This is a genomic window from Pseudomonas sp. Xaverov 259 (genome assembly GCF_019352915.1).
Taxonomy (GTDB): Bacteria; Pseudomonadota; Gammaproteobacteria; order Pseudomonadales; family Pseudomonadaceae; genus Aquipseudomonas.
The window spans coordinates 60,710-118,380 of record NZ_JAAAFV010000027.1; the positions used below are offsets into that span (position 1 = coordinate 60,710).

At 59.3% G+C, this 57,671-nt stretch carries 44 protein-coding genes, 1 tRNA gene and 1 pseudogene (1 of these 46 cut by a window edge); 12 read left to right on the top strand and 34 right to left on the bottom strand.

The features are described 5' to 3' along the window. Positions 1–111: 111 nt before the first annotated feature. On the bottom strand, positions 112–1,113 hold the full coding sequence (locus K0H48_RS09580) for an ABC transporter substrate-binding protein (protein ID WP_219267290.1): 1,002 nt from the start codon (positions 1,111–1,113) through the stop codon (positions 112–114). Between the two features lie 279 nt (positions 1,114–1,392). Here K0H48_RS09580 and K0H48_RS09585 point away from each other — a divergent pair, with 279 nt between their 5' ends. Together K0H48_RS09585 and K0H48_RS09590 are read left to right on the top strand one after the other, a co-directional pair. Then, on the top strand, positions 1,393–2,979 hold the full coding sequence (locus K0H48_RS09585) for an ABC transporter permease (protein ID WP_219267291.1): 1,587 nt from the start codon (positions 1,393–1,395) through the stop codon (positions 2,977–2,979). Then, complete coding sequence (locus K0H48_RS09590) at positions 2,976–3,791, top strand: ABC transporter ATP-binding protein (RefSeq protein ID WP_219267292.1); 816 nt, start codon at positions 2,976–2,978, stop codon at positions 3,789–3,791. The genes K0H48_RS09585 and K0H48_RS09590 overlap by 4 nt, the downstream gene beginning before the upstream one ends. On the opposite strand, the gene K0H48_RS09595 is transcribed toward K0H48_RS09590, so the two are convergent. Continuing rightward, positions 3,778–4,848, bottom strand: a complete 1,071-nt coding sequence (locus tag K0H48_RS09595) for a fatty acid desaturase (protein WP_219267293.1) — start codon at positions 4,846–4,848, stop codon at positions 3,778–3,780. The genes K0H48_RS09590 and K0H48_RS09595 overlap by 14 nt on opposite strands. A 101-nt stretch (positions 4,849–4,949) precedes the next feature. Here K0H48_RS09595 and K0H48_RS09600 point away from each other — a divergent pair, with 101 nt between their 5' ends. Beyond that, the gene (locus K0H48_RS09600) at positions 4,950–5,954 is read left to right on the top strand and encodes an AraC family transcriptional regulator (RefSeq protein WP_138817346.1); all 1,005 of its coding nucleotides are present in this window, start codon (positions 4,950–4,952) and stop codon (positions 5,952–5,954) included. Positions 5,955–6,039: 85 nt separating this feature from the next. Here the strand turns inward: K0H48_RS09600 and K0H48_RS09605 are convergent, their stop codons facing one another. Both K0H48_RS09605 and K0H48_RS09610 read right to left on the bottom strand, forming a co-directional pair. Beyond that, positions 6,040–6,399 (bottom strand): response regulator, encoded by a 360-nt coding sequence (locus K0H48_RS09605; RefSeq protein WP_219267294.1) that lies wholly within the window; start codon positions 6,397–6,399, stop codon positions 6,040–6,042. A 38-nt stretch (positions 6,400–6,437) separates the two neighbouring features. Further along, a complete protein-coding gene (locus K0H48_RS09610; protein ID WP_219267295.1) occupies positions 6,438–7,124 on the bottom strand; it encodes a Crp/Fnr family transcriptional regulator in 687 nt (228 codons plus the stop codon). Between the two features lie 83 nt (positions 7,125–7,207). Here K0H48_RS09610 and K0H48_RS09615 point away from each other — a divergent pair. Continuing rightward, positions 7,208–7,702 (top strand): annotated as a pseudogene (locus K0H48_RS09615) (DUF962 domain-containing protein); the annotation flags it as partial. A gap of 149 nt (positions 7,703–7,851) precedes the next feature. Here K0H48_RS09615 and K0H48_RS09620 read toward each other — a convergent pair. The 6 genes from K0H48_RS09620 to dibA form a co-directional block, all read right to left on the bottom strand. Beyond that, complete coding sequence (locus K0H48_RS09620; protein ID WP_065930891.1) at positions 7,852–8,832, bottom strand: sulfate/molybdate ABC transporter ATP-binding protein; 981 nt, start codon at positions 8,830–8,832, stop codon at positions 7,852–7,854. 3 nt (positions 8,833–8,835) lie between these two features. Continuing rightward, positions 8,836–9,708: a sulfate ABC transporter permease subunit CysW gene (gene cysW, locus K0H48_RS09625; RefSeq protein ID WP_017136696.1), complete on the bottom strand. Its 873-nt coding sequence runs from the start codon at positions 9,706–9,708 to the stop codon at positions 8,836–8,838. Positions 9,709–9,721: 13 nt separating this feature from the next. Beyond that, positions 9,722–10,540: a sulfate ABC transporter permease subunit CysT gene (gene cysT / locus K0H48_RS09630; RefSeq protein WP_065930892.1), complete on the bottom strand. Its 819-nt coding sequence runs from the start codon at positions 10,538–10,540 to the stop codon at positions 9,722–9,724. Positions 10,541–10,616: 76 nt separating this feature from the next. Then, entirely contained in the window at positions 10,617–11,627 is a 1,011-nt protein-coding gene (locus tag K0H48_RS09635) for a sulfate ABC transporter substrate-binding protein (protein WP_138817351.1), read from the bottom strand. A gap of 74 nt (positions 11,628–11,701) precedes the next feature. Beyond that, the gene (gene oscA / locus K0H48_RS09640; protein WP_003170956.1) at positions 11,702–11,884 is read right to left on the bottom strand and encodes a sulfur starvation response protein OscA; all 183 of its coding nucleotides are present in this window, start codon (positions 11,882–11,884) and stop codon (positions 11,702–11,704) included. A 300-nt stretch (positions 11,885–12,184) separates the two neighbouring features. Further along, complete coding sequence (dibA, locus tag K0H48_RS09645; protein ID WP_219267296.1) at positions 12,185–14,098, bottom strand: phosphodiesterase DibA; 1,914 nt, start codon at positions 14,096–14,098, stop codon at positions 12,185–12,187. A gap of 166 nt (positions 14,099–14,264) precedes the next feature. Here dibA and desA point away from each other — a divergent pair, with 166 nt between their 5' ends. Both desA and K0H48_RS09655 read left to right on the top strand, forming a co-directional pair. Beyond that, positions 14,265–15,449, top strand: a complete 1,185-nt coding sequence (gene desA, locus K0H48_RS09650; protein WP_017136693.1) for a delta-9 fatty acid desaturase DesA — start codon at positions 14,265–14,267, stop codon at positions 15,447–15,449. Between the two features lie 324 nt (positions 15,450–15,773). Next, positions 15,774–16,775 carry a sensor domain-containing diguanylate cyclase gene (locus K0H48_RS09655; protein WP_219267297.1) on the top strand — a complete coding sequence of 334 codons (1,002 nt, stop codon included), beginning with the start codon at positions 15,774–15,776 and terminating at the stop codon, positions 16,773–16,775. Between the two features lie 121 nt (positions 16,776–16,896). Here K0H48_RS09655 and K0H48_RS09660 read toward each other — a convergent pair whose 3' ends face one another. From K0H48_RS09660 to gabD, 3 genes are all read right to left on the bottom strand, one after another. Continuing rightward, a complete protein-coding gene (locus K0H48_RS09660; protein ID WP_219267298.1) occupies positions 16,897–18,099 on the bottom strand; it encodes an HDOD domain-containing protein in 1,203 nt (400 codons plus the stop codon). A 139-nt stretch (positions 18,100–18,238) separates the two neighbouring features. Beyond that, positions 18,239–19,516, bottom strand: coding sequence for a 4-aminobutyrate--2-oxoglutarate transaminase (gene gabT, locus K0H48_RS09665; RefSeq protein ID WP_012721619.1), 1,278 nt, complete (start codon positions 19,514–19,516; stop codon positions 18,239–18,241). 182 nt (positions 19,517–19,698) lie between these two features. Beyond that, entirely contained in the window at positions 19,699–21,141 is a 1,443-nt protein-coding gene (gene gabD, locus K0H48_RS09670; protein WP_056858131.1) for an NADP-dependent succinate-semialdehyde dehydrogenase, read from the bottom strand. 371 nt (positions 21,142–21,512) lie between these two features. On the opposite strand from gabD, the gene K0H48_RS09675 reads away from it, so the two are divergent. After that, positions 21,513–21,589: transfer RNA gene (locus K0H48_RS09675), tRNA-Arg, on the top strand. A 334-nt stretch (positions 21,590–21,923) separates the two neighbouring features. Here K0H48_RS09675 and K0H48_RS09680 read toward each other — a convergent pair. From K0H48_RS09680 to K0H48_RS09690, 3 genes are all read right to left on the bottom strand, one after another. Beyond that, entirely contained in the window at positions 21,924–22,511 is a 588-nt protein-coding gene (locus K0H48_RS09680) for a hypothetical protein (protein WP_219267299.1), read from the bottom strand. Then, entirely contained in the window at positions 22,508–23,080 is a 573-nt protein-coding gene (locus K0H48_RS09685) for an RNA polymerase sigma factor (RefSeq protein WP_017136679.1), read from the bottom strand. Before K0H48_RS09685 ends, K0H48_RS09680 begins: the two co-directional genes overlap by 4 nt. Positions 23,081–23,230: 150 nt before the next feature. Further along, on the bottom strand, positions 23,231–24,856 hold the full coding sequence (locus tag K0H48_RS09690; protein WP_219267300.1) for a VWA domain-containing protein: 1,626 nt from the start codon (positions 24,854–24,856) through the stop codon (positions 23,231–23,233). Between the two features lie 839 nt (positions 24,857–25,695). On the opposite strand from K0H48_RS09690, the gene K0H48_RS09695 reads away from it, so the two are divergent. Both K0H48_RS09695 and K0H48_RS09700 read left to right on the top strand, forming a co-directional pair. Continuing rightward, on the top strand, positions 25,696–27,288 hold the full coding sequence (locus tag K0H48_RS09695; RefSeq protein WP_368862115.1) for a M10 family metallopeptidase C-terminal domain-containing protein: 1,593 nt from the start codon (positions 25,696–25,698) through the stop codon (positions 27,286–27,288). Positions 27,289–27,416: 128 nt separating this feature from the next. After that, entirely contained in the window at positions 27,417–28,778 is a 1,362-nt protein-coding gene (locus K0H48_RS09700) for a M10 family metallopeptidase C-terminal domain-containing protein (RefSeq protein WP_219267301.1), read from the top strand. 80 nt (positions 28,779–28,858) lie between these two features. On the opposite strand, the gene K0H48_RS09705 is transcribed toward K0H48_RS09700, so the two are convergent. The 4 genes from K0H48_RS09705 to K0H48_RS09720 form a co-directional block, all read right to left on the bottom strand. After that, positions 28,859–29,509, bottom strand: coding sequence for a DUF799 domain-containing protein (locus K0H48_RS09705; RefSeq protein WP_017136674.1), 651 nt, complete (start codon positions 29,507–29,509; stop codon positions 28,859–28,861). Continuing rightward, the gene (locus K0H48_RS09710) at positions 29,506–29,868 is read right to left on the bottom strand and encodes a DUF4810 domain-containing protein (RefSeq protein WP_138817358.1); all 363 of its coding nucleotides are present in this window, start codon (positions 29,866–29,868) and stop codon (positions 29,506–29,508) included. Before K0H48_RS09710 ends, K0H48_RS09705 begins: the two co-directional genes overlap by 4 nt. Positions 29,869–29,897: 29 nt before the next feature. Beyond that, positions 29,898–30,578 carry a CsgG/HfaB family protein gene (locus K0H48_RS09715; protein WP_219267302.1) on the bottom strand — a complete coding sequence of 227 codons (681 nt, stop codon included), beginning with the start codon at positions 30,576–30,578 and terminating at the stop codon, positions 29,898–29,900. A 67-nt stretch (positions 30,579–30,645) separates the two neighbouring features. After that, entirely contained in the window at positions 30,646–30,822 is a 177-nt protein-coding gene (locus K0H48_RS09720) for a hypothetical protein (protein ID WP_219267303.1), read from the bottom strand. A gap of 184 nt (positions 30,823–31,006) precedes the next feature. On the opposite strand from K0H48_RS09720, the gene K0H48_RS09725 reads away from it, so the two are divergent. Both K0H48_RS09725 and K0H48_RS09730 read left to right on the top strand, forming a co-directional pair. Beyond that, entirely contained in the window at positions 31,007–31,618 is a 612-nt protein-coding gene (locus tag K0H48_RS09725; RefSeq protein ID WP_219267304.1) for a hypothetical protein, read from the top strand. Between the two features lie 16 nt (positions 31,619–31,634). Then, positions 31,635–32,222 carry a hypothetical protein gene (locus tag K0H48_RS09730; protein ID WP_219267305.1) on the top strand — a complete coding sequence of 196 codons (588 nt, stop codon included), beginning with the start codon at positions 31,635–31,637 and terminating at the stop codon, positions 32,220–32,222. 669 nt (positions 32,223–32,891) lie between these two features. Here K0H48_RS09730 and K0H48_RS09735 read toward each other — a convergent pair. After that, complete coding sequence (locus K0H48_RS09735; RefSeq protein ID WP_219267306.1) at positions 32,892–35,456, bottom strand: autotransporter outer membrane beta-barrel domain-containing protein; 2,565 nt, start codon at positions 35,454–35,456, stop codon at positions 32,892–32,894. Between the two features lie 680 nt (positions 35,457–36,136). On the opposite strand from K0H48_RS09735, the gene K0H48_RS09740 reads away from it, so the two are divergent. After that, a complete protein-coding gene (locus K0H48_RS09740) occupies positions 36,137–36,391 on the top strand; it encodes a hypothetical protein (protein WP_073637951.1) in 255 nt (84 codons plus the stop codon). Between the two features lie 193 nt (positions 36,392–36,584). Here the strand turns inward: K0H48_RS09740 and K0H48_RS09745 are convergent, their stop codons facing one another. From K0H48_RS09745 to pgaB, 13 genes are all read right to left on the bottom strand, one after another. After that, positions 36,585–37,073, bottom strand: coding sequence for a hypothetical protein (locus tag K0H48_RS09745; protein ID WP_257626905.1), 489 nt, complete (start codon positions 37,071–37,073; stop codon positions 36,585–36,587). A gap of 63 nt (positions 37,074–37,136) precedes the next feature. Then, positions 37,137–37,556, bottom strand: a complete 420-nt coding sequence (locus K0H48_RS09750; protein WP_219267307.1) for a hypothetical protein — start codon at positions 37,554–37,556, stop codon at positions 37,137–37,139. Between the two features lie 739 nt (positions 37,557–38,295). Further along, positions 38,296–38,613: a hypothetical protein gene (locus K0H48_RS09755; protein WP_219267308.1), complete on the bottom strand. Its 318-nt coding sequence runs from the start codon at positions 38,611–38,613 to the stop codon at positions 38,296–38,298. Further along, on the bottom strand, positions 38,610–38,942 hold the full coding sequence (locus K0H48_RS09760; protein WP_219267309.1) for a DNA/RNA non-specific endonuclease: 333 nt from the start codon (positions 38,940–38,942) through the stop codon (positions 38,610–38,612). Before K0H48_RS09760 ends, K0H48_RS09755 begins: the two co-directional genes overlap by 4 nt. Before the next feature lie 499 nt (positions 38,943–39,441). Further along, on the bottom strand, positions 39,442–39,687 hold the full coding sequence (locus K0H48_RS30700; protein ID WP_257626906.1) for a transposase: 246 nt from the start codon (positions 39,685–39,687) through the stop codon (positions 39,442–39,444). A 364-nt stretch (positions 39,688–40,051) separates the two neighbouring features. Continuing rightward, the gene (locus K0H48_RS09770; protein ID WP_219267310.1) at positions 40,052–40,450 is read right to left on the bottom strand and encodes an SMI1/KNR4 family protein; all 399 of its coding nucleotides are present in this window, start codon (positions 40,448–40,450) and stop codon (positions 40,052–40,054) included. Positions 40,451–40,557: 107 nt separating this feature from the next. Beyond that, positions 40,558–40,989, bottom strand: coding sequence for a hypothetical protein (locus K0H48_RS09775; protein ID WP_219267311.1), 432 nt, complete (start codon positions 40,987–40,989; stop codon positions 40,558–40,560). A gap of 256 nt (positions 40,990–41,245) precedes the next feature. Continuing rightward, positions 41,246–41,575, bottom strand: coding sequence for a hypothetical protein (locus K0H48_RS09780; RefSeq protein ID WP_017135223.1), 330 nt, complete (start codon positions 41,573–41,575; stop codon positions 41,246–41,248). Further along, positions 41,575–51,996: a hemagglutinin repeat-containing protein gene (locus K0H48_RS30705; protein WP_257626907.1), complete on the bottom strand. Its 10,422-nt coding sequence runs from the start codon at positions 51,994–51,996 to the stop codon at positions 41,575–41,577. Before K0H48_RS30705 ends, K0H48_RS09780 begins: the two co-directional genes overlap by 1 nt. 31 nt (positions 51,997–52,027) lie before the next feature. Then, positions 52,028–53,752 carry a ShlB/FhaC/HecB family hemolysin secretion/activation protein gene (locus tag K0H48_RS09800; protein WP_219267312.1) on the bottom strand — a complete coding sequence of 575 codons (1,725 nt, stop codon included), beginning with the start codon at positions 53,750–53,752 and terminating at the stop codon, positions 52,028–52,030. A 466-nt stretch (positions 53,753–54,218) separates the two neighbouring features. After that, positions 54,219–54,701, bottom strand: a complete 483-nt coding sequence (gene pgaD, locus K0H48_RS09805) for a poly-beta-1,6-N-acetyl-D-glucosamine biosynthesis protein PgaD (protein ID WP_138817374.1) — start codon at positions 54,699–54,701, stop codon at positions 54,219–54,221. Positions 54,702–54,703: 2 nt separating this feature from the next. Further along, positions 54,704–56,044 carry a poly-beta-1,6-N-acetyl-D-glucosamine synthase gene (gene pgaC / locus K0H48_RS09810; RefSeq protein WP_219267313.1) on the bottom strand — a complete coding sequence of 447 codons (1,341 nt, stop codon included), beginning with the start codon at positions 56,042–56,044 and terminating at the stop codon, positions 54,704–54,706. Positions 56,045–56,046: 2 nt separating this feature from the next. Beyond that, positions 56,047–57,671, bottom strand: the 3' portion of a protein-coding gene (gene pgaB, locus K0H48_RS09815) for a poly-beta-1,6-N-acetyl-D-glucosamine N-deacetylase PgaB (protein ID WP_219267314.1). 373 nt of this gene lie beyond the right edge of the window; only the last 1,625 of its 1,998 coding nucleotides appear in the window; its start codon lies beyond the right edge, outside the window; it ends in the stop codon at positions 56,047–56,049.

Here is a 57,671-nt window from a genome sequence, read left to right on the forward strand (position 1 = left end):
CGGTACCTATACTCATCGCAGGCAAGCCAGCTCCCACAGTTTGATGTGTGAACACAGTCAAATGTGGGAGCTGGCTTGCCTGCGATAGCGATATCCCAGGCACCAAAACTCTCAGAGCCCCGCGGCGGCCAGGTTCGGCGCCACCCAGTCACTCACCTGAAACGACTTGCGAATCAGCCGTTCCTTGGACGCCAAGTCCACCGCGCCCTGCAACTTGCCCAGGAACACCGGATCCAGGGTCGCCGGGAAAATCTCGCTGAGCTGCTGGTCTTTCAAGTCGTTGGTCAGGATCACCGGTGGATAACTGGCTCGCCCCGACACCAGCTCGATATAGGACTGCTTGTTGCTGTCGGTGGTCAACCACTGCACCGCTTGCTGCTGGGCCTTGAGCAGTTTGGCTACCGCATCGGGGTGTTCGTCGACAAACTGTTTGCTGCCCACCAGCACCGCCTGGACGCTGCCGGCGCCGCCGAGGTCCTTGGTGGTGAGCGGTATTTCCGCCAGCCCTTTGGCCTGCAACGCCGTCAGGTTCGAACCGCCCCAGGTCGCATCAATTTGCTTGGCGGCCAACGCCGCTCCCGCCGCGTTGAAATCCAGGTTGATGACTTTCAGGTCCTTTTCATTCAAGCCCTGGCTGGCCAATGCGCTGTCGAACGACAACTGGCTGGCCGTGCCACGGAACACCGCCACACGCTTGCCCTTGAGGTCTTGCAAGGTTTTGATCCCCGAGCCAGGCACCACGCCCAGGTACTGTTTGATGTCGCGCGCGGTGGCGCTGAGCAAACGTGTGTCCAGCCCATTGGAGCGACCGATGATCGCCGCCAGGTCGCCCAGGTAGGCCAGGTCCACCTGGCCATTGGCGAAGGCTTCATTGATCACGGGACCGGCGCCCTTGAAGTAATTCCACTGGATCTTGATGCCTTGGTCGGCAAAGGCCTTTTCGAAGATCTGCTGCTCGCGCAATACATCCGTTATACCGCCGCCGCTGTGCTGGCTCCCGGCACTCAGGTCAGGCACGGCGATGCGGATTTCCTTGAGGTCGGCGGCGTGTACCAGCCCGGCCAGGGCGGTGCCCGCGAACAGGCTGATCAGACGTTTGAAGGGCAGTTTCATAAGCGCAGCTCCTGGTGGGCGACGGTCGCCTGGGGAGCAGAAAGTAGGCATAGCCCGAGCAAAACTTTAAATACTATAAATTCACAATTTAATAGCTTTTTGGACTATGCGCGCAGAAACGCTGGCTCCAGCGGCGTATGCATAAACAGCATCGAAAATATTCTTCGAATGCATTGGATGCGTGCCGGGCAGAGGCTTTAAATGATTTTTCTTATCTCACAATCATCTTGATTCCATTTTTATAAGATCAAAATCACATAACGCCGAGGGAGGTCTGCCATGGCCCGCACTTCACAGTTGAGCCTGCCTCTTCCAACCCCCGCGCCGCGCTGGCCCTTGCTCAGTGAGCGTTTGCTGCCCTGGCTGTTGCCGCTGGCGCTGTTTGCGCTGTGGTGGTTGGCCAGCCGTCATCAGTGGATGAGCGAACAAATTTTGCCCGCACCTTCACTGGTGTGGAGCAGCGCCGTGGAACTGGCCGGCGGCGAGCTGTGGAGCAACCTGGCGATCAGCTTGCAGCGTTTGTTCTGGGGGCTGTTGGCCGGTATCGGTGCGGGGGCCGTATTGGGTGCGCTATTAGGTTTCAGCGCACGCGCCGAACGCCTGGTGTTCCCCACCTTCAGCGCGTTGTCGCAAGTGCCGACCCTGGCCTGGATCCCGTTGTTCATGGTGTTTTTCGGCATCGGCGAAACCTTGAAACTGGTGGTGCTGGTGAAGGCGATTGTGGTGCCCGTTACCTTGCACACACTGGTCGGCGTGCGTGACGCGCAACCCAACCTGCGTGAAGCCGCCCGCGTACTGCGACTGCCCACCCACCTGCTGATTCGTCGGCTGATCCTGCCCGCTGCATTGCCGGCCTTCATGGCCGGTGTGCGCCTGGCGCTGGCGGCGGGCTGGACCTCGTTGCTGGCCGTGGAGTTGCTGGCGTCCAGCGAAGGCATCGGCTACCTGATGGTCTGGGCACGCCAGTTGTTCATGCTCGATATCGTCTTCGTGTGCATCGTGGTCATCGGTGTGTTGGGCGTGGTAATGGATCGCGGCATCGGCTGGCTGGACCGCAAATGGGTGCATTGGCCGCACCCAGCCACCGCGCAGATTCGGCGTGGCCCGCGCTATGAAGGGTGGCAACGCCTGCAACCGTGGTTATTGCCGCTGCTGTTGTTGGCGTTGTGGCAGGTGGCGACGGATCAGGCTTGGGTGGACCCCAATATTCTGGTCAGCCCATGGGCCGTGCTGCAAACCACCGGCGCGGGTGTGCTGGATGGCAGCCTGTCCGGCGCGTTGGGCAAAAGCCTCGGCCGCACGCTGGGTGGCCTGTTGCTCGGCGGCAGCCTGGGATTTGCCATGGGCGTGTGGCTGGGGTTGTCGCGACGCAGCGAACGAGTACTCGGGCCGACCCTGGCCGCGCTGCGCCAGATCGCAATTTTCGCCTGGGTGCCGTTGCTCACCGCCTGGTTCGGCCTGGGTGAGTTGGCCAAGTGGGTGTTTATCGCCCTCGCGGCGTTTTTTCCGCTGTTTATCGCTACCCAACGCAGCGTGTTGAACCTGTCGCCACAGTTGCGCGAAGCCGCGCAAGTGCTGCGCCTGAACCTGTTCCAGCGCCTGCGCCGCCTGGTGCTGCCGGGCGCGGCGGCGGGGATCTTCGCCGGCCTGCGCCTGAGCCTGATCTATGCCTGGCTGGGCACCATCGGTGCGGAATATTTCATGCCGTCCAATGGCGGCATCGGCAGCCTGATGATCGGCGCCCAACAGCTGCTGCGCATGGACCTGATCATGGGCGGCATGCTGCTGGTCGGCCTTACCGGCGCGACGCTCAACCTTATCGGCCAACGCATCGAAACCCGCGCCACGCGCTGGAGACACGCATGAACGCACCTATCGTCAGCTTCAACCATGTGGGCAAGACCTTTGACGTCGACGGCTTTGAGCTGGAGGCGATTCGCGAATTCAACCTGGACATCGCCGAAGGCGAGTTCGTGGCGATTGTGGGCGCAAGCGGCTGCGGCAAATCCACCCTGCTACGCCTGCTGGTGGGGCTGGATACGCAGTTTCGTGGCGAGATCCGGGTGGACGGCAACGCCGTAAAGGGTATCGGCGGCGAACGCGGCATCGTGTTCCAGGAACACAGGTTGTTCCCCTGGCTGACCGTCGCAGAAAACATCGGCCTGGGCCTGGTCAACGAGCCGTTGAGCGAGGCCGAGCGCAACCGGCGCATCGGTGACTTTATCGAATTGGTGGGCCTTACCGACTTTACCCGCGCTTATCCGCATCAGCTGTCCGGCGGCATGGCGCAACGTGTGGCTATCGCCCGTGGCCTGGTGGCCAGCCCGCGTATTCTGTTGCTCGACGAGCCGTTCGGCGCCCTCGATGCGCTGACCCGCCAGCAGATGCAGGACGAGCTGTTGGCGATTCGCGCCCGCGCCAAAATCACCACGGTGCTGGTAACCCACGATGTGGAAGAAGCGATTTTTCTGGCCGACCGCGTGGTGGTGATGGAGCCGCGACCCGGGCGCATCAAGCAGGTGGTGGACATCGCCCTGCCCCATCCGCGCCAGCGCAGCAGCTTCGAGTTCCACCAACTGCGCGAAGAGCTGCTGCATGAACTGATCAGCGACGACCACTATCAACCGCCGCTGCGCGAACAGATTCGCGACCTGCCGCTGGCGTTTATTGCTTGCTGAACGCCAATTCGGCGTCCGGCCGTTCCTGGCGCTCAAGCCGATTGGCGCGGGCAAATGTGCCGATATCATTGAAGCGCACGCCCATCCCGCGCATGACTTTGTGGGCCACCTTGGCGGTCATCTGGCGAATGTAGAACGGCTCCTTCACCACAAAATGGTGGATGCCGTGGGTGCTGCCGAAGTTGAAGCAGAACGCCTGCAACGGCCACATCCACCACGGGTTGAGCACCTGGGTTTGCTGGATCACGTTGCCCAGTTCCACATCGCCGTAATAGTGCATGTTGGAGCTGACAAAGTGCAGGCAAAAGGTGCGCAGCACGTTGGGGCCGATGATCACCACGGCGGCGATATCAATCACCTGCATCACCTGCAAAGTGCCGGCGGACCAGTCGATGGGCGCGCCCATCAGGCTGGCAATGCCATTGGCGGCATGAAAACCCAGGAACACATACCACGCGCCCCAATGCAGCAGTGCCAGCGGTGCGTAGACCAGCAGCGAGCGCTTGAGGATCTTGAGTTTGTGACTCCAGGTCTTGGCCCGCAGCATGCGGATAAACGCTGACATCACGTTATCCCCCACCATCAACAACCGCGCGAACCCCCAGGGTTCGCCATTGGTGATGGCGCGTTCTTCCATATCGGTCTCGGTGCCCGACACCTTGTGGTGGTTAAGGTGCAGGTGCCGGCGTATCCACGGGTTGATGGTGCTCGGCCGCGCCAGCCACACCAGGCCCATCATCAGGTTGTGGGGCACGCGTTGCTTGCGAAAGTACATGCTGTGGATCAGATCGTGTTCCAGCTCGTGGGTCAGCGAAGCGAGGAAGGCATTGAGCAGCAGGCACGCCCACCAGGCCATATGGCCGGTGATATACAGCGCCGCCGAGCCAAGCATGCCGAGCAAGGCCAAGGCCAGGATGCCCGCGCCCAACGCGTCCTGATGCAGCAGCCAGGGGTGCTGCTGGCGCAACCGCACGCCTTCGGCGAGCACCACTTCGCGGATTATTGCCGAGCGCTGTTGCGCGTTCATCTGTTGGGGACTTGCAGAAGTACCGTCCATGCTCCCATCCTCTTGTTAAGTGATACGTCCATCCTGCCCCAAGCGATCGGGCGGGACGCTAGCCCCGGACGCCAACCTGTTGACCGCAAGCGCCAATCACCATGACTGAACCCACCTCCCTCGCCAGCTGGACCCGCGCCCTGCGCAAGCAGCTCGACGCCCTTAACCTGGACAGCGCCGCGCTGTGCAGTGAGGCCGGGCTCGACCCGCAACAAATGGACGACCCGAATGCGCGTTACCCGCTGTCGGCCACCACGCGCTTGTGGGAACTGGCGGTGCAGGCCAGCGGCGACCCGGCGATTGGGTTGCGAGTGTCGCGGTTCGTGAGCCCCACCACCTTTCATGCGCTGGGTTATGCACTGGTGGCCAGCGGCAGTTTGCGTGAGGTGTTCGAGCGCATCGTGCGTTATCACCAGGTGGTCAGCGATGCGCTGACCCTGGAGCTTAGTGCAGAGGGCGAGCGTTACCACTTTCGCCTGCTGCAACCGCCCGACAGCCCGGCGCCGGCGCTGGAAGCCATTGATGCGTTTGCGGCGATTTACGTGCGTACCTGTCGCAACCGCCTGGGCCGCGACTATGCGCCGTTGGCGGTGTACCTGCGCCGCCCCGAACCGGCCGATCCCAAACCCTGGCATGCGGTATTCCGCGCGCCGGTGTTTTTTGGCGCCGAGGAAGACCGCCTGGAGTTCGCTGCACGGGATTTCGACAGCCACCTGGACGACGCCAACCCCGAGTTGGCCGAGCACAATGAAACCGTGCTCAAGCGCACCCTTGCCCAGTTACAACCGCTGACCTGGGAACGCAAGGTGCGCAGGGCGATCGAGGAACAATTGCCGGAGGGCGAGCCGAGTGCCGAGCGCATTGCCCAGGCGTTGCACCTGAGCCTGCGCAGCTTGCAGCGGCATTTGGCGGATGAGGGCTGTCGGTTTGATGCGTTGCTCAACGAGTGCCGCGAAAACCTGGCGCTGCTGCACTTGCGCGATCCGCACTGCTCATTGGCCGAGATCAGTTATTTGCTTGGGTTTGCCGATACCAGCAGTTTCAGCCGAGCGTTCAAGCGCTGGACGGGGATGACGCCGGGGCAGTTTCGCGATGGGTTGCGTTAGGTCGGGCCTCATCGCGGGCAAGCCCGGCTCCCACAGGGGAATGCATTCCAACTGTGGTAGCTGGCTTGCCTGCGATAGCGGTGGCTCAGCGACCACGCCGCAAGAGTTTTTTCACCCGCGCCACCAGCACTTTGGCATCAAACGGCTTGAGCAAATAATCATCCTCATGCAGTTCCAGCCCACGCAAGCGGTCTTCAATCCCGCCCGGCGTGGTCAGGAACAACACCGGAGTCTCACCCTTCAACCGAATCGCCTGCTGCAATTTCCAGGCATTCAGGCCCGGCAGCATCACATCCAGGATCACCAGGTCGTATTCGCTGCTTTCAACCAGGCGCAACGCCGCCATGCCGTTGGCCGCGACTTCGACGCTGTAACTGGCCTCGTTCAAGCCCTGGGCCATCCGCTGTGCCTCTTCGGATTCATGTTCCACTAACAGCACGCGCATAACACACCTCGATTAATCAGGCTTGCAGGCTAACACCCTCAGGTGTGCGCCGCCTCACGCAGTCGCCGGGCGTCGAGGATTTCGATCTCGCCGTAACCCAGGCGCACGATGCCTTGGGCTTGCAGGTCTTTGAGCAAGGCGTTGGTGGTCTGGCGTGACAGGCTCAACATTGCGGCCAGGTCTTCCTGGGGCAGTTGCAGCACGCTTTTTGAATACTCGGCCTCGCCGTAACCCTCAACAATCATCAACAGACGATGGGCCAAGCGCACCGAGGCCGGCATCAAGCTCAGTTGCTCGATATTGATAAAACTCAGGCGCAGTTTCTGGCTCATCAACAAGGCCAGGTCGCGCCAGTACTGCGGGCTGTCATTGAGGATATTCAACAGCGCCTGCTGTGGCACCTGCAGCAGCGTGCACGGCCCGACGGCGCAGGCGTCATGGGTGCGTGGCAGGCCGTCGAACAGGCAAATCTCACCCAACCAGAAGGGTGATTCCACCAGACTCAACAGCGCTTCCTTGCCGTGCTCATTCACCGCGCTGATGCGCAAGGCGCCGTCGAGCACCGCGTACAGGCCACAGGGCGGGTCGCCACGCTTGAACAGGGTTTGCCCCGCCGCCAGCTGTCGCAGCCGGGCGTGGGCCAGCAGGCTATGCTGAAAAGGCTCAGGCAGGTGGCTGAACCAGTGGCCGCAGGCCAAGCGAGTACGCCATTTCTCTGTGTCCATGAGCACTCCGAAGATTGTCGCCCAGCTGACAGTCAGTCACAGGCGGACAGGGCATGATCAAGCATCCTACAGGAGGAACAACAATGAAAAGCCTCGTCGACCACCTCAGCCAATACGCCGCTTACCACCGCGACCCGCGCAATATCGCCAGCCACTTTATCGGCATCCCGCTGATCGTCGTCGCCGTAGCGGTGCTGTTGTCGCGCCCCGAATGGGCCGTCAGCAACCTGTGGATATCTCCGGCAGTGCTACTCGCGCTGTTTTCGGCGTGGTTTTACCTTCGCCTGGAACTGGCGCTGGGCGTGCTGATGACGGTGTTGATGGGCCTGTCGGTGTGGGCCGGGCATGCGCTGGCGGCGCAGAGCACGCTGGTGTGGCTGAGCAGCGGCATCGGGATGTTTGTGGTGGGCTGGGTGATTCAGTTTGTCGGGCATTACTACGAAGGCAGAAAGCCGGCGTTTGTGGATGATGTGTCGGGGCTAATTGTGGGTCCGTTGTTTGTGGTGGCGGAGTTGGCGTTTTTGCTGGGGTTGCGGCATGGTCTCAAGGAGCAGATTGAGGCGCGCTCCGGCCCGGTAGAACGCCGCGATCTAAAGTCGAGCCAGCTCCCACATGATCGTTCCCACGCTCTGCGTGGGAATGCAGCCCAGGACGCTCCGCGTCCCAAAGCGTGACGCAGAGCGTCACAAGAGGCGTTCCCACGCGGAGCGTGGGAACGATCGGAGGGTCAGGCTTTTTGCCAGACCTTGGGCTTGAAGAACAAGGTCTCGCCACGCGCCAGACCGGTCAGGCTGTCGTGGTCTTTGACCACTTCGGCCTCGATCAACTCGCTTTGGCCTTCGACCTTCAGCGTTACCCGTGTGGTGGCGCCGAGCGGGCGAATATCGCGCACTTGCGCCGCGTGGTGATCTTCCAGCTCATGGCGCGACAGCGACACTTCATGCGGGCGGAACAGCACGTGCTTGTCTTCACCCAGATGCAGGCGGTTGGAATCACCGAGGAAGTGATACACAAAATCGCTGGCCGGGTTTTCGTAGACTTCGCCCGGTGAGCCGATCTGCTCGATCACGCCCTTGTTCATCACCACGATACGGTCGGCGACTTCCATGGCCTCTTCCTGGTCGTGGGTCACGAACACCGAGGTCAGGTTGATGTCTTCGTGCAGGCGCGCCAGCCAGCGGCGCAGCTCTTTACGCACCTTGGCGTCGAGGGCGCCGAAGGGTTCGTCGAGCAATAGCACTTTGGGTTCTACCGCCAGGGCGCGTGCCAGGGCGATACGTTGGCGCTGGCCGCCGGAGAGTTGTTCCGGGTAGCGATCAGACAGCCAATCGAGCTGCACCATGTTCAGCAGCTCATGCACCTTGACCGCGATCTGGCTTTCGCTCGGGCGCTGGTTTTTCGGCTTCATGCGCAGGCCGAAGGCAACGTTGTCGAACACAGTCATGTGGCGGAACAACGCGTAGTGCTGGAACACAAAGCCGACGTTGCGATCACGCACGTCGTGGCCGGACACGTCTTCACCGTGGAACACGATGCTGCCGTCATCCGGGGTTTCAAGACCCGCGATGATGCGCAGCAAGGTGGTCTTGCCGCAGCCGGACGGGCCCAGCAACGCCACCAGCTCGCCACTCTGGATGTCCAGATTGATGCTGTTCAGGGCCTTGAAGGCGTTGAAATTCTTGCTGACATTACGGACTTCGATCGACATGACTTATTCCTCACCGGCGCTGTTGCGCAGGCGGTTGATACGGTTCTCGCTCCACTGCTTGAGCAGCAGGATGAAGAGCGCCAGGATCAGCAACAGGCTCGCAACGGCAAACGCGGCGACATGGTTGTATTCGTTGTAGAGGATCTCGACGTGCAGCGGCAAGGTGTTGGTCACGCCGCGAATGTGGCCGGACACCACCGACACCGCGCCGAACTCACCCATCGCCCGCGCGGTACACAGCACCACGCCGTAGATCAGGCCCCACTTGATGTTCGGCACGGTCACATGCCAGAACATCTGCCAGCCATTGGCGCCCAGCAGGCGTGCGGCTTCTTCTTCCTGGGTGCCCTGCTCCTGCATCAGCGGGATCAGTTCACGGGCCACGAACGGCACCGTGACGAAGATGGTCGCCAGCACAATGCCCGGCAGGGCAAACACGATCTGGATGTCATGGTCTTGCAGCCACGGGCCAAAGAAGCCCTGGGCGCCGAACATCAGCACGTAGACCAGGCCCGCGATCACCGGCGACACCGAGAACGGCAGGTCGATCAGCGTGACCAGAATGCTCTTGCCACGGAACGAGTACTTGCTCACACACCACGCGGCGCTGACGCCAAACACCAGGTTGAGCGGCACCGAAATCACCACGGCGATCACCGTGAGCTTCAATGCCGACAGCGCGTCCGGCTCAAGGATCGCCGTGAAGAACGCGCCGAGGCCGTTCTTCAAGCCCTGGGACACCACGATAAACAGCGGCAGCAGCAGGAACAGCGCGAACACCAGCCAGCCCAGCGTGATCAGGATGCGACGCGACACCGCGCTGCCACGACGGGCAGCGTTGGCCGAGGACGCGGCGGAAATAGACGATTGGGACATGTTCCGCGCCTCCTTATGGGGTTTCGATGCGCCGCTGCAGCAAGTTGATCAGCAGCAGCAGGACAAAGGAAACCACCAGCATCATCACGCCGATGGCGGTGGCGCCGGTGTAGTCGTATTGGTCGAGCTTGACCATGATCAGCAACGGCAGAATCTCGGTTTTCATCGGCATGTTGCCGGCGATGAAGATCACCGAACCGTACTCACCCACGCCACGGGCGAAGGCCAGCGCGAAGCCGGTCAGCCACGCGGGCAGCAATGCGGGCACGAGGATGTAGCGGAACACCTGCAAGGGCTTGGCGCCCAGGCAAGCGGCAGCTTCTTCGATTTCACGCGGGATATCGGCGAGCACCGGCTGCACCGTACGCACCACGAAGGGCAAGGTGACAAAGGTCAGTGCCAGGGTGATGCCGATGGGGGTGTAGGCGATTTTAAAGCCCAGGTCGGTCGCGAATTGCCCGACCAGGCCTGCCGGTGCGTACAGCGCCGTGAGGGCAATACCGGCTACGGCGGTGGGCAGCGCAAACGGCAAGTCGATCATCGCATCGATGATCTTGCGGCCGGGGAAGGTATAACGCACCAGCACCCAGGCCAGCAGTGTGCCGATCACGCCGTTGATGATCGCCGCGACGAACGCGGTGCCGAAGCTCAGTTTTAACGCTGCCAGCACCCGCGGTGCGGTAATGATGGCCCAGAACTGATCCCAAGTGAGTTGAGCGGCATGTACAAACATCGCCGCCAGGGGGATGAGTACGATCAGGCTGAGGTACACCACGGTGTAGCCCAGCGTCAGCCCGAAGCCGGGTATGACGGGGGAAATACGACGCGACATAAGAGTCCTTGGTTAGCGGAACTGACACACAAAACCCGCAGGTGAATGCGGGCTTCGTGAGTGTGTGTTTCTCGGCTTACTGCGCCGTGTAGATCTGGTCGAACACGCCACCGTCGTTAAAGAATTTCGGTTGGGCAGTTTTCCAGCCGCCGAAGTCTTTGTCGATAGTCACCAGGTCCAGTTTCGGGAACTGCTGGGCGTATTTGGCGGCGACTTTCTCATCGCGTGGGCGGTAGAAGTTCTTCGCCGCAATCTCCTGGCCAGCCGGGCTGTACAGGTGCTTGAGGTATTCGGTGGCGATCTCGGTATTGCCCTTTTTCTCGGCGTTTTTGTCGACCACGGCCACCGGCGGCTCCGCGAGGATCGACAGGGACGGCACGACGATGTCGAACTTGTCGGCGCCGCCGTCTTCTTTGAGTGCCAGGAACGCCTCGTTTTCCCAGGCCAGCAACACGTCACCCTGACCGTTGTTGACGAAGGTGATGGTCGAACCACGAGCGCCGGTGTCGAGGATCGGCACGTGTTTGAACAGCTCTTTTACGTATTCCTGGGCCTTGGCTTCGCTGCCGCCGGATTTGAGGCCGTAGGCCCACGCGGCGAGGAAGTTCCAGCGCGCACCGCCGGAGGTTTTCGGGTTAGGCGTGATAACGGAAACGTCTTTCTTGATCAGGTCGCCCCAGTCCTTGATGCCTTTAGGGTTGCCCTTGCGCACCAGGAACACGATGGTCGAGGTGTACGGGGTACTCGCATCCGGCAGGCGGGTTTGCCAGTTTTCCGGCAGGGTCTTGCCCAGTTTGGCGATTTCATCGATGTCGCCGGCCAGGGCCAGGGTCACTACGTCGGCGCGCAGGCCGTCGATCACCGCACGGCCTTGCTTGCCCGAGCCGCCATGGGATTGCTGGATCTTGACGTTGTCGCCAGGGTGGGACTGTTTCCAGTAGCTGGTGAACTCAGCGTTGTAGTCCTGGTACAGCTCACGGGTCGGGTCATACGAGACGTTGAGCAACTCGTAGTCCTTGGCAACGGCGGAACCGGCAAACACGGCGCTGGCCAGTGCGGCCAAGGCGTAACGGCGAATCGACGACATAGAAGCTCCTGAAATTCTTGGGTGTTGGCTTTTTCTTATAGTTGCGGGTCTTGCATGCGAATCGCCGTTGTTGCTTAGCTCGGTTTGTTACCCGGGTTCTGCAAACGGAATTTTTCCTTGCGTTCGATCTGTACCACTTGGGCGTTATGCACAGTGATTTCCACCGCGCCAAACCGCAGGTCGCGCAAGGCGCTCTGGATCTCACGCAAAATGGCTGCTTCGTCCTGGCCGTCGACGCTACGTAGAGATGCGCTCATGGTCTCGCTCCTGAAATGAATAGTGCCTGGCAGTGGCGGCACTGCTTGCGGCGTGAGGGCGATAGTAGATAAGCGCGGATATTCTTAAAAATACTATTTAAGAATGTTTATATAACCAGAAAGAATTTTCTGACAGGACGTGGGGTTGCGTGGGTATTTACGAGTTCAGCGCAGAAAATAAGGCATGCCGAGATCCAAATGTGGGAGCGGGCTTGCTCGCGAATGCGGTAAATCAGCCACACATGTCTTGACTGACAGTCCGCTTTCGCGAGCAAGCCCGCTCCCACATTTGATCGTATTTCAAGTCCTGATGGGCGGTGACCTGGCCCAATCCATTTCTTGCGCCGGCACTGGCCGGCCAAACCAGTACCCTTGGCCCAAATCACATTCCTGCGCCAACAAGAACCTTGCCTGCTCCACCTGCTCAATGCCTTCGGCGTGTACCTGCATGCCCATGCTTTTAGCCAGGGCGATCACCACGCGCACAATCGCCGCGTCGTCTTCATCCCACGGCAACCCGGCGACAAATCCCTGGTCGATCTTGAGCTTCTGCACCGGCAGGCGCTTGAGCCGCAGCAGTGACGAATAACCGGTACCAAAGTCATCGATGGCCAACCGCAAGCCCAACTCGCGCAGACGGTGCAGTTGCTCAAGGGCGACTTCGGGGTCTTCCATCACCGCGCTTTCGGTGACTTCCAGCTCCAGAAATGCCGGATCCAGGCCGGTGGTGTGCAGCACCTGGGCGACTTGCTCATACAGTTCACGCCGGGCAAACAAACGGCTGGAGACATTCACCGCAATAAAGCTCAACGGCGCGCCGTCGGCCAGCCATTGGCCCATCTGGCGGCAGGCCTGGTCCATCACCCAGCCGTCGATGTCGGCAATCAGCCCGGTGCGCTCGGCAATCGGGATAAATTCACCCGGCGGCACCAGGCCGCGCTCCGGGTGTTGCCAGCGCACCAGGGCTTCGACGCCAACCAGGCGGCTGTCTTGCAGGTCGTGCACGGGCTGGTAATACACACGCAGCTCTTGCTGATCGAGTGCGCGGCGCAGTTCGCTGGCGATTTCCACACGGTGCTGGGCGTGGGCGGTCAGCTCTTCGGTGTACAGCGCATACCCTTCGCGGCCGGCGCTCTTGGCCTTGAACAGCGCGGAGTCGGCATTGCGCAGCAGTTGTTCGGCGCTCAGGGCATCACTGGGGAACAGGCTGATGCCGATGCTGGCGCTGATGAACAACTGGTTGCCATCAAACACAAACGGCTCTTTCATCGCATCAAGCATGCGCTGCGCCAGCGCGGCGGCCTGCACCACCTGTGGACAACTTTCGGCCAGCACGGCGAACTCATCGCCGCCGAGGCGCGCCAGGGTCACGCCGGGGCCAAACAGGCCTTTTAACCGCTCGCCAACGGCCTTGAGCAACTGGTCACCGACGTTATGGCCGAGGCTGTCGTTGATGATCTTGAAGTGGTCCAAGTCCATCAACAGCAGCGCGCAGCCGCGTTTATGCACTTGCGCTGAGGCCAGCGCCTGCTCGGCGCGGTCGGTGAACAGCAGGCGGTTGGGCAGGTCGGTAAGCGGGTCGTGGTGGGCCAGGTGCGCCAGTTCGTGCTCGGAGTCTTTGATGGCGCTGATGTCGGAAAAGACCGCGACGTAATGGCTGACCTCGCCCTGGTCATTGTGGATAACCCGGATGGTTTGCCACTGTGGATAAATCTCACCGCTTTTGCGCCGGTTCCAGATTTCGCCGCTCCATTCGCCGGTGCGTTCGAGGGTCTGGAACACCTGTTGATAAAAATTCGACGAATGGCGCCCGGACTTGAACAGGCTCGGCCGTTCGCCCATCACGTCCCCACGGCTATAACCGGTGATCTCCATAAAGGCCCGGTTCACATGCACGATCAGCCCCTGGGCGTCGGTGACCAGTACGCCTTCGCGGGTGCAATCGAACACGGCGGCGGCCTGTTGCAGGCGTTCGCGGTTTTCTTTCAAGGGTTGCAGCAACCGATGGGTACGGGCAAAACGCGCACAGATCAGGTAAATGACCCACGCGCTCAGGGCCACCCACACATAGCCGCGCACCTGCAGCCAGCGCCCTAACTGCCTCGGGTCATCGAGAAAGTTGATCAATAGCTGGTTGCTGAGCTGGAGCCACACAATGGAAACCAGCAGGTATACCAGCCCCACACGCAGGGCACCTCGGTACGAAAACAGCATATGGTCAGTAATCCTTACCCAAAAAACAAAATCGCCCTACAAAGGCTGCGGATTATAGAATAAGAAACATCCAGTCACTCCTATCTGAAAGGGCGGCTGGTTTTCTCTGTAGGCTTAGTGATAATGCGTGAGCTGTTTTTTTCTTTATCTGAGGGCCATACAGCCTATGTGGTACAACGGTTTTCTTGACCTGTCAGCCTGGCAACTGGTGGCAGTCACGCTGTTGATGACCCACGTGACCATTGTTGGGGTCACGGTCTATCTGCACCGTTATTCAGCCCATCGCTCCCTGGAGCTCAATGCCGGCCTGAAACACTTCTTCCGCTTCTGGCTGTGGCTGACCACGGCGCAGAACACCCGCGAGTGGACCGCCATCCACCGCAAACACCACGCCAAGTGCGAAACCGTCGACGACCCGCACAGCCCGGTCATCAAGGGTTTGTCCACCGTGCTGCGCAAAGGCGCCGAGCTGTACCGCGCCGAAGCCGAGAACCCCGAGACCCTGCGCATCTACGGCAAAAACTGCCCGGATGATTGGATCGAGCGCAAAATCTATACGCCTTACCCGCTGCTGGGCGTGGCGATCATGGGCGTCATCGACCTGCTGCTGTTCGGCACCATCGGCATCACCATCTGGGCGATCCAGATGATGTGGATCCCGTTCTGGGCCGCCGGTGTGATCAACGGCCTGGGCCATGCGGTTGGTTATCGCAACTTCGAGTGCCGTGACGCCGCCACCAACCTGGTGCCGTGGGGCATCATCGTTGGCGGTGAAGAGCTGCACAACAACCACCACACCTACCCGAACTCGGCCAAGCTGTCGGTGAAAAAGTGGGAATTCGACCTGGGTTGGGCATGGATCAAAGTATTCAGCTTCCTGCGCCTGGCCAAGGTGCAGCGCGTCGCGCCGATTGCCCACCGCGTCGAGGGCAAAGGCCACCTGGACATGGACACTGCCATGGCGATCCTCAACAACCGCTTCCAGATCATGGCCCAGTACCGCAAGTTGGTGATCGGCCCACTGGTCAAGCAGGAGCTGGAAAAGGTCGATCATTCGGTACGTCACCAGTTCCACCGTGCCAAACGCCTGCTGTCGCGTGAAACCAGCCTGCTGGATGACCGCCATCACGTGCGCATCCAGAGCATGCTCGAACACAGCCACGCGCTGACGGTGATCTACGAGAAGCGCCTGGCACTGCAGCAGATCTGGCTCAAGACCAGCACCAATGGCCACGACATGCTGGCTGCGATCAAGGAATGGGTGCATGAGGCTGAGGCCAGTGGCATTCAGTCCTTGCGTGATTTTGCCCACCAGTTGAAGACCTACTCGCTGCGCCCTGCAGCGGTCTGAGACGACCTTGTGGTGAGCCGGCTTGCCGTGGCGAGCAGGCTTGCCCTGCGTTGGGCTGCGAAGCAGCCCTGAAACCAAACACCGCGCCCTGCCTGTCAGAACGCGGTGTTTTTATTGGGGCCGCTGCGCGCCCCAACGCGGGGCAAGCCCGCTCGCCACAGTAAGCCCGCGCTGCGCATACTGGTTTCTGACGCCATTTCTTAGTCAGCCCGTTCACGGAACTTCACCGCAATTCCCCTCTCTCAAGGAACACTTCGCCATCATGGCGGCCCCTTGTAGTGACCGCTGCTCCATCCTGCGGCGTGCCCAGAGAGAGTTGTGCCGATGGTTCCCGAAAAGCCCTATTCAACCGATGCGCCCGTCGCTGAGCACCCGCGCCCGGCTGCGGCGGCTACCCTGCTGGCGCTGATGCATGCCCAGGGTGAAGTCGAACGGCTGAGTGAACGCGAACAACTGCTCAGTTCACTGCTGGTCAGCGTGAATGCCGTGCTGTGGGCCATCGATTGGGAAACCCGTCGCGTGTTGTACGTAAGCCCGGCCTACGAGCGGGTGTTTGGCCGATCCGCCGGCTTACTGCTCGCCGACCACCGCGAATGGCGCAACAGCATTCACCCCGAGGACCTCGACTACGCCGAACACAGCCTGGCCCGCGTGATGGAAGACGGCGCCGTGGAGGACCGCGAGTACCGCATAATCACCGCCGATGGTCAGATTCGCTGGCTGAGCGACAAGTGCTATATCAACCAGCAGGTCGAACCCGGCAAGCCGGTAATTGTGGTGGGCATGGCCGAAGACATCACCGAAAAAAAGCACATGGAGTTGGAGCTGCACCGACTCGCCACCACTGACGTGCTGACCCAAAGCAGCAACCGCAGGCACTTTTTCGAATGCGCCAACCAGGCGTTCGACAGCGCCTGCGCCCAAGGCGCTCCACTGGCGTTCCTGCTGCTGGACATCGATGACTTCAAAGACGTCAACGACAGCTACGGCCACCTGGAAGGCGATCAGGTGTTGCGGCGTATCGCCGAGAGCGGTCGCGGCGTACTGCGCCGTGGTGACCTGTTCGGACGCATTGGCGGCGAAGAGTTCGCCGCCGTGCTGCCTGGCTGTGCCCCGCAGATGGCGTTACAGGTGGCCGAGCGGCTGGGTAAGGAAATCCAGGCACTGAGCTTCAGCTTTGAAGGCCGGAACTTTACCGTGACCGTCAGCCAAGGCCTGGCCAACCTGCGCGAAGACGACTCAACCCTGGACAGCCTGTTCGCACGGGCCGATGCCGCCATGTACGAGGCCAAGCGCCAAGGCAAAAACCGCGTCATAGAAGGTTAGGACTCGGTCAAAATGTGGGAGCGGGCTTGCTCGCGAATGCGGTGTGCCAGCCACCGAAAATATTGACTGATCCACCGCATTCGCGAGCAAGCCCGCTCCCACATTGGCTCCTCGTGGCCAGCTAGGTTTTGCGCACCCGCATCAACTCCGACAAGCCCACCTTGAGCAACCGCGCGGTCTTGCCCTTGGCCAATGCTTCCAACCCCTCATGCTCGGTCAATCGCGCCATCTGCGCCGCCAGGTTCACCACCAGCGCATCGCGCGAATACACCCCGCCTTCGAGTGAATAGGTCGCCGCAATCAACTGCCGCAGCTCCAGCGGCAAGCGCCAGCGCGTGCGCAACGCCGAACCGTAGGCGGCACCAAAGGTGAACAGGGATTCGCCAATCACTTCGTCATCCAGCGCCCCACCACCCTGGCGCCAGTCTTCCAGGCAGCGTAACAGGGCCAAGTCACCCAGCCGATGCAGAATGCCGGCGCAGTAACAACGTTCGTGGTCCAGCTCCAGCATGCGCGCCAGGCGGCGGGCGTATTCGGCGGTGTCCTGGGACAACTGCCAATAGCGCTCGGCGTAGGCCACCAGTGCCGGGTCACCCAGCACTACGTTGTGCTTGAGCGCGAGGCCCAGGATCAGGTTCATGCTCTGCCCGGCCGCGAGCTTTTGCAGCGCAGCGGACAAGGTCTGCACCGGCGTGCCGTGATAGCCAGCGCTGTTGGCGGCGGCGATCAGTACAGCGGTGATTTGCGGGTCGGTTTTTACCTGATCTTCCAGTTGCCTGAGGTCAAGACCTTCCGGGGCGAGGCTGTGCTGCACGGCGGCTTTCACATCCACTCGCAGCGGCGCGCCGTCGGACGCTTCGCGGCGGCGCTCCAGAAAGGCCGGCAAGGTCATGCCCGGCGCCAGCGGCGGTATCTCGCAATACACACTTTCGCCTTCATTGAGCAGCAGGTCTTGCAGGCGCTGGGTCAGGCCTTCCATGTTCAGGGGTTTGGTCAGGTACGCGGTGGGCGCCAGGGGCAAGGCTTCGCGCACGCTGGCGCTGTCATTGCGATTGCTCAGCAGAATGAACGGCAGCGAACGGTGCTTCTGGCGCACGCTGCGCAGCAGGCTCAGGCCATCGACGCCCGACAGCTCCCAATCCGCCAGGATCAGGTCGTAGGTTTTGTCTCGCAACAGCGTGGCCGCTTCCTGGCCATCGGCACACACATCCAGCCGCGCGTCGCAGCGCACATTCAACAATACTTGCTTGAGCAGGTCCCGCGACCAAGGGTCCGCCTCGGCAATTAACACGCGGGGTACAGCGGGTAAATCAACAGCAGTCATCCAGCACGCTCCATCGGCAATGCTTGCACCTTAGACAATCACGCTACCTACGTACAATGAACATGGCCTGAATGTGCTGCATCGGGCACAAAAAAACCCGCCGAGGCGGGTTTTTTCTGTCGATCAAGTCAGCATCCGCTTACAGCTCGGAGAAGCACTCTTCGATGATCGCCAAACCTTTGTCCAACTGCTCGTCCGGCGAGGTCAGCGGCACCAGTACGCGCAACACGTTGCCGTAGGTGCCGCAAGACAGCAGGATCAGGCCCTTGTCACGTGCCTTGGCCACCACGGAAGCCACGGCAGCCGCGTTCGGCTTGTGGCTGTCGCCATCTTCGAACAGCTCCACCGCGATCATCGCGCCCAAGGCACGCACTTCACCGATCACCGGGTACTTGGCTTGAATGGCTTTGAGGCCCGTCACCAAGCGCTCGCCCACCGCCTTGCAGCGGTCCAGCAAGTGCTCTTCTTCGAACACTTCCATCACCGCCAGCGCAGCAGCGCAAGCAATCGGGCTACCGGCGTAAGTGCCGCCCAGGCCGCCTGGGGCAATGGCGTCCATGTATTCAGCCTTGCCGCACACACCGGCCAGCGGGAAACCGCCAGCGATGGATTTGGCAAAGGTGGTCAGGTCGGCGGCAACGCCCATCTGTTCCATGGCGAAGAACGTACCGGTACGGCCGGCACCGGTTTGCACTTCGTCGGCGATCAGCAGGATGCCGTGCTTGTCGCACAGCTCGCGCAGGCGCTTCATGAAGGATTTAGGCGCGACGTAGAAACCGCCTTCGCCCTGCACCGGCTCGATGATGATGGCAGCGATATCACGCGGCTCGGCATCGTTCTTGAAGATGCGCTCGATGCTGGCGATGGCATCGTCATCGCTCACGCCGTGCAGTTCATTCGGGAACAGTGCGCGGAACACGCCGCCTGGCATCAGGCCCATGCCGGCCGAGTAAGGCACGACTTTACCGGTCAGGCCCAACGTCATCATGGTGCGGCCGTGGTAAGCGCCGGTGAACGCGATCACGCCAGCACGGCCAGTGGCGGCGCGGGCGATTTTCACGGCGTTTTCGACCGCTTCGGAACCGGTGGTGACCAGCAGGGTTTTCTTGGCGAAATCACCTGGCACCTTGGCGTTGATTTTTTCGCACAGCTCCACGTACGGCTCGTAGGCCAGCACCTGGAAGCAGGTGTGAGTCAGCTTGTTCAGTTGCTCGGTCACGGCCGCGATGATTTTCGGGTGCACGTGGCCGGTGTTCAACACGGCGATACCGCCGGCGAAGTCGATGAACTCGCGACCTTCAACGTCGGTCACGGTGGCGTTCTTCGCGGATTCGGCGAAGATCGGGTGAATCTGGCCAACACCGCGCGGTACAGCGGCTTCGCGGCGTTTCATCAGGGATGCGTTGGTCTTGCTCATAAAGTCCTCATTCGCCACTCATCGGGTGGCGTGGTCCAAGGAATACGTGGAGGGGAGGCAACTACGGCAGCATGCGATGATCGACTGCCACAGCTTTCCCGGCCACTACGAATAACGTCTCGAAACACGCAAAGGGTCAGCGCTCTCGTGCCCTCTGCGTTTACTGCAATCTCTCGCTGAGCTTAGATGCCCAGGCAGAGGTATTTGATTTCCAGGTAATCCTCGATCCCGTACTTGGAGCCTTCACGGCCCAGGCCCGAAGCCTTGATGCCGCCGAACGGCGCCACTTCGTTGGAGATCAACCCGGTGTTGACGCCAACCATGCCGTATTCCAGGGCTTCAGCCACACGGAACACACGGCCCAGGTCGCGCGCATAGAAGTAAGAAGCCAGGCCGAACTCGGTGTCGTTGGACATCGCGATCACTTCGGCTTCGTCTTTGAAGCGGAACAGCGGCGCCAGTGGGCCGAAGGTTTCTTCCTTGGCGACAGCAGCATCTTTGGGCACATTGACCAGAATGGTCGGCTCAAAGAAGTTGCCTTCCATCACCTTGCCGCCGGCCAACAGCTTGGCGCCTTTGCTCAGGGCATCAGCGATGTGCTCCTGCACCTTGGCCACGGCTTTTTCGTCGATCAGCGGGCCAGTGGTGGTGCCTTCTTCCAGACCGTTGCCGATCTTGAGTTTAGCCACGGCCACTTTGAGTTTTTCGGCGAACGCGTCGTACACCGAATCCTGAATGTACAGGCGGTTGGCACACACGCAAGTCTGGCCGTTGTTGCGGTACTTGGAGATGATCGCGCCTTCGACGGCCTTATCCAGGTCGGCGTCGTCAAACACGATAAACGGCGCGTTGCCGCCCAGCTCCAGGGAGACTTTCTTGATGTCCTTGGCGCACTCGGCCATTAACTGGCGACCGATCTCGGTGGAGCCGGTGAAGGACAATTTACGCACGATCGGGTTGCTGGTCAGCTCGCTGCCGATATCACCGGCGCTGCCGGATACCACGCTGAACACGCCTTTCGGAATGCCTGCACGCTGGGCCAGTTCAGCCAGGGCGAACGCCGAGTACGGGGTTTGCGAAGCCGGCTTAAGCACCATGGTGCAACCAGCGGCCAGGGCCGGGCCGGCTTTACGGGTGATCATCGCAGCCGGGAAGTTCCACGGCGTGATGGCCGCGGTAACGCCGATCGGTTGTTTGATCACGATCAGACGCTTGTCCGGCTGGTGGCCAGGAATCACATCACCGTAGACGCGCTTGGCCTCTTCGGCGAACCACTCGATAAAGGAGGCGGCATAGACGATTTCGCCTTTGGCTTCGGCCAGCGGCTTGCCCTGCTCCAGGGTCATCAGGCGCGCCAGGTCGTCCTGGTTCTCGATGATCAGCTCAAACCAGCGACGCAGTTTGTTGGCGCGGTCCTTGGCGGTGAGTGCACGCCAGGCCGGCAACGCCTTGTCGGCGGCTTCGATGGCACGGCGGGTTTCAGCCGCGCCCATCTTCGGCACGGTGCCAAGAATTTCGCCCGTAGCCGGATTGTTGACCTTGATGGTTTGACCGTTGTCCGCATCGACCCAAGCGCCATCGATAAAGGCTTGTTGGCGGAACAACTGGGTATCTTTGAGCTGCATGTCGGCTTTCCTTAACAGCACCGCGCGCACGCGGAGCGAATTAGAGTTGTTGAAAGGCGCCTTATGGGCTGCCGTCAGGGAAATCAGCCCCAGCACGCGAGATAAGTGAAATAGCGCACGGGAGACAGAGCGTTTGAAATCTCAAACGAATCCTAGGATCAATGGGGGTACAGGGCAATAGTCTGTTCGAAAAAAAGAACGAAAACGGCGCATTTGCCGAATCTTTCTGATCAGCGTGTTTCGGCCGGGTTCCAACCTTTCGATCGCTGGCACCCGGCGTAGAGCCGCTTGGCAGCAAATTCCTACCCATAAACGGCCAAAGACCAGCATGGACGCCCAAGGTCGACATGGGTATGATGTCGCCCGCACAAGCATCCGTAGCTCAGCTGGATAGAGTACTGCCCTCCGAAGGCAGGGGTCGTGGGTTCGAATCCCGCCGGGTGCACCACATACAGATGAAAAAGCCCCAGGTCGGAAGACCTGGGGCTTTTTTGTGGGCGTTTTTTGTATGTCCTGGGCTTCAAGCATCCGCACTATCCGAATAGTTGACTTGGGGTGTAAATAAATCTGTGCCCATTTCCCCCGCAGCGCCTTTCCAGGCGAACGATGATCAAAATGTGGGAGCGGGCTTGCTCGCGAAAGCGGAGTGTCAGCCAATACAGGTGTGACTGATACACCGCTTTCGCGAGCAAGCCCGCTCCCACATTTGGCCAAGTTGTTTTCAAGACTCGATTAAAAAGCCCACCACCGAGTAGTCGGTGTCGGGCTTTCTTTGAAGGCATTTATCGCTTCTGCAACGCCTCCAACCGCGCCGGCAAGTCTTCCTCGGGAAAGCGCTCATGCAGCGCCAACAGCTTTTCATCCGCCGCTTTGGCTTGCCCCGCCATGCGCAGGTTCACAATCTCCTGCAGCCCTTCCTCCAACGAAGGCAAGGCCAGCGGTACGCGCTTACTGAGTTTTTCTGCCGGCTGATCGGCAAACGCACCGATGGCTTCAGCCTGAACCAGCGCATGCTCAACTTTCGGCGCTGCTGCCATCCGCGCCATGGGTGCGGGCGCAGGTGCGGCATACATCTGTGGGGCTGGCGCCGCGGAAAATGTCGCGGGGGATATCTCCGGCTGGGTCACGGGCACGCGCATCACCACGCCGATCATCAGTGCCACACCGGCGACGGTGGCGAATGCCATTTGCCAGCGTGGTTGGCGGCAGGCTTGCAGCCAGCGTCGCCACAGGCTGGGTTGCAGCTTGGGGGCTTCGCGGCGGGCGGTGGCGAGGAGGAAGGCGTCGAGGGACGCAGGCGGCTCGCCGGTGCTGTGTTGACGCAAATGCTGGATCAGCTCGTCGTCAGGTGTGTGTGGGGAGTGGGTCATACGAGTATCTCCTCGGCCAGCAGGCGGCGCAGTTTCTGCTGGGCGTAACGCAGGCGGCTTTTGACGGTTTCCAGCGGGGCGCCGGTGAGGGCGGCGATTTGCGGCACTTCGAGGTCGCCGTGCAGGCGTAGCAGGAAGACTTCGCGCTGGTCTTCGGGCAGGTCTTGCAAAGCGGCGTCGAGGCGCGCCTGGTCACGGCTCAGGCTCAGTTGCTGCTCAGGGCCGGCGCTGTCGTCGGCCTGGGCGTGCAGTTGTTCGTCGTAGCTGTCGTGCAGCGGGTTGTGGATGCCGTGCTTGCGCCAGTGGTCGATCAGGCGGTTGCGGGCAATTTGGAACAGCCATGTACGAAAACTCGCCCGGCCCTGTGGCTGGGTGGTGCTGCGGATCAGGCTGAGCCAGGTTTCCTGGTACACCTCTTCGGCCAGTTCGGCCTTGTTGCTCAGTGATACCAGGAACCGGTAAAGGCCTTGGCGGTGCCGCGCGTATAACACCTCGAACGCGGCAGCGTCGCCGGTTCGGTAGCGGGCCAGCAGCGATTCGTCGCTGGGTGAGTCATCGGGGACGGCCATGTAGGTTGCGAACTCCTTTCGATGGATCGATGCACATTGACTGTGGGAGCTGGCTTGCCTGCGATGCAGACGACTCGGTACATCCTATACACCGAGTTGCTGCAATCGCAGGCAAGCCAGCTCCCACATTTGATGGTTGCGTGTTCGGGGTCAACGTTTGAGGCTCTGCGCCACTTCCACCAGTTGCACGAACTCGTTGCGCAACCCGAACGGGTCATCGCCGCGTGCCGAGCGGGCCAGTGCGGCGGTGTCCTTCAAGCTCATGCTGCCAGTGTAGCGGCCATCAACCTTGAGCTGTTGGGCGAAGGCGGCCACCGCTGCCGCGAAGCGCAGGTCGGCGCTGGCCGGGGTGGTTTCGTTGCGGATGGGCCGTTCAACCAATTGGCTGGCACCGCCCACCGCTGGTTTGTAGCGCACGCGCAGCATGGCCAGCTCAGCGGAGGTGTTTTCAGCCCCAGGCGCGGCAGCGTAACGCAACGGCTCCAACCAGCCCTTTTCACCTTTGGGCACAATTTCGTACAGCGCGGTCACGGTGTGCCCGGCGCCAATTTCACCGGCGTCGACCTTGTCGTTGTTAAAGTCCTCGCGTTTCAGGGCGCGGTTTTCATAACCCAGCAAACGGTACTCGCTGACCTGAGCGGGGTTGAATTCCACCTGCAACTTCACATCCCGCGCCACCACCGCCAGGGTCGAGCTGAGCTGATCCACCAGCACCTTGCGGGCTTCGCGCAGGTTGTCGATGTAAGCGTAGTTACCGTCGCCGGCGTCGGCCAGTTGCTCCATCAGGTGCTCGTTGTAGTTATCCACACCGAAACCCAGGGTGGTCAAGGACACGCCGCTTTTGCGCTGGTCGACGGCCATCTGCTTGAGGCTGTCGAAGTCGCTGACGCCCACATTGAAGTCACCGTCGGTGGCCAGCAGGATGCGGTTGATGCCCTTCTCTATAAAGCCGGCACGGGCCATCTGGTAAGCCAGCTCGATGCCGGAGGCGCCTGCCGTGGAACCGCCGGCGGTGAGTTGGTCGATGGCGTTGCGGATCTTGGTTTTGTCGCGCCCGGAAGTCGGCTCAAGCACCACACGCGACTCACCGGCGTAGACCACCAGCGACACACGGTCTTGATCACGCAGCTGGTCCACCAGCAATTTCAGCGTGCTTTTCACCAGCGGCAACCCTTCACGGCGGTCCATGGAGCCCGACACATCCACCAGAAACACCAGGTTGGCCGGCGCCAGGTCGGCCACCGCGCGGTCGGACGCCTTGATGCCGATGCGCAGCAGTCGCGTGTGTGGGTTCCACGGCGTGGCGGCGACTTCGGTGGTCACGCCAAAGGGCGAGCCATCAGTGGGCAGCGCGTAGTCATAGGGGAAATAATTGAGCATTTCCTCAAGCCTAACGGCGCCGTCAGGTGGCAGCCGCCCTTGGTTGAGGAAACGTCTCACGTTGGCGTAGCTGCCGGTGTCGACGTCTGCGCTGAAGGTCGAGACCGGGGTTTGTGCAACGCTGTAGACCGGGTTGTCGGGCAGATCCTGATAGCGCTCTTGAGGCTCGGCCCGGTACGCCAAAGCCACAGCCTCATGCATGGGCATTGGCGCGGCCATCAATACAGGCGTAGCTGCTCGCTTGGCCAAGGCGCCCTCAGGGCGGGGAGCAGATAGGGGCCCGACCGGCTTGGTTGCCTCGGGAGAAGATGACAACTCACAGCCTGCAAGCGTCATCAGTACGGTGACGGCGACACTACAGGCGATGGGACGCGTAATTAAAGGTACATGTGACATGGTGCCGAACCTCAACAGTAAATAATCCGTTCACAGGTTCAGACGCGAACCACAGTGGGTTCGGGTTAATGACCAAGATTCGCTTGCACTGCACGCTCGTCCGACTGCGCAGTGAACGCCAAATGTCAGCTCATGGCGTAGAAGGCCGTAAGCGATTCAACGCTGTCGAGTCCAAGAAAATTTGCCGCCCTGTGGGAAAAACTTAAAATAAAACTACTTTAGTAAAATTTCTTACTTAAGCATCAATAATAGCTTCACCAACAATGCCGATTCTGTAAGCAGTTCTGTATGTCGAAAAAGCACATAATAAACAAGATTGAAAAGAGCGCTTTCAAAATGAAAAATATCAGCATGGAAAACAGTGTAGCACTCGCAAAAATCAAGAACTCAATAAACATGACCAGCATTGCAATTCATGTAAACTCCACCCCAGAAACACCCAACAAATATTCACCTCATTGCCAATAAACTTATAGGATGCGAAGGTATTGTCAGCACACGGACATGCGCTTCCCATACGAAAAAGGAACTCATCCCACAATAAAATCTGGATTATTCTTATGAGAGTCGACTTGAGGTCGTTAGCACTTCCACACCAGAACTTCGGGGGGGATTTTTTGCAACCGTTACTTTGGCCTTTGGCCCAAGTATACCGGCACTCGATTTTTCGTCCATTTATACAGCCATTCGTTCAGCACCCGTTTGTGCGCCAGCTTATTCAACCGACTACGTACACCCCGTCGGACCCAAACCCCGGAACCCTTCCCAATACCTCCGACACACCGACCAAGCGCAACTGGGATGGCAAAGACCCTACTCTGCGACCTGACGACCCGTATGTGGCCAACCTCAACAAGCGCTCATTCGATGCACGCCAGGCCGTCAATAACCTCACTCGCTGGAACGCTCGTTGGCGTGACATTAATGGGGATGGCAAGGTCTCTGTGGGCTACTCGTTCAACTCCGGTTTCAGGCAGTTCAATGAGCACCAGAAAGAAATAGCACGCCGTGCCCTGCAGTCGTGGAGCGACGCGGCCAACCTTTCCTTCGTGGAAAATGGGCCTCGCACAGAAGGGAGGATGTCGTTTCACATATCCTCCGCAGTGCCCACCGGCTCTGGCAAATCACCAGGTAACCACGACGATGCCGGCGTCACGATCTACAACCCCAATTATGTGACGGACGACATGGTTGTTCACGAAACAGGCCACGCACTGGGGCTGGCACATAGCGGTAATTACGATGGCGGCCTGAGCGAAAGCCAATGGAGCCATGCACAAGACTCGAAGGCTCATAGCGTCATGAGTTATTTCAGTGCAGAGAAAAGCGGCAAAAGCCATGGCCGTTCCGATCCAGATTCACCCATGATGGATGATATTTCCACCATCCAGGCGCTCTATGGCGTCAATCGCCAAATCCGTCAGGACGACACCACCTACGGATTCAATTCCAACAGCCAGCGTGACCACTACACGCTCAATTCCAGCCGGCAAAATGCGGTGTTCTGTATATGGGATGGGGGCGGCAATGATACGCTCGATGTCTCCGGCTACGTTTCCAATCAGACGATCAATCTCAAGGCCGGCTCGTACTCCGATGTCGGCGGGCTCAGGGGCAACGTTTCCATCGCTCGCGGTGTCGTCATGGAAAACGCCATCGGTGGCTCAGGCGACGACGCGCTGATCGGCAACGATGCCGATAACCGGTTCACCGGCGGCGCGGGTGCTGACCGGCTGCGCGGCGGCAGCGGCGCGGATACGTTTGACTACAACAGTGCCACTGACTCCACGCCCGAAAACCCCGATACGATTATGGATTTCGTCAGCGGCACCGACAAAATCAATGTGTCCGTGGCCATGAAGAACGCCAATGTCAGCGCCCTGGCCTTCGTCAACGAAATGACAGGCAAGGCCGGTGAAACCGTGCTCACCTACGATGAACACAGCGGCAAGGGCAGCGTGGCGATTGACCTGACGGGCGACGGCAAAGCCGACCTGCTGATCCGCACCTATGGGCAAGTCAAAGCAGAAGATATTGTCGCCTCCGCAAACACTCCAGCCCCTCATCAACAGCCTGACGCCCCAACTACTCGATCCGCGGTCACACCCACCCAACAAGCCCATCGCTCAATTACACACACTTACGAAAAGCTCAATGACTCGTCCTATCACAATGCCGACTTGATCGAGGACTTTGTCAGTGGCAAAGACAAGATCGATCTCACCGACCTGGTAAAGAATACCGGCACACCGCTGCGGCTTGTCGCCAACTATACAGGCCGCATTGGCGATACCGTGATTAAGTTCAACTCACACAGTGGTCGATACTTTGTGGGCGTGGACTTGACGGGTAATCGCCAGACCGACTTTCTGATCAAAAGTACTCAACTAATAAAACCCGAGGACATTATGGGTTTAACTGCAAATATTTAAAGCCAAGCCGGGTCATCTTCACGCAGGTAGTAATTCCAACGCTTTACCCTATCACCCCTGGAGCAATCCCGTTACCCATGAACGTTAACGTTCCCTCCTCCGCTCGTCTATTAAAAGGATTCAAGTAGATGCACTCTGTTATTAACAAGCCTTATACGCCGCTTGCATTATTTAAATCGGCCCGGCAACCACCTGGCGCCTTAAACGACACACCATTGCTGTCCTACACCACCGACCAAGCCGCCAGGCAACTGCTGCGCGCCAGTCGGGAAATGGGATTGAAATGGCAAGACCGCAACCGCGACGGCGTCATTGATATTGCCTATGAGTTCTTTAAGCCGGGTGAGCCGCACAGGGTCAGTCATGTTCCCAAGGGAGCCAGTGAGTTAAATGGACAACAAAAAAAACGTGCGCTGATGTCGATGCAAGCCTGGGCCGATGTCGCCCGTATAAAGTTCTCGCATAAAAGCGCGAGTACCGAGGGGCGGCTGACCCTGGGTATCTACGAGGGCAACGAGGAATCCTATGCGTCCCTGCCCTTTCCCAAGCGCTTCAAAGAAGGCGGCGAGGCATGGCTGGACTCAGGGCATGCACAACCCAAGACGGACCGTCACGACCGACATGTCATGACCCACGAAATTGGGCATACGCTGGGCCTTGACCATACCGGCAACTATACCGAGCAACCCGCCAAGCGCGAATACCTGGAGGACACTCAAGCCTACAGCGTGATGAGTTACAACCCCGAAATCAGAAGTGGTCAGAACTTCTCGAAAAACGCACAGTGGACCTACTATTCGGCGGCGCCCCTGATGCATGACATTGCAGCCATACAGGCCGCCTACGGCGCCAACTACCAGACCCGGCGCGGCGATACCATTTACGGTTTCAACTCCAACACCGAGCGCGATCATTTCAGCCTGACGTCCTCACGGGACGCTCCGGTTTTTTGCATATGGGATGGCGGCGGCAACGATACGTTGGACTGCTCCGGTTTCAATCAGAAACAAACCATCAACTTGAACGCCGAAGCCTTCTCTGATGTGGGCGGTATGAAAGGCAATGTTTCCATCGCCAAGGGCGTGACCGTGGAAAATGCCATTGGCGGCAGCCATGACGATACGTTGATCGGCAACCACGCTAACAACCGCCTCAAGGGTGGGGGCGGCGCAGACACGTTGAGCGGCGGCGGCGGCGCCGACAGTTTCGTCTATAACCACGCCAGCGACTCCACGCCTGCAAACCCCGACGTAATCATGGATTTCACCAGCGGCACCGACAAGATTGACCTGCGCGGGCTGGAGCGAAGGTCCAACACGCAATTTAAACCTGTCAAAGCGTTCAGCGGGCGCATCGGCGACGCGATCGTAGGCTTCAACCCGCAGACCCAGCTCTACTTCATCGCTATCGACTTGACTGGCAACCGCACAGCCGACTTCGTGGTGACCAGTACGCAAGTGATCAGGCCACCGGATGTGCTTGTAAACTGACGGCAACGCGTGACACCAAACCCGCGAAGCCTTTGCGGACGCGAGCGGCCAGCAAAGGCTATTCACGGTTGAACAGGCACTTAGTCGGTGCCGTACTTCGGGTTACGCGGGCCATACAAAATGCCGGTGCGCTGCCCCGCCGACAGCAGGCGGACACTGGCAATGCCGGCAATCGGGTGCGCCGCATCGGTGGAGCTGTTGATCACCTGCTTCACCGCCGCCGACACCAGCATGCCCACCAGGCCGCCACCATTGTTGTTGCCTTCCTCGCTGGACGCACGCGCGGAGCCGGTCCACAACGTGGTGCCAGTGCGCAGGTCCACCAGCTTGGCCGAGGCGGTCACGGAGGTGTCGCTGGAGATCAGCATGTACTTGGTGCCGTAATCGCTGATGGTGATGTACAGCGCCGCGTCCGCACCAAAAATGTCATGCAGCTTGCCCGGCGCCACGCCCTGGATATCGTTGGCGGTGGTGAGACCGTTCTGGCGGAAAGTTTCGTCCACCAGGGCAATCGGCAACACGTAGTAACCGGCTTCGGCCAACGGGTAGGTGACCTGCGAAACCAGGCTGTAGGAGGCCTGCACTTCCGGTGACTCATTGATCGGCGGCAGTACCAGAATCGACTTCGGCCGAGCCTGTTTGAACGCTGTGTAATCAATGGTCTTGGGCGCCGCGCAGCCGCCGAGCAACGCCAGGGCCAGCAAGGCGCCGGTGAGTTTTAACAGGTTCATTTAGTGGCGACTCCAGCCTTGGCGTTTTTCAGCAGAAAATCCATGTACGCGGCAGATTCAGGGAACAACGCCTTCTCGGTACGAAACTCCTGCACCATCTGGTCATCCTTGCCCATGCTCAGGTACAGCATGCCCAAGTGCGCGTGGTAACCCGGCGGGGCTTTACGGCCGCTGGCGTTGATCTTTTGCAGATCACGCTCCAGGGCTTCCACTTGCGCTTCCTTGGGCTCGCCCTTGAAGTACTCGTAAACCTGCGGCTGGTAGCTTTCCCATTGATACAGGGGTTGGGGCGCCGTCTGGCACCCGGCGACCGTCGCGATTGCTGTCAGCATCAGCGCCAACTTAACTGCCTTGCTCATCCGTGTAGTGCTCCTTGGCGTTTTTGTTATCAGTTACGCGGGTTCCAGGCGCCGGCGTTGATGCCGTCTACCAGGCGGTTGATCGCTTCGCGCATGGCCAGGTCCAGAACCTTGCCATTGAGGGTGGAGTCGTAGCTGGCAGTGCCGCCAAAACCGATGACTTCACGGTTGGAGAGCGCGTACTCACCGGCGCCCTGGGTGGAATACACCACTTCGGAGGTGCTGATGTTGACGATATTCAGCGCGACTTTGGCGTAAGCCACTTGGGTTTTGCCACGGCCGAGAATGCCGAACAACTGGCGGTCGCCGGTCTCTTTGCGGCCGAATTCGGTCACGTCGCCCGTCACCACGTAGTCAGCGCCTTTAAGCTTTTGCACGGTGCCTTTGATCGCGGCTTCCTGGGAGATTTCGCCCATGTTGTCGCGGTCCAGCACGCTGAAGCGGTTGGTCTGCTGCAGGTGGGTGATCAGGATGGTCTTGGCCTGGCCGCCGAGGCGGTCAACGCCGTCGGAGAAGATGCCGCGCATGTAGCTGGAGCGGTTATCGAACTTGCCCACGGCAATCGGCACACGCACGCCGGAATAAGCGACGTGGGCGCTGGCAACTTGCTCCACCGGCATCGCGCGGTTGCTCTCGGTGGCGCAACCGGCCACGCTCAGCAGCGCTGCGGCGGTGAGGCCCGACAGCAGGATTTTGGACAGTTTTTTCACAGAGTGCTCCTAGGGGTGGAACCAGCGGAAAGGGCTGTTATGTAAGTTATCAACGAAGTCGCGGCAATCAGATTTTGCTGAAAAAACGCGCGTGTTTGCGCGCAGCCTCAACATCGACAGTGTCGAGCCCGCCAATAGCGGTATCAGGAAGGGTGACTGCCACGCAGCAGTGCGGTTGAAACGTGCGGCCCGCGGTGAGGCGGGTGGCAGGGAGAAAAGCAGAGAGGCGCATTGCTTGATTCATCCTTGAAAATGCCTTGTATCCAGTGCGCGGCATTTTACGGGGTTGCCCTGTGTACTCAAGCGGTTTCGCTGCTGCGGGGGCGTTCCCCGCTCAACGGCATTCTGTTACGTTGCGCGCCCGCCTCAAGTTACACAACCATCGGTCGAGACATTGGCTTGGCTTGTTCATTAAATAGGGATATTGCGTGTTGAAAACCCTCCTTCGGGCTGCGGCCCTGATCGCGACGCTGTCGATGACCGGCTGCGTCTCCTACACCGTCAGCGGCCCCATCGGCACCCCGCTCCACCCGGCACCCGTCAGCAGCCCACGCAGTGCGCAAGTCGCTGATGTGACGGTAAGCGCCGCCGACGTCAACGACGCCAACAAAACCGCGATCAGCCGTTCGCTCACGGCCCAGCTCAACCAGTACGTGCGTACGGCGGGCTACTTCAAGCAGATCACTGAGTACCCGGTGCGTTTGGGCGAAAACGACGTCGCGCTGAAATTCAACATGACTTCCCTCAAGGGTCACCGTGGCGTTCACCCCGCCTACGTGCCTGGCGCGCTGCTGACGCTGACGATCTGGATCTGGGTCAACGGCCCGATTTTCGTCGACACCTTCGACGTGGCCGGCGACCTGGTGATTGTCGACCGCGACGGCAAAGAACTGGCGAGCGCCAAGCAAGAGGTCAAGTTTGAACGCAACGTGGGCCTCTACGGCCGCGAATACTGGGCCCCGACCATGGGCGCCAAACAGTTGAACGAACTGGTCGCACAACTGCTCGACACCGCCACCGCCAAACTCGCCAAACCGTAATTTCAGGGAGCAACACATGAAAGGGTTGATCAAACACAGCCTGGTCCTCGCCGCCGTCTTGTTGACCGGCTGCGTGTCCTACTCGCAACACGAATTGCCAGCCGTGCAAACCTGGCCGCCGACCGCCGCCACACCCGCGCAAAAGCCTACTGCCTACGTGCGCACAACGGCACTGCGACAAGTCAACGGCGGCCCCGGCAATACGGTTGCTGGCGCACCCGCGGCCCTGTGGGACAAGGCCGTGACTGACGCTTTCCGCCAATCCAACCGCTTTGCACGGGTGAGCACCGACAAGGTCGACTCGGACATCTACGCTGACGCCACGCTGTACAACAACGAACAGTTCAGCATGGCCTCGGCAATCATCACCGGCGCCACGTTCTTCATCATCCCGTCCACGGCGAAAAACACCTTCACCCTGGAAACCGTGTTCAAGGACAAGGACGGCAAAGAGTTGGGCCGGGTCAAGAAAAGCGAATCCGTGCGCACCTGGATGCACCTGGTGCTGATCGTGGGTATACCGTTCCAGGCCAATACCGGTGAAGTGGTTGAAGCGCTGACCCGCAGCACGCTGGATGAGGCCGTGCAGCGCAAGTTGTTCTGACAAACGCAACACCACATGTGGGAGCGGGCTTGCTCGCGAAGGCGGTGTGTCAGCCAATGCATGTATCGACTGGTCTACCGCTTTCGCGAGCAAGCCCGCTCCCACAGGGTCAGGTGGTGATGGCTTGCAACGCATGCCGCACTGACGACAGCTGAGCTGAAAGCAAAACCCAGCTACCTGAAACACCCACATCCAAATGTGGGAGCGGGCTTGCTCGCGAAGGCGGTGTGTCAGCCAGTGCATGTATCGACTGGTCTACCGCTTTCGCGAGCAAGCCCGCTCCCACAGGGGTTTGGTGGTGTTGGCTTGAAGCGCGTAACGCACTGGTGACAGCTGAGCTGAAAGCAAAATCCAGCTTCCTGAAACACCTCTATCCAAATGTGGGAGCGGGCTTGCTCGCGAAGGCGGTGTGTCAGCCAGTGCATGTATCGACTGACCTGCCGCTTTCGCGAGCAAGCCCGCTCCCACAGGGGTTTGGTGGTGTTGGCTTGAAGCGCGTAACGCACTGGCGACAGCTGAGCTGAAAGCAAAACCCAGCTACCTGAAACACCCACATCCAAATGTGGGAGCGGGCTTGCTCGCGAAGGCGGTGTGTCAGTCAATGCATGTATTGACTGACCTGCGGCTTTCGCGAGCAAGCCCGCTCCCACAGGGGTTTGGTGCTGTGGTTTAGAACGCGTAACGCGCTTTGAGCATCACGCCATCGGCGTCAAAGCCACTGCGCGCCTGGCGGGTGTAGCTGGCGCCCACGGTGAAGTCCGACACCTGGTAGTTCACGCCCACGCTCGCCTCGTAGCTGTCACGCGCCACCGATGCGCCGGTGGTGGTGAACGCCGCACCACCCGCCACAAAGTTGGAGGTTTGCGCGACGCGATCACCCATCAGGTCGTGATAGGCCATCAAGGTCGCTTCCGGTTGCAGGCTGCCTGCGCCCATCGGCAAGTTGCCGGCCAAACGCACACCGGCGCCCAGCTCACCCACTTCATAACGCTGCGAACGCGTGCTCAGCGCGGCGGCCGAACCCTTCTCGTCAAAACCGTCCATGCGCACATTGGCATAACGCGCCGCCACACGCGGTTCGATCACCACCGCCTGCGATGGCTTGAAGCTGTAGCCGCCGATCACGCTGGCCGACAACACATTGCTGTCATAACTGCCCTTGGCCGTGGTGCCGGCCACATGGCGCTTGCTGTCGTTGTCGTTATGACCGTAGCTGAGGCTGCCATCGACAAACCAGTTTTGCAGCGCCCAGTTGCCATACAGCGACAGCGCGTGGCCCTCCACATCGGTCTTGTTGCCGATGTCCGAATGGATGTTGGAATTGAGGTAGCTGTAAGCCACGCCCAAGGTGGTGGTGTCGTTCAAACGCCCGTCCACACCCACCGCCATGCCGCTGCTGTTGGCCGAGTAACCGTTATTCCCGCCGCGCCCATCCTGGTCCATGTTGCTGCTCAAACCCTGCACCCACACGCCGCCGGTTTGACGGTTTTCGCGCTGGTCGGTAAGGCGGTTGAAGATCGCGCCATTGATAACAGTCTGCCCCGACAACGCCACATCCAGCGCGCCACGGTTGACGTCCGGCTTGAGCTGCTCACTCACCTGAGCAAGCTGTTGCGCAGTCCCGGCGTTGGCGAGGGACTGGAACACTGGGTCGTTCTGATTCAGCCCGCCGAGCACCTCGTTCTTGAACGTATTCACGGCCGTGGCCGCTGCGGCGCTGGCACCTGCGCCGACAAGTTCCTGCTGCACTTGCTGATTGTCTTTAACTGCGACGACAGCCTTGACCGTTTGCGCATCCGCCGAGTAGCTCAGCACGTTGAGCAGCGACGACGAACTGGCAACCGACAAGCCGTTGTTCTGCACACTGGTGGCCTGCAACAGCGTGTATTGGGTGCCGTTATTGGTATGCGCAAAGTCGCCTGGCTGCGCACTCACCGTGAGCTTCGACGCCTGGGCGAAATTGGCCATGCCATTAACCGATAGATACGGCGTGGTCGGTACCACGCTGTCGGCCAGGTGCATATCAATGCCCGCGCCGCTGGCGACATTAAGGTTGCCGCTGATCGTGGTGCCGGGCGCGGCCAGGTTCAGCGAGCCGGAATTGATCGACACCGGCGCGATGATGCGCTGGCCGACAAAATCAGCTTGGCCAGCGACATTCACCGCACTCAGGTTGAGCAGGTCGCCGGTGATTTTGCCGCCCGTCCAGTTCAGCGTGGCAAGGTTGGCAGCGTCGATGGCCGTGCCGGATTTGCTGCGGATCTCGCCTGCTTGCTGGTTGATCTCGAACGGCGAAGTCTGGTCACGGGCATCGACCAGGATCGCGGTGCTGTCGGCACTGATCAGGCCACGGTTGATAACGCCGCGCGCGCCCGACTGCGGGTTCTGGGTAAAGGTCGCCCCAGTCAGATGCACAGCCACCGCATTGGCGCCGTTGGCTTCAATCGTGCCGGTGTTGAGCAAGTAATCGAAGGTACCGGAGTTGAACTGTACGGCCCTGGCCATGCCACCGTTGACCGTCACCACACCGCTGTTTTCTATACGCAGGTCACTGGTGTCGGTTTCAACTTCAATGCCCAACGCCTCTTCACCCGTGACGCGGATGGTGCCGGAGTTGAGGATTTTGCCGCCCACGGTCACCGGCATGTTGTTATGGGTGTCCAGGATCAGGCCGTAACCGTAGATGGAAGTGACATCAATCAGGCCGGAGTTGATCACGTCACCACCGACGGTCGTACCATTGAGGTACATGCCCTCACCGTCACTGTCCGACCCCGGCACGTCAACGGCGACGATAGTTCCGGAGTTGATCACACTGCCGCCGATGTTCGCGGCGCCCACTTCAAAACCTTCGGCCCAGGTCTGGTTGGTGAGCCTGATCGTACCGGCCTGGATCACATCACCGGTGATCGTGCCGCCACGGGCGCGCAGATCAGAGTCCAGTGCGCCATCCACCACAAAACCACGGATGTTGAGGCCACTGCCATCGATGCTGTAGTCGGCGCGGTTGATCAGCGAGCCCTGAATATCGGTCTCGGCAACACTCGCCCCATCGACATAACGCTGGGTGGCCACCACATTGCGCGATCCGACCAAGGTGACAGGCTCGTTGAACACCTGGCCTTTCCACTTATTCTGGCCGCTGCTCACGTCGAATTCCACCGCTGCAACATGCGCGGCGCCTGCGCTGACCATCAGGGCCAACAGGGTTTTCTGGAACGGCTTACGCTTCATTTCAAACTCCATGAACTACAGTCAAAGCCGCCAATACGCCCGGCGGCTGTAGGTGTGCTGAGCGAGGGATAAGATGATCCGAATGCATTCCCCAAGGCACTTTGCTGAACCACAGGCGCGGGCAATCGCACCGCAGCCGGTGGTGGCAGACAAGGGATTGGGGAGGCGAAGTTCACATTAATCCTTAATGTCGTTTTAAAACGCTGCAGTCCATGCAGCCCGACCGGTTGCGGGTGGGCGGGTTAAAGACCCGGGCCTGAGGGAAATGGTTCCTTTTGCGGTAGGAAACTTCCCCAAACTACCGAGGGTTTGCCTGATATCCGTGACCGGACGGCGGAATACGTTGGGGATGGTGGGGTTGGGGATAGGCGAAAGGGGGTTGAGTCAGGGCGTTGGTGCCTTGCGTGGGTTTGGGTGGGGGGCTTATAGTCCGGCCCGTCGCCCATATGGCGATCAGGTTTGGCGACCTGACAACAGAGTGCAAAAGCAACCCGCTTCTATGCAGGTGTTTTTGCACCCGCAAAGCTGTGCATGTTATGGCGGCTGTGCGCGGGAGACCTTCGGGTCTGCCGGTTACTCTGTTCCGGTTCGCCAACCTGCGTACAGCTGCCACCCATTCGTTTGGCGACGAATGCGTGGTGGCTTAATCCACTAACAGAGTACTGAAAATGAACCAATACATGCCCCTAACGGGCCACGACTGCACCGTCCCCGCTCTGCTTATCGACACCCGCGCGCCCCTCGACGTGCTCCACGACGCCGCCGCGTACCGGATTCGAGCCGTCACCCAACTGTTGGAAAACCTGGCCTTCCGCGAACAGCTCAGCAGCGATGCTGTGGTGCTTCAAGACTTCGCCCAACTACTGGCTATACCGCTGCGTGATGGGTGTGATTTGCTGGATGTCATTATTCGCAGGCTTAACAGCGTCAACTGACCGCGACAGGGCGGCTGACGAGTTGCCCTGTTAACGGTGAGGCAGTGAGTAGGTGCGGGCCACGCTTGGGCAGTAAAAGTGGCCTGTCGCCTATGCAACTTTGGCGTGAAAATGGCGGAAAGGGGACAGATTTATTTAATTAACAAAGCACTCGGAAAACTAAATAAATCCGTCCTCTTTCCCCTCCATCAAATTACACATTAGAAAGCTTCCACAGTATCGCGTAAGGCAGCTCTTCATCAACAATATCATGCAAGCGAAAATAATAAACAGCCAATGAGCTTTCTAAGCCCTTATGAACAAATGCACCATCAGACATAACTCGATAGGAGGCGTACTCAGTAAATTTGTCAGAACCAAGAGAGCCAAGAGCATTTTTTATCTGACTATAGGTCCCCCCCGCCCCAACTGGAAGCAATTCAGGCGGCGGCCGGCATACGGCCATGTCATCATTTTCAACATCCCTGTAGTAGGCTCTTCTAAATGCAGGCTCACTGCAGGCCCAGTAGAGGGATAGCAAACGAAGTTTTTCCTCTCCCTCATCAGAAAAAGCGTCAGCTAAAAAATATTGATCGTCTGAAATTTTGTATGCACCGTCGTCCATAGCGATAACGCATTGCTCCCGTAAAACAACGGCGTCTCCAACCTTTGACTTGCACAGCGATGACCATTCTTTCATCATAAATACCTCAAGCCTATAGGCGAAAAGGGGACTAAGAAAAGAACGCAAAACGTGGTCTGCCCCCTATTTCCTCCCGGCGCAAATCTGCTCCCAGCCTTTCACGATGGTGCCGGTGTACTTGCCACAGGTCGCCCCTTCCAAATTCGCGTCGAGCGCGTCGCGCTCAGGCGCAAGCCATACCGCGTCGGCCAAGTACACCGCGCCCGCTGCCAGCAGCAGAACCACGGCCACACGCGTCGCCATGTAGCGCGCCGTGGCCCTAGGCGTGCGCACGCGCTCGAACACAAAGGCGAACAGCAGCCCAATGCCACACATCAGGAAACCGCCCAGCGCCGCTCCGAAAGCGCCGGCGGTGGAGCTGTCGAAGGAGCCCCACGCCAACATACAAACGCTGGCACTGACGAACATCAGCAGCAGACACAACCCCTGCACCAACCGCCATCCGACTACCGCTAAACCTGCCATCTGAACCTCACGTGTCATGGGAACCTCGTACAGATATGCGCCGGTTCATTCCAAAAACTTGGTCTGCCCCCTATATCCCCCCGGCATAAAAACCTCTAATTACTAAGTAGCACTGTCGGCGACCAAGGACAGATTTTCATATTTAAAAATTTCTCGCTTATAAAACAGCACTGCAAACCCACGGCCTCCACTCTATGTCCCCTGACTTATCAGCGCCATCCAATAATCGTACGTTTCTCGTGGGTCAAAGGGGGCTGGGTCAAAGGGGACGGATTTATTTAATTAACAAAGTACTCGGAAAATTAAATAAATCCGCCCCCTTTTTCCTTCGTGAACTTTACAGCCATACAGATCTGCAAGTAGGGCTAATGTATCAATGTAAAAAATATAGTCTTTATCTGAATAAAAACACGCAGCCCGATTGTTTCCCCGCTGAATAATATGCAACGGGATATTCGGCATTAAAACCCTAGGAAGGCGAGCCATATAAACCCCTTGTTGGACAAGAGATTATAGCTTAGCCTTCGATCACTAGGCCGACGAAATAAAACTATTACAAAACTAAATTATGCTTTGAAAATAACAACTCTACTAAACTCTAAAAAAGCAAAATCGTGGCCCACCTTATTTTTCAAAAAAATGAACCATATTTTTAAATAACAACTTTACTGAACTCTAAAAAACGCAAAACGTGGTCCACAAAACGTGGTCTGCCCCCTATTTCCCTAGCCAGTTTGACACCACCTTTTGCACCAACTTAATAAATGAATTTGGTATTAGCCTTTCCACTAGGGTCGATAACCAGTACAAATTTTCTCCAATCACCACCCGTGTGCGACCTCATCAGCTCGTGCAACTTATGGACGTGACTAGAAGCTCTATCTTCAGGGTCATCCAAAAGCTCGCTGAAGAACAAGCCATCGCGAACGAATGAGTATTTAGAACCTACAGACCACCCTCCGTCATAAACTTCATACTCAAATTCACAACGCATTTCTTCGTACGGACCATTCGCAGAGTCATGCATGATCTGCGTGAGCGCATTCAAGACCTGTACTTGTTGCTCAATGCTCATTGCCCGGCCTCATTTCTGAATGACTTGCGCATTTTTGTTCCATTGATTGAGTAGTCAATAACTAATGAATCTGATCTTGCCGACACAGGATCCGTTCTAGAAAAGCGCACTGTTACGGCGCCGACCTGATCACCGTTGTTCAACCCCTTCTTAATTTCTGTTTCCCAGCGCTTATAGGCAGAGTTATTGAAATTACCATCCTGCGGAAAGAGGTTGAATCTGTCACAGGTACCACCAAGCTGACAACCCTGGATGTGCCCCCCCACATCCGTTGGCAATCCCTCTTTGCCAACTGCCGTTTGGCGTGCATCACGGACGCCTTTATCCAACGACGGACTCAGGGGAAACAGGGGAAACAGGGGTCAGACCACTATTTTAAACTTTTAACATACACTTTTTCGGGCGTCCTGACACACTCACTGAAACTCTATTACCTAATATCTGCGCAATCTCTGACGCAAACTTCTGATCGCCCAAAACATAATTACCGTTTGTAGAAGATCGAATTTGTTCTATCAACTCAGGTGAAAGCCGATCCATGAATATTGACCGGTAAGCTTCGGCTCGTTGCGCGGCGCCGCTACCTAAGTCGCTATAAACTGCATGCGGACTTATAAAGCCTGATAGCTCGCCCTGTGCGTTTGTCCTATAGCTGGTCCAACGGTAGTCGCCCGGATGAGCAACCATACCCGCTCTGACCGGGTTCATTTCGATATATCGATAACAAGCTAAAACATAGTTGTCTTGTTGAACCAAACAGGAACGGAAACGGCCTTCCCACAACGTGCCCGTTCATTGATATGTTCGATTGACATACTGAACGTAGCACTACCCTAGCCCCTTCATAAGCAGGCCAGCCCCTGCGCAGCAGGTGGGAGTCAACAACAAATGAACATGATTTGTCATTAAGCACAATGCGTGAACTTTACAGCCATACAATTTAGCAAGCACCGCTAATGTATCAATGTAAAAAATATAGTCTTCATCTGAGTAAAAACACGCAGGCCGATTATTTCCCCGTTGAATAATATGCAACGGGATATCCGGCAGTAAATCCCTAGGACGGCGAGCCATATAAACCCCTAACTGGATAAGAGCTTACAGCTTAGCCGCCCTTCAACAAGCCAACAGAGTGGAATAATTACAAAAAATAAATCATGTTTTTAAAGAGCAACTCTGCTGAACTCTAAAAAACAAAACCGTGGTCTGCCCCCTATTTCTCTGCGATGGGTTTCGCGCCTGCCGTCGCTTTTGCACCTCTAGTTACATCCGTTCATCACGCAGACTGCTGATAATCCGATTCCAGTAGCGTACAGCCTCAAAATGCTGCTGTCTCGTCAACCAAGTTTTGTTCTCAGGACTGGTCGGATCACCACCAACGATAGCGGGTTTAATCTCGAATAGCTCCATGCCTTTAGGGCGTGAGTGCTTATTAAGCTCACTCATTTTGGTCTGCCAATCGAGCAAATAGATCGGGAAGGTCGCTCGCTACCGATATAGCATACTGACGATTCATACCTATAAACGGAATTCGAACTACCGGCATTGCTGCATCCAATGTCTCAAACCCATACCCCTCCCCTCCGCCGTTAGAAGCGAACAAAAATATACCTGGCGCATATGTCTCGACCTCATATTCACGATTGAATTCGACTAGCTCTTCTGCCTTCCAAAAAATAATGTAGCTATCTCCAATGAATCCTTCGCCTCCGTCGTGCGTCTTAAGGAAATTAATGTAACTCTCAGGAAGTGCGACTCCCAAGTGTGTTGACAGACCATCAACAGCCGGAATTTCAGCCGGACCATTGAGCTGCCCCTCTGTTAGATGATATTCCATAGCTATTTTCCTAAGTCTCTCTGCAATTGGTTCCACCAAGGACTTACCTGCTGCCGATGAACATCGCGAGGCAGGATAACTTTATTGGCGGAATCGGTTGCACCAACTCAACTTTTCCCTTTGAGGTGATTTCGCCACGGTACAAGCAAACCGTCCAGCAGGACTCGATCAATAACACCGTCCTCAATAGCGCCAACAAAAGTAGTATCTAACTGAAACTCAAAGGAAAGATTTTCATTTTCAGATAGTTTTTTTACGGCACCTACCAGCGCCTCTACGTCATCTAGATTTTTTGAGTCCATCTCAATAGGAAGTATGTTTGGCGGCAAAGCCGAATAAATTTCCAAAAACCCACCTACTACTTCCGCGCCACTCTCGTCTATCTCGTCAATAAAGGTTGGCGGAGTAACGCTCCATATTCTTGACGCAGCAACCTCATTCACAAGCTGCTGCACATTAGATCTAATAGACTGGTCCAAATCCTGAGCCACGTAAAAAATTAACTTTTGCTTCGCAAGCTCTAGCGGTATGGAATGCATTACTCAGCTCCTTTTTTCGAAGGGTATGCCGGGAGAGCTGACCCTGGACCGCCCGGATTATATCTAAATCCTCCTGGCATATGCGCGTCCAAATGCCGTGGGATCCCTCAGGGTCTGACCCCTATTTTTCCTATTTTTCCTATTTTTCCTATTTTTCCAAAAAATAAACCATATTTTTAAAGAACAACTTCACTGAACTCTAAAAAACTCAAACGTGGTCTGACCCCTATTTCCCTTCAAACTTGCAGCTTAATTATCAAGGATAAACAAAGTCTATACTAATTTTAACTTCAACTAAATCCAAGGTCACCTCACAGCCACTCCACGCTGGCAGCCCTCCTGTAAGTTTATTCTCAACATACCAACTACGCAGCTCTGTTAAAAGAGCTAAAATATCTGTATTGGCTCGCCCGCCTGCCGTGAACCAGGCAACGTTACCTTGTTTATCAATGTAGTCATACTCATACTCACAGCTATCTAGCTCTTGGGATAGCTGTGCACGCATTATAATTTTACATGCTCCATCGGGAGCAATCTGAAATAAAATGCTCCCAATGTCATTGTAGATATCATCATCACTACGCATCAATTTCCACCCGGTGAGTTTTTAAATACAATCTCTTTTGGACGAGCACCGCCTATTGAATACTCCACATTAAAGCTATCTGGCCGAACACTTTTACCAGAATACACAGGCTCAATCTTCACACTAACCTGTTTGCCCTCCTTAAGTGCGGACGCCCATGTATTCTCCATAGTTTTCCAAGTACCTTTATTCAAGTTTCCATTCATGGGAAGTAGGTTCAATCTCTCCCCAGGTCCGTTGAATATACTAGCAATCAAGTGCCCACCCTCGTCCCCAGTGACACCGCACTTTCCTGCCACACATTGCTGATATGTATTCCGATCATTTTTAGTCAATGAAAGATTTGACTCGACTTTCTCAACGCGGCCGAAGCCATCTGTTTGGAAGGTTTTATTCCCATCGACTTTATATACGGTATTCGGCACAGGATTATTCAGCTCTTTATTCCATGCACCTTTACCACCAGAACTAATCTCGACTTCCCGTAAAGCTTGCTCTGTTCCTTTTTCACCAGCCTCCTTTATCGGGTGGGCATACGGCATGCCAGCCTCAGCATCCGGCGAGGAAATCGAGGTGTATGGCGCCTTTGCACCCTGAATCTCATTACTGGCGCTGCTAATCAGCTTCGATGCTTCGCTGATATCGCCCCTGTTCAGAGCTTTGCGTGCCATTTTCAAGGTGCCGGAAATAATCCGTTCACCTGGAATAAGTGATGCTGCTACCTCAAGGTAATCAAGTGCACTCTCAGCCTCCGCTACGCTTTTAACTGTGCCGACAACTGGTACAAAATTTGCGCCTTCTGACAGGGCACCTTTGAGCTCTTCACGCCGCTGAGTATACATCTTGACCGAGCACGCTTGCTCACTCATGCCAGCGCAGTTTTGCTCCTTGTAGTGTTGGTTTTCTGCTTTGACGCGGTCTTCAGCCTGCTGCTCAAGTGTCTTATGTGCGGCTAATGCTTCTGCAATATCACTGAGGGAGTTGTTCTCTACCGCATTGCTTCCCGCCTTTGCCCCAGTAACCGCACCGCCCAGATCACCACCAGCTATCCCCCCAGCCAACCCTGCTGCTAGACCCGAAAGTGCAACAACCGTCTCTCTCTCCTCCTCCGTCAACTCGATTGTCTTCTTGTCCGGATACAACTGATGGGCGATGAATTCACCCGTCGCCGCTCCCGCAGCCCCCGCTCCCGCAGAGTTGCCTTGCGCCTGCGCCACCACCGCACCCAATACGGCATGCGCCATGGTGTTGAGTACAGCGTTGTCTCCGGTGGTTTTCCTGATGACTTGCGCCATGTACGGCGCCGACGCGCCCGCAATAGCGGAACCGATATCGCCGCCCACCAACCCTTGCAGTGCTGCTGTCACCGCCTGCGCTACACGTGGGTAATTGCCGCCGACCCCGTAGTCCGCCATGATCCGTTGATAAGCGTCAGTGGCAATCAGTTGTTTCTTGTAGGCATCGACGTCCTCTTTTTTGGCATCTTTTCCAGGGTCCTTGATGCCACGCTTATCAAGTTCAGCACGCGCCTCTTTATCAGCATCGATCTGGCCTTGAGTTCGAACGATGTCTACTGCCTGAGTACCAATATCCGCAATCAACTGCACCTGCCGCAGGCGCTTCTGCTCCTTTTCCTTATCGAAGATCGGGCTGATGCTGCCATTGGCGTGTTCAACATCGTGGCTCAGCGTTGCAACGTCCTGCTGCTGTTTGGCCGGGTCGCGGATGTCGAGGGTGCCGTTGGAAATGGCCGATGACGTGGTGCCGCTGTCACTGTCGCCATGATTGAACGCGATCAAGCTGCCGGAGGGCATATTGCTGATGAAGGCGTTCGCGCCGCTTGCGCCACTGCTGACGCTGGCGCTCTGCAACTGGCTTGTGTAGTCGGCTTTGTTCTTTAAAACGCTCCAGCCGAGGGTGCCGGTGCTCAGGCGGTTTTTGTCCGCTGTTGCAGTGCTGGCGATCACGCTGCCATCGAGTTGCGTGTGGTTGCCCACATCAATCTGGTAGCCGCCCTTACCGCCGAACAGGCCGGTTTGCTCCTGCACACTCTTATAGTTGGAGTCGATCTTGCTCTTGCTGATGCTGAGCGAACCACTGCCCGTCATGGTGCCAAACGTGAAACTTGCGCCACCGCTGACATCGGTTTGTTTGGACTTGTAGTCATCAGTGTCTTGCAGGCTTTGCAGCGTAAGATCGCGGCCTACCGCGGCCTTGATCTGGTCTGCACTGACCTGCGCACCTTTGATGACGGTGTCTCGCCCACTGATCAGGCTGACTTGCTTGCCCGCATCCAGCGTCGTTTCCGTCCAGGTTGTGCCATTGCCCTTTTCGCTGCCGGTGCCCTTGTTCGCATTAGCAAAAATACTCAGGCCTGCACCACTGGAACCAAACCCGAGGCTAACGCCTACGGCCCCGCCGCCACTGCTGTTCTTGCCATCGAGTTTTTGTGTGTTGGCGGCTGCTTCCAGGCGGATATCACGCTCTGCTGCCAACAGCATTTCATTGCCGGCCTGCAGCTTGCTGCCCTGAACGCGGATGTCTCCATCTGCGCCAGGCGTGCCGTTACCGGCGGCTACAATACTGAGGTTATTGCCACTGGTGAGGCTGCTACCTTGGCTTGCTGTCTGCTCCTGGGTCTGTTTGGAGCTGGATTTTTGCGAGCCGAGCGAGATGGCGATGCCGACAAATTCCCCGGCGTTAGCGCCGGTCATGCCGCCATTCTGCTGCGCCGCTTGCCACGCCTGCACCCCCGTCAAACCCGCCTTCACACCCTGCAGCGCCGAGAGGCGGCCGTCGTCCTCGTTCCTGGCTTGCTTGGCGGTCTTATAAGCGGAGTCCACCGCACTGCCCAAGGTGCCGGACAACGCCAGGGTCAAACCACTGGTTTTGCTCTTGGAGGTCTGCTCGCTACGGTTGTTGTTCTCGGAAGCCAGGATGCTGACATTTTGCCCAACCAGGCTGATGTCCTTACCGGCAACCACATCAGAACCGCGAATGGTCAGGTCTTTGCCAGCCTGGATATCCACACTGCCCAGCACACTGCCGATGTTGCTGGCCCGGGTGGTTTCGGTGCTGCTGGTGAAGGTGTTCTGGTTGCTGCTTGAACCCAACGTAACGCCGATGCCGCCGCTGCTCATCAAGCCCGATTTTTTGGTCGAAGACGAATGGCTTTGTTCAAAGGTTTCCGTTGCCCCATCAATCACCACATTGCGCCCGGCAATCAGGCTGGTGGCGTTGGTGGAAACCACGTCGCTGGCGGTAGTGCCGATGTCACGGCCAGCACGCACGACCACGGTATCAGCGCTGATGGAAGAACCCTGCTGGCTGATCTGGTTACTGCTGTCGATGCGCGTTTTCTGGCTGCTGGACAGCAACCCTTTGCTGGTTTTGGTTTTGCGGTAATAACTGTAGTCGCTGTCTTGCGCGGCGTTCAGCGCCAGGTCATTGCCTGCGTACAGGTAGGCTTCCTTGCCGGCACTCGCACGGCTGGCGCTGACCACCAGGTCGTTGCCGGCACTCAGGGAGAGGTTCTCACCGGCAACCAGCGATGTGCCCACTTGCTGAACGTGGTCTTCCTGGCTGGTCACCTTCTTGGAATTAAACGCCGAATGCTGTTCATTTGCCGCCGACGCCAGGTTCACATTGCCCTTGGCCGCCAGCGCCAGATCACGCGTGGCATTCAACTGGCTGCCGATGGCGCTGATGTCCCGCGCAGCCACCACCTGGAAGTCGCGACCGGCCTCGATCACGGTGCCGTACTGGTTTGCGCTGCTGCTGCGCATGTAGGTGCTGACGGCATTGGCGTTGCGTTGTTCGGCGGTGGCCAGGTTCACGTCGCGCCCGGCTTGAACGCCCAGGTCGGCGCCGCTTTTGAAGGCGCCGCCGGTGCTGTTGACGTCGCGCCCGGCTTGCAGGGTGAGGGTGTTGGCGGCTTCGATGCGGGCGGCGTTGTCGACAAAGTCGGTGCGCTCGGTGCGGTAGCCGCTGCTGCTCTGGTGGCTGGTGACGGTGCGTTCGTTGAGCACATCGCCATTCACTGCGCTCACGCTGACGTCGCGCCCGGCGATGATGCCGCCGGCGCGGTTGGTGAGGGTGTTGCCCGCGAGCAGGTCGAGGCGGTTGCCCGCTTGCACGAGGCCGCTGTTGACCATGTTGCGCCCGGCGCTGGCGGCGAGGTTGTTGGTGGCGCGCAGGGTGCCGACGTTGTTGAGGTCGGTGCCGCTGACCAGGTTCAGGTCGCTGCCGGTGATAAGTGCGCCGTTGGGCGCCAGGCGGTTGTTGGCCTGGGCCAGGTAGAGCACGGGCACCAGCACTTGTTGGCCGGCGACGGTGGCGTTTTCCATCCACACGATGTCGTGGGTCAGGGCCGCGACTTGCTCGGCGGTGAGGCTCACGCCTACGGCCAGGTTAAGCGCCTGTTTGGTGCCGATGGCGTTGTCCATCAGGTACTTGAACATTGCTGTGTCGCTGGTCTGGCCATCGATGAAGCGCTGGCCGGTACGGGCGATCACGGCTTGCTGGATCAGGCGCTGTTCATACAGGCCGTCACCCAGGCGCTTTTGTGCCTGGTCCGGGTCGTAGCCCAGTTTGGACAGCATGTAATCGGAGCTTAAGAACTGGCTGAGGTTGGTCAGCAGCGGGTTGGTTTCGATCAGGTATTTCTGTGGGTTGGAGACGAACTGGCTGTCTGGCAGGCCTTGCACGCGGTTGATAACCACGCCGTCGGCCGAGGTGCCGCTGCCGGGTACGACCGGGCCGGTAACCGGCGTGCGGTCTACGCTGCCGCCGCCCAAGGTCCAGCCTTGCGGGCCGGTGCTGGCTGGCGCGCTGGCGCTTTGGCCACTGAGGCGGAATAGCCCGCCTTGGCCGGTAGGCAAGGTGAAGCCGGGCAGGCTCAGCGGGTTGATCTGCTGTTGGGCCAGGTCCGGCGGCAGTTGCTGGTTGAGCGTGACGCGTGTCGAGTAACCGGCTGCGCCACTGGCACCGGTGGCGTCGGTGGTGGTTTTGGCGCCCGCACCGATGTAGCTATAGCCCAGGCGTACCACGCTGTTGTCGATACCGGCTTGTGCCTTTACGTCTACCGCGCCGCCCGCCTGAATCACGGCGGCGTAGCGCTGGTCATCGCTGGCGATTTTGGTGACTTTGCCGAACTGGGTGCGCTCGATCTCCATCATGCCGATGAAGTTGGCCACGGTGGCTTCAAGGCCGCCGAGGTCATTGGGGTTGTAACCGGCGCTTTTGTACCAGTATTTGTTGGTGAGTGCGGCGGCGGCGCCGAACCAGCCTTCAGGGTGCTTGGTGCGCTTTGACGTGAAAAGACGATAAGTCTCGGTCTCGCCGGTTTCGATGCCGGTGTTGACCAGGTTGTTCAGGCGCGCAGTGAAGTTACCTCCAGCCGCGATCGAGCTGCTGCTGTTGAGCAGGTCGCCGCCGGCCAAGGTCATGTTGCCGCCGGCGGTGATGCTTGAACCGGCACTGGCAGCGGTGACTTCCAGTTTGTCGCGGGTCACCAACTCCCACACGTAGTTACGCGGGGTGCCGCCCGCATGGCAGTCACCGGCGTTGACGTACTCAATGCAGGTGCCTTCGGTGGCCGAGGCGGTGTAGACGCCCGCATCGTTGACGTCGAGTACCGCCCGCTGGTTTTTGATCGAGTTGGCGGACAGGCTGAGGTTGCCGTCACTCTGAATCGTGGATGAGCTGTTGAGGATGCTGCTGGCCAGGCCGCCCTTGCCGTCGCGGTCGACGCTGAGGTTGCCCAGGCTGTAGACGTCGGCGTAGCTGTTGTTCAGCGCGTCCACACGCAGGCTCATGTCGCCACCGCTGAAGATCAGGCCGTGGTCATTGAGCAAGGCGCCGGTGGTGGCGACCAGTCGTTGGCCGCTGCCCAGGGTCGCGTAGTTGTTGAGTGTGCCGGCGTTGACCACCAGGTCGGTGGCGGCGGTGAGGCGCCCACGGTTGTTGAGTGTGCCGGCGATGTTGGCGGTAGTAACCCCGCCGCCGGCAATGCTGGCCGTGTCGCTCAAGTTGGCCTGTGCGGCGCTGAGGTTGAGGTTGCCCAGGCTGCTGATGCGCCCGCTGCTGTTGAGCGCGCCGCTCAAGGTCAGGTCGAGCGCGCCGTCGCTGGCGATCAGGCCGTGGGTGGTCCAGTTGGCACCATTGCCGACAAAGCGCCGGGCGCCGAGCAGTTGGCCGGTGGCGGTCTGGTCAAGGGTATCGACGTTGACCGTGAGTTGCCCGGCCTGGATCACGCTGCTGTTGGTCCAGTTGCCCTGGGTGATGGTCAGGTCACCACGGGTGACCAGGCTGCCGCCCACGTCGTTGAGGTTGGCCGGGGCAATACCGAAATTGCCGGTGCCCACGTGCAGTACGTTGCCGCCCAGGTTCTGGAAGCTGCCGGCGTTGAGGGTCAGGTCGTTGTTGGCGGTTTCCACCACGCCGTTGCGGTTGTCGAACAGGCCGCCGATGGCGAATTCGGTGGTGCCCGCCGTGCCCAGCGCACGCAGGCGCCCGGTCTGGTTATCGAGGCTGGCCGCACGCACCTTCAGGGTGCTTTCGCTTTCGATGATGCCGAGGCGGTTGTTGAGTGCGCCGCTCAGGTCCAGGTCGATCTGTTGGCCGGCGATCTGGCCGTCGTTGTCGCCGCTGTTATCGAAGTCATGCCCGACCACGCGCATCAGGCCTTTGGCATACAGCCCGCCGTTGTGATTGTCGAAATTGCCGGTGGTGACCAGTGCGTTGCCACCCTGCGCCGCGATGCGCCCGCCATAGTTGTCTACGCTGCCGGCTTGCAGGTTGAGGCTTTGCCCCTGCATCACGCCGCCCTGGCGGTTGTTGTTGAGGTCGTAACCGTTACGCAGCACGCCGACCACTTGGGTTTGCAGTGCGGCCTTGAGGCTGGCGAGGGTGCCGCCACGGTTGTCGAGGCTGGCCGCGTTGATATTCAGGTCACCGGCCTGGGCGATCAGTTTGCCGCTCTGGTTGTCCAGCGTGTCGGCCACGTTGGCGGTCATGCCGCCCTGGCTTTGCACGGTGCCTTTGCCATTGTCCAAGCGGTTGGCGGTGAGCAGCAGGTCGGCGTTCTGGCTGTAGATCAAGCCGTCGTTGCCGTTCTGCACCAGGCCGCTGGCGGTGAGGCTCAAGCGCTCGTTGGCGGCCAGGGTGCCACGGTTGCGGTTATCCAGGCCGCCGGTCAGCAGGGTCAACAGGCCTTGGCTGGCAATCTGGCCGCCTTGGTTGTTGATCTGCGCCGCGCGGCTGATCAGCAGCGGGCCGCCGCTGGCCAGTTTGCCGTTGGTGTTGGTCAGGGTCGCGAGCAGGTCGAGGGTGGTGGCGGTGCCGCCACTGATGCTGCCGGCGCTGTTGTCCAGGTTTTGCGTAGTCAGGCTCAGGGCCGCGCCGCTGTCGATCACGCCGCCCTGGGCGTTGTTGAGCAAACCGCCGACGGTAAGCGTCTGCCCGGCCGCGCTGGAAAGTACGCCTTTGTTGCTGTTGTCCAGTTCGCCAGCATTAACGGTCAGCGCTTTCTGGCTCACCAGTGCGCCGCCCGCGCTGTTGAGCAGGTTGGCGGTCAGCGTGGCATTAAGGTCGCCGTAACGGCTCGACAAGGTGCCGCTGTTGCGGTTGTCGAGGTTCGCGCCGCTGACGGTGAGGCCCTGCCAGCCGGACATCAGGCCATTCTGGTTGATAAGGTTTTCGGCATTGAGCACCAGCAGGTTATTGCTGATCAGCTTGCCGTTGCTGTTGTTCAACGTGCGGCCACTGAGGTTCAGGGTTTGCGCGCTGGAGAGTTCGCCACCCTGGTTGCTGAGGTCACGCAGGTGGTTGATGGAGAGGTTGCCGGCGGTGGTGATCAGGCCACCGGTGTTGTTCAGGTCGCCGGTGGCGGTGCCGAAGTCCAGGGCAATCGCGTTGCCCAGCAGCGAGCCGTTCTGGTTGTCCAGCGCGGCGCTGTTGAGCGTCAGCGTATTGCTCGCGTTGAGCAGGCCTTGGTCGCGGTTGGTCAGGCGGCCAGCCACGTTGAGCAGCGTGTCGCCACGGCTGGTGAGGGTGCCGCCACTGTTGTCGAGGTCGGTGGCCTGGGCGTCAACCGAGGCGGCGGCAATCAGGCCTTTGACGTTGGCCAGGGCCTGGCCGATGCGCAGGCTCAGTGCGGCGTTGCTCAGCAGTTTGCCGCTGCTGTTGTCGAGGTTGTCGGCGGTGAGTGTGAACGCCTGGCTGCTGGAGATTTCGCCGCCCTGGTTATGCACGTTCTTGAGGTTGTTGAGCATCAGCAACGGCGCGTTGATCAGCCCGCCCTGGTTGTTGAACTCGCCACGGTGCAGGTCCAGCGTCAGCGCCTCGGCGCTGGTGATCTGGCCGCCTTGCTGGTTGTTCAGGTCGGCGGTGCCGAGGGCCAGGGCCTGGCGCGCACTCAGGGTGCCGTTCTGGCTGTTGTCGACGCTTGCGGCGTTGAGTATCAGGCTGCCATCGGTGACCAGCCGCCCGCCTCGGTTGTCCACCGCGCCGAGTGCGCTGAGCGTCAGCGGGCCGGCGCTGGAGAGCGTGCCGCCGCCGTTGGCCAGCGTGCGCGCGGTGATGCTCAGCAGCCCTTCGCTGCTGATCAAACCCTGGTTGCGGTTGAGCAGTTGGTCGACATTCAAACCTGCGCCGCCACCGGCAATCAGCAACCCGCCGTCGCTGTTATCCAGTTGCGTAGCGGTCACCACAACGCCCGAACGGCTGGACAGCTCGCCGTTGCGGTTGTCGATATTGACGACATTGGCCTGCACACCACCCACGCCTGCAACCAAGCCTTTTTGGCGGTTGTCGAGGCTATTACCGGCCACGCTCACCGTGCCTTGGCTGGTGACCAACCCGGCTTGGTTGTTGAGGCTGCCGACGTTGAGGATCAGCGCATTGCCCGCCGTGATGAGGCCTGCGACGTTATCGAGGGTCGCGACTGTGAGCGCTGCGGTGTCGAGGCTTGAGAGTTCACCGCCCTGGTTATGCACCTCACCGACGACGGCGGTCAGCGGCCCGTTGCTGGTGACCAACCCACCTTGGGTGTTCTGCAGGCGATCGGCCGTGATGGCCAGGCCGCCGTTGCTGAGAATGCGGCCTTTGTTCTGGTTGTCGACCGTGGCGGCGGTAATTTGGGTGTGTTGTTTGGCACCCAGTGTACCGCCCTGGTTGTTCAGCGCTTGGGCATCCACGCTCAACGCGCGGCTGGCAATCACACTGGCGCCGGTGTTGGTGACGGCCTTGCCGCGCAGGCTCACGTCGCCCGTGGCGTTGCGAGTGTTGTCGGCGTTGACGCCGGCTTCGATGATGTCGCCATTGGTCAGCGTGCCGCCACTGGACAGCGCAATGCGGTCACGGGCAGCCAGGCTCTGGCGGTTGGTTAGGTCGCCCTGGGTGTTCACGTTAAGGGCTGTACCGGCGTACACCGGCCCTTTGGCGTCCAGGCTTGCGGCGTTGATGTTGACCGCGCCGCTGGCGGCAGTTTGCGCCATGCTCAAATGCCCATTGGCATCGAGTTGGATATCACCACCACTGGCCGCCAGCGTGCCGTCGAGTTTCACGCCCACACCGGCTTCGGTGCCCACCAGTTTAATTGCGCCGGCGTACATGCCGCCCAAGGCGCTGGAGTCGATGGCCAGCTCGGGTTTGGTGCTGCCGTCGTCGGCACGGGCGGTGGCTTTCAGGCTTTTGGCATCGACGTCGTTGCGCCCGGCGATAACGGCCAGTTCGCGGGCGTTGATTTGCGCGTTGATCTTGGCCGAGCGGGTAATGATTTCGAAGCGGTCGACGTTGCTGGCGTTCAGGCCTTCGCCGTCGATGGTCACGGCGCCGCCGTCAACCTGGTAGTGGTCCAGGCGACCGACGTTGTCCATCATCGGCTTGCCGGTGGTCAGGGTCACGTTGGGCGTGTTGATAAACCCGCAGCCGCTGCACGTGATGCCGTAAGGGTTGGCGACGATCACCTTGGCCGACTGCCCCGCCACTTCGGTGTAACCGCGCAGCTGGCTCGGGCTGCCGCCGTTGACTTCGTTGAGGATAACGTTCGCCGCGCCGCCCTTGAGGTTGGGGTTGCCGACGATGTAACCGCCCAGTTGGGTGTTCTGCACCGCGCCGGTGGCATTGTTGAGGATCACGCCGTTGGGGCCGACGTTGTAGTCCTTGAACTGGTTGTGGGACAAGCCACTGCCATTGGGTGTGGCGATGTTCACCACCGGCACGCCATTGCCGGCCTGGCCGACGCTGGTGGCCGGGTTGCTCACCACAATGCCTTCGGCCTGGGCCAGCAACGGTTGCCAGAACAGCGCGTTGGCCAGGATCAGCACCAGGCCGCGCTTGGGCAGGCCGAAGAACGCGTCGCGGCGCTTCAGGGCAGCAGAAGGTTGGCGGGCCAGAAAGGCAAAGTGGCGAACATCCATGGTCAAATTCTCGTTGCAGCGGGGCGTTGAATTACAGGAAGAAATCCATGCGGAAGTAGATCGGCGCTTCACGCTCCGTTACCACTCCAGGTCTTTCTAACGAGTGGGCAAAGGTCACACTGGTGTTGACGTATTTGCCACGGGCGAACAGCTCCACGGAGTTGCTTGAAACGCGGCCGTGGTTGTCGCCGTTGTAACGGTCGTTGCGGATCACGCCTTGGTCGTAACCGAGGCTGGTGCCGTATTCGGCGAAGGCCGGGCGCAGCCATTCCAAGGTGACCGGGCGCGCCCAGCGCACTTCGTTGCGCCAGTAGCCGCCGCTGTCGCCAGACAGTTGCTGGTCCTTCAAACCGCGCACCGACGACGAGCCGCCGAGGCTGATGCGCTGCGGCGAGAACAGCACGTCTTCACTGCGTTGGCCGGTGGCCAGGCTGGTGAAGCTGAACGACTCGCCCCACAGGCGAAACGGCTGCAAATAGCTGACCGTGGCGGTGTATTTGCGGTAATCCGGGGTGGGCGTGAGGTTGCCGAACTGGTCGCGGTGCTGGTCATTGCGCTGGGCGTCAAAGGCGCCGATGCCGTTCTGCACACCCAGGTCGATGTTGACGAAGGCATTGCCGATGCGCCGTCCGTGGTTGATACCAAACTGCAACTCACTGAGGCGGTTGCTGCTGATTTCGAGCTGGGCGTCGTTGATGTAGTTGTTGGTGCGCAGGTGAGCCAGGCCGACGTTCAGCGAGGTTTTGCTGACGTCATCGCGGTGGATCACACGTTCGGCGCGCAACTGGTGGTTCTGGTTGTCGCCCGACTGCTTGAACTTGAAGGTGTCGGTGTAACCCAGCGCGCGATAATCGCTCTCGCTGTAGGTGTAAGTGAAGTTCCACCAGCCCCACGGCACGTTGTAGTAGAGCATGGTGTTTTTCGAGGTTTTCTGATGGTCGCTGATGGCGTCGTGGCCGCCGCGCAGCACCAGTTGGTCAGCCAGGCCGAGCGGGCTGTCCCACTCCAGGCCCGCGCCCCATTGTTGCTCGCCGGTGCTGCGTTGCCCGTCGTTGTTGCGCGACAGGCTAGCGCGCCAGGGCTTTTGCGGGGTGTTCTTGACCACCACGTCGCTGCCGCCCACTTGCTTGCCGGGGGTCAGCTCCATTTGCGCCTGTTTGGACGGCAACCGGTTGAGCTGGTCCACCAGTTGCTCGACTTCGCGCAGGTTCAGCGCCTCGCCGACCTTGCCGGGAAACGCCATGGCCAGTTCACGCTCAGTGACGGTGCTGCCTTCGGCGCTGCGCACGGCTTCGAGTTTGCCTTCGACCACCAACACCTGCAGATGGCCGCTGGAAAGGTCTTGCTGCGGCAAGTAGGCGCGGCTGGTGACGCGGCCTTTGGCGATGTAATAGTCGGTGATGACCTTGAGCAGCTCATTGAGCTGCGAGACGCCCAGGCATTGGCCCATATAGGGTTTGAGCAGCAGCGTGCGGTCGCCGGCAGGCAGGCTGTCGGCGCCTTTGAGTTCGATGTCTTTGATCGGGAAGCAACGGGTGTCGGCAGGCGTGGCCGGTGCCTGGGGCTTGGCCTCTTTGCCGGGCAGGTCCTGAAGCTCTTGCAGGCGCCGGCTTTGCTCTTCGAGCAGGCGGTTCTGCCGATCGCGGATCAGGTCTTGATCCCCAGGCGTGGGGGCGGCGATGGCCGTGCTCATGCTCAGGCAGGCGAGCATGAAAGTGCACAACAAGTACCGAGTCCGTGGCAATAAAAAAGACATGTTCGATCCATCGAAAATCAAGGGGCGGCAAACTACCATCGAACTAGCGCTGCCCCAAAAAACGGGGACAGTTGCACATTCGTACTTATTACATCCGCAACACATTGATTATTAACAACAAAAAATTATCAAACAGAGATAGCGTCGGTCGTTAGAACTTTTATTCCGACCAGCGGCAACTCTTTTGATAGTAATTCGGCAAACAACCAAGAGAAGGCCATTATTTAGCCATCAACTAGTTGCCGAGTTAGGTTAGTGCAGGGGAATAGCGAAAAGTTCGCGGTTGTTTTGTGAATTGGATCCCATTTATCGGATTACTGCCTCAGGATCGTTCCCACGCTCTGCGTGGGAATGCCGCCTCGGACGCTCCGCGTCCCGGTGACATCAGCCCTAGGGTGACGCGGAGCGTCACGGGATGCATTCCCACGCGGAGCGTGGGAACGATCTTTTTGGTGCTTTGGAATTTCTAGCCGGCGTCTTTGCCTTTTTCCGCGCCGGGCACCAGGGTCAGGCCGGGGCGCTCCACGTCGCGGGACACGTGCGCCTTCACATCCTCCACGCCGCCGTCTTCGTCGTTGTGGATCACCAGCACACCCGGCTTGCGAAACTGCTCCAGGTGGCCGTCGCCCAAATTGAAACTCTCACTCAGGTGTTTGTCGCTCAGCGCATTGGCCTCGGCGCGGCGCTGGGCGAATTTGCGCCCACGGCGTTGTTGATAGCGCGCCCAACTGATCAGGATGACCGCGTTGAACAAGGCGATCCACAGGTAGATCTGCAAGGTGTTGAGCGCCGCAAATATGGGCGCCTCGATTCGCGGGCCGCCGTGGGTTTCCAACATGGCGCCGATGCCACGCGCGAGCAGCCAGATCAGCCCGCCCCACGCCAGCAGCGTCAGCAGCACGTCGATGATCCACATCACGGTGTTTTGGCGAGTTCTGACCAGCTTCATGGTCACGCCTCCTCTTCACTGGGTTTGATGCCGCGGTCCGGGCTGACCCAGCGCGCGCGTTTCTGGTGCTGGTTGAACAGCACTTTGGGAAAACTCACCAGGGTGGTGAACAGGCTGACCAGCCAGAACACCATCGGGTACCACACGGTCCAGAACAGGGTCTTCCACAGGTCCTTCTCATAGCGCCGATCGATCAGGATGCTCACCGCAAATTGCAGCAGACACACCATCGCCAGTACCAGGCCGGTAAAGGCCGGTGGCACCAGGGAGTCCACGGCAATCGCCTGGGGCAGTACCACGAACTTGCCCACACCCCAGAAGATCACCGACAGCAGGAAGGTAAAGGCCCAGCCGGTGGACAGGCAGTATTCGAACAGCAGTGGCCACAGGTAGCGATGGCGCCATTGCCAGATACCTCGGATGTTCTTGAACAGCACCTCGGCGCCGCCCTGGGCCCAGCGCAGGCGCTGTTTCCACAGGCCGCCGACGGTTTCGGGCATGAGGATCCAGCACAGGGCACGGGGCTCGTAGAAGATCGCCCAGTGGTCCAATTGCAGCTTCCAGCTCACGTCGATGTCTTCGGTGATCATGTCGGTGGACCAGTAGTCGATGCGGTCCAGCGCTTTCTTGCGAAACGCCACTACCACACCCGACACCGTGAAGATCCGCCCGAACACGCGCTGGGTACGCTTGATCAAGCCGATGATCGAGGAGAACTCGCCCACCTGCACCCGGCCGATCAAGGTCGAACGCGTGCGGATGCGTGGGTTGCCGGTCACGGCGCCCAGGCGCGGGTTGTCGAGCATCGGCGCGACCATGTAGGCCGCTGCGTTTTTGTCGAGCAAGGCATCGCCGTCGATGCACACCAGGTACTCACTGCGCGCCGCCACGGCACCCATGCGCAAGGCCACAGCCTTGCCTTGGTTCTGCGCCAGGTGCAACACGCGCAGGCGCGGGTTTTCCAGGGCCAGGGCGTCGAGCACGGCGGCGGTGTTGTCGCTGGAACCGTCGTTGACGGCGATGACTTCAACGTTCGGGTACAACTGGCCGAGTGCGGCATGAATGGTGTCGGCGGCGTTATCACCTTCGTTGTAGCAAGGGATGATGATCGAGATCAGCGGGTTGCCGGCCAGGGTCGGTGCCGGCGTGTCTTCCTTCCACGGCCAATGCCGCTCCCAATGCAGCCAGAAGTACAGGCCGCCGGCGATCCACAGCGCCGACATGAACAGCGGGTAGAAAAACACGAAGTCCATCAGGAACTGCCCGGTAACCAGGAAGATCAGGCCCAGGGGCACACCCAATACCAACGCCAACACGAGTAAAGCCAGGATTCTGTCGAACATGATCAAGGGTTCCACTGGTTGGAAAGGGCCGGGCGAACTGTCTTCAGGTCCGGCGAGTTTTCCAGGAAGTTATCCGGGTAGTAGCCAAAGCTCTTGACCCCCTGGCGTTTGAGTACGCCCATCCATTCAGCCATTTGCGCGCCATTGATATCCGGCGCTGCTTTGGTCCGCCAGTCTTTGGCTTGCAGCTCGAACACGGTTTTTTCCAGCGCGCCGGGGCGTGCCTTGACCGTGGCGACGAGTTTTTCCAGCCAGGCATTGGAGGTTTTCAGCTCCTGGCCTTCCATCAACGGCATGGCCATGGGCGCGGTCCAGTCGTAGGCCTGGAGGAAGTCATCGAGGTTCTGCGCAAACCAGGCTTCGCTGGCCGGGTTGAGCATCGGCTCGGCAAAGATATTGCGTGCGGTCTGCACCTGCGGGCCACCGATGGCGCGGACCTTGGCGGTCAGCTCGTTGGTGAAGTCGATCAGGTAGCGGCTCTTGAAGCGCGTCCAGCGTTGCATCACTGCCGGGTCTGCGCGCAGTGCAGCAATGCTGCCCGGCAGGCCGTTGGCGGCATAAGCCTTGAGCGCAGCGGGGCTGGCGTCTTCGAAGTCGGAAAGCACAGCGTCGTCGTGGTACAGCACACCGTCGATGGCATTGTTGCGGGCCAGGTCTTCATAGATCTCGCCGATGATCTTGCGCACCTGCGGGTCGAACGGCGACAAACGCTTGTATTGGTCCGGGTCGGTGGCGACCTGGCCGGTTTGCGGGTCCCAGCGAGTCACACGCGGCAACTTGGCGTCGAGGGCGAAACTCAGCACCGGCATCCAGGCGTACACCGCCGCGTGGGCACGGGTATGCAGCTGCCAGGAGACGCGGTTGAACAGGTCGGCGCGCACCGGCAAATGGCGGTTGGGGAAGTACAGCGAATGCACCAGGCCGTCGCCTTTGGGGTCGGCAAAAGCTTGCAGGAACACGGTGCCCGCGCCCATGTCGACCACCCGTTGTACCAACTGGTCGAGGTTGCGCGCTTGTTGGGCCGGGTCGGGATCGTAAACGTTGTCCAGGTCCACGTGCAGCACGCGCAGCGGTGCCTGGGTTTGCACGGCCACCATGCTGTTGGCGAAGTGTTCGCCGTCCGGGTCCGAGGCCACCAAAAAGCGCGGGCTGTTCATCAGGTTGCCGAGGCTGTCGAGGCCGTCTTCCAGGGTCAGCGCCATCTGGTAGCCCTGCTCGCCGACAATCGCCAGCGAGGTGCCCTTGGCGGCGCCGTAAGGCCACACCCACACCCGAGGCGCCTTGCCGGTCACGCTGCGGATCTTGTTGGTGATCGCCGCGACATCTGCCCGCATGCGCGCATCGAATTTGGCCGAGTCTTCATAACGCCCGGTGGCCGGGTCAAAGCGCAGGCTGGTCGCCGCCGGCTCCAGGTTGCCCTGGGGGTTGGCCAAAATCCCTTTGTGGTTGTTGTCGGTGTGCGCGGCGATTTCCACCAGGCCCGACTGCGACACTTCACGAATCTGCTGCCAGGTGAGGAATTCCCCACGTGGGCGCGGCGAGCCGGCGAAGTCCACCGGTTGGTTGAGCGGCGTGTCGATCCAATACCCCACCGGCGCCAGCAAGGCCGGCCAGCGATAGGCGCGCA

Excerpts from the sequence above, each read along its gene's own strand:
- K0H48_RS30705 (WP_257626907.1), bottom strand. The coding sequence starts at position 51,996 with ATGGATGTTCGCCACTTTGCCTTTCTGGCCCGCCAACCTTCTGCTGCC.
- K0H48_RS09680 (WP_219267299.1), bottom strand. The coding sequence starts at position 22,511 with ATGACCCACTCCCCACACACACCTGACGACGAGCTGATCCAGCATTTG.
- K0H48_RS09735 (WP_219267306.1), bottom strand. The coding sequence starts at position 35,456 with ATGAAGCGTAAGCCGTTCCAGAAAACCCTGTTGGCCCTGATGGTCAGC.
- K0H48_RS09620 (WP_065930891.1), bottom strand. The coding sequence starts at position 8,832 with ATGTCGATCGAAGTCCGTAATGTCAGCAAGAATTTCAACGCCTTCAAG.
- K0H48_RS09700 (WP_219267301.1), top strand. The coding sequence starts at position 27,417 with ATGCACTCTGTTATTAACAAGCCTTATACGCCGCTTGCATTATTTAAA.
- pgaD (WP_138817374.1), bottom strand. The coding sequence starts at position 54,701 with ATGAAGCTGGTCAGAACTCGCCAAAACACCGTGATGTGGATCATCGAC.
- pgaC (WP_219267313.1), bottom strand. The coding sequence starts at position 56,044 with ATGTTCGACAGAATCCTGGCTTTACTCGTGTTGGCGTTGGTATTGGGT.
- K0H48_RS09660 (WP_219267298.1), bottom strand. The coding sequence starts at position 18,099 with ATGACTGCTGTTGATTTACCCGCTGTACCCCGCGTGTTAATTGCCGAG.
- K0H48_RS09730 (WP_219267305.1), top strand. The coding sequence starts at position 31,635 with ATGAAAGGGTTGATCAAACACAGCCTGGTCCTCGCCGCCGTCTTGTTG.
- K0H48_RS09770 (WP_219267310.1), bottom strand. The coding sequence starts at position 40,450 with ATGGAATATCATCTAACAGAGGGGCAGCTCAATGGTCCGGCTGAAATT.
- K0H48_RS09600 (WP_138817346.1), top strand. The coding sequence starts at position 4,950 with ATGACTGAACCCACCTCCCTCGCCAGCTGGACCCGCGCCCTGCGCAAG.
- cysW (WP_017136696.1), bottom strand. The coding sequence starts at position 9,708 with ATGTCCCAATCGTCTATTTCCGCCGCGTCCTCGGCCAACGCTGCCCGT.
- gabT (WP_012721619.1), bottom strand. The coding sequence starts at position 19,516 with ATGAGCAAGACCAACGCATCCCTGATGAAACGCCGCGAAGCCGCTGTA.
- K0H48_RS09755 (WP_219267308.1), bottom strand. The coding sequence starts at position 38,613 with ATGAGCATTGAGCAACAAGTACAGGTCTTGAATGCGCTCACGCAGATC.
- K0H48_RS09775 (WP_219267311.1), bottom strand. The coding sequence starts at position 40,989 with ATGCATTCCATACCGCTAGAGCTTGCGAAGCAAAAGTTAATTTTTTAC.
- K0H48_RS09685 (WP_017136679.1), bottom strand. The coding sequence starts at position 23,080 with ATGGCCGTCCCCGATGACTCACCCAGCGACGAATCGCTGCTGGCCCGC.
- K0H48_RS09800 (WP_219267312.1), bottom strand. The coding sequence starts at position 53,752 with ATGTCTTTTTTATTGCCACGGACTCGGTACTTGTTGTGCACTTTCATG.
- K0H48_RS09580 (WP_219267290.1), bottom strand. The coding sequence starts at position 1,113 with ATGAAACTGCCCTTCAAACGTCTGATCAGCCTGTTCGCGGGCACCGCC.
- K0H48_RS09750 (WP_219267307.1), bottom strand. The coding sequence starts at position 37,556 with ATGACACGTGAGGTTCAGATGGCAGGTTTAGCGGTAGTCGGATGGCGG.
- K0H48_RS09740 (WP_073637951.1), top strand. The coding sequence starts at position 36,137 with ATGCCCCTAACGGGCCACGACTGCACCGTCCCCGCTCTGCTTATCGAC.
- K0H48_RS09720 (WP_219267303.1), bottom strand. The coding sequence starts at position 30,822 with ATGAATCAAGCAATGCGCCTCTCTGCTTTTCTCCCTGCCACCCGCCTC.
- K0H48_RS09780 (WP_017135223.1), bottom strand. The coding sequence starts at position 41,575 with ATGCGTAGTGATGATGATATCTACAATGACATTGGGAGCATTTTATTT.
- oscA (WP_003170956.1), bottom strand. The coding sequence starts at position 11,884 with ATGAGCGCATCTCTACGTAGCGTCGACGGCCAGGACGAAGCAGCCATT.
- K0H48_RS09710 (WP_138817358.1), bottom strand. The coding sequence starts at position 29,868 with ATGAGCAAGGCAGTTAAGTTGGCGCTGATGCTGACAGCAATCGCGACG.
- K0H48_RS09745 (WP_257626905.1), bottom strand. The coding sequence starts at position 37,073 with ATGATGAAAGAATGGTCATCGCTGTGCAAGTCAAAGGTTGGAGACGCC.
- K0H48_RS09610 (WP_219267295.1), bottom strand. The coding sequence starts at position 7,124 with ATGGACACAGAGAAATGGCGTACTCGCTTGGCCTGCGGCCACTGGTTC.
- K0H48_RS09595 (WP_219267293.1), bottom strand. The coding sequence starts at position 4,848 with ATGGACGGTACTTCTGCAAGTCCCCAACAGATGAACGCGCAACAGCGC.
- gabD (WP_056858131.1), bottom strand. The coding sequence starts at position 21,141 with ATGCAGCTCAAAGATACCCAGTTGTTCCGCCAACAAGCCTTTATCGAT.
- K0H48_RS09705 (WP_017136674.1), bottom strand. The coding sequence starts at position 29,509 with ATGAACCTGTTAAAACTCACCGGCGCCTTGCTGGCCCTGGCGTTGCTC.
- K0H48_RS09635 (WP_138817351.1), bottom strand. The coding sequence starts at position 11,627 with ATGTCGTCGATTCGCCGTTACGCCTTGGCCGCACTGGCCAGCGCCGTG.
- cysT (WP_065930892.1), bottom strand. The coding sequence starts at position 10,540 with ATGTCGCGTCGTATTTCCCCCGTCATACCCGGCTTCGGGCTGACGCTG.
- K0H48_RS09655 (WP_219267297.1), top strand. The coding sequence starts at position 15,774 with ATGGTTCCCGAAAAGCCCTATTCAACCGATGCGCCCGTCGCTGAGCAC.
- dibA (WP_219267296.1), bottom strand. The coding sequence starts at position 14,098 with ATGCTGTTTTCGTACCGAGGTGCCCTGCGTGTGGGGCTGGTATACCTG.
- K0H48_RS30700 (WP_257626906.1), bottom strand. The coding sequence starts at position 39,687 with ATGGCTCGCCGTCCTAGGGATTTACTGCCGGATATCCCGTTGCATATT.
- K0H48_RS09605 (WP_219267294.1), bottom strand. The coding sequence starts at position 6,399 with ATGCGCGTGCTGTTAGTGGAACATGAATCCGAAGAGGCACAGCGGATG.
- K0H48_RS09590 (WP_219267292.1), top strand. The coding sequence starts at position 2,976 with ATGAACGCACCTATCGTCAGCTTCAACCATGTGGGCAAGACCTTTGAC.
- desA (WP_017136693.1), top strand. The coding sequence starts at position 14,265 with ATGTGGTACAACGGTTTTCTTGACCTGTCAGCCTGGCAACTGGTGGCA.
- K0H48_RS09690 (WP_219267300.1), bottom strand. The coding sequence starts at position 24,856 with ATGTCACATGTACCTTTAATTACGCGTCCCATCGCCTGTAGTGTCGCC.
- K0H48_RS09585 (WP_219267291.1), top strand. The coding sequence starts at position 1,393 with ATGGCCCGCACTTCACAGTTGAGCCTGCCTCTTCCAACCCCCGCGCCG.